This is a genomic window from Kitasatospora sp. NPDC089509, from assembly GCF_044749365.1.
Lineage (GTDB): Bacteria > Actinomycetota > Actinomycetes > Streptomycetales > Streptomycetaceae > Kitasatospora.
The window spans coordinates 57,281-111,294 of record NZ_JBIVHS010000006.1; the positions used below are offsets into that span (position 1 = coordinate 57,281).

The 54,014-nt window shown below is 73.5% G+C and carries 57 protein-coding genes (1 of these 57 cut by a window edge); 28 read left to right on the forward strand and 29 right to left on the reverse strand.

Annotation, left to right across the window (positions count from 1 at the left end):
• Window positions 1–48: 48 nt before the first annotated feature.
• On the forward strand, window positions 49–1,671 hold the full coding sequence (locus ACIP4P_RS14720; protein WP_350512260.1) for a ubiquinol-cytochrome c reductase cytochrome b subunit: 1,623 nt from the start codon (window positions 49–51) through the stop codon (window positions 1,669–1,671).
• 64 nt (window positions 1,672–1,735) lie between these two features.
• Here ACIP4P_RS14720 and ACIP4P_RS14725 read toward each other — a convergent pair whose 3' ends face one another.
• Complete coding sequence (locus ACIP4P_RS14725) at window positions 1,736–2,119, reverse strand: hypothetical protein (protein ID WP_350512186.1); 384 nt, start codon at window positions 2,117–2,119, stop codon at window positions 1,736–1,738.
• Window positions 2,120–2,321: 202 nt separating this feature from the next.
• Here ACIP4P_RS14725 and ACIP4P_RS14730 point away from each other — a divergent pair, with 202 nt between their 5' ends.
• Genes ACIP4P_RS14730 through ACIP4P_RS14740 form a run of 3 tightly spaced genes read left to right on the forward strand, consistent with a single transcriptional unit; the run spans window position 2,322 to window position 4,987 of the window.
• Window positions 2,322–2,933: a TetR family transcriptional regulator gene (locus ACIP4P_RS14730; RefSeq protein ID WP_400917895.1), complete on the forward strand. Its 612-nt coding sequence runs from the start codon at window positions 2,322–2,324 to the stop codon at window positions 2,931–2,933.
• A 31-nt stretch (window positions 2,934–2,964) separates the two neighbouring features.
• Window positions 2,965–4,503, forward strand: coding sequence for an FAD-dependent monooxygenase (locus tag ACIP4P_RS14735; protein ID WP_400917897.1), 1,539 nt, complete (start codon window positions 2,965–2,967; stop codon window positions 4,501–4,503).
• 52 nt (window positions 4,504–4,555) lie between these two features.
• Complete coding sequence (locus tag ACIP4P_RS14740; protein ID WP_400917898.1) at window positions 4,556–4,987, forward strand: YchJ family protein; 432 nt, start codon at window positions 4,556–4,558, stop codon at window positions 4,985–4,987.
• A 34-nt stretch (window positions 4,988–5,021) separates the two neighbouring features.
• On the opposite strand, the gene ACIP4P_RS14745 is transcribed toward ACIP4P_RS14740, so the two are convergent.
• Complete coding sequence (locus ACIP4P_RS14745) at window positions 5,022–5,966, reverse strand: polysaccharide deacetylase family protein (RefSeq protein WP_400917900.1); 945 nt, start codon at window positions 5,964–5,966, stop codon at window positions 5,022–5,024.
• 226 nt (window positions 5,967–6,192) lie between these two features.
• Between ACIP4P_RS14745 and ACIP4P_RS14750 the strand changes: the two genes are divergently transcribed.
• Window positions 6,193–6,714, forward strand: coding sequence for a GNAT family N-acetyltransferase (locus ACIP4P_RS14750; protein WP_400917902.1), 522 nt, complete (start codon window positions 6,193–6,195; stop codon window positions 6,712–6,714).
• A 226-nt stretch (window positions 6,715–6,940) separates the two neighbouring features.
• Here ACIP4P_RS14750 and ACIP4P_RS14755 read toward each other — a convergent pair whose 3' ends face one another.
• A complete protein-coding gene (locus ACIP4P_RS14755; protein ID WP_400917904.1) occupies window positions 6,941–7,840 on the reverse strand; it encodes a carbohydrate kinase in 900 nt (299 codons plus the stop codon).
• 347 nt (window positions 7,841–8,187) lie between these two features.
• Here ACIP4P_RS14755 and ACIP4P_RS14760 point away from each other — a divergent pair, with 347 nt between their 5' ends.
• Together ACIP4P_RS14760 and ACIP4P_RS14765 are read left to right on the forward strand one after the other, a co-directional pair.
• The gene (locus ACIP4P_RS14760; RefSeq protein ID WP_400917906.1) at window positions 8,188–9,723 is read left to right on the forward strand and encodes a M1 family metallopeptidase; all 1,536 of its coding nucleotides are present in this window, start codon (window positions 8,188–8,190) and stop codon (window positions 9,721–9,723) included.
• A gap of 253 nt (window positions 9,724–9,976) precedes the next feature.
• Window positions 9,977–10,213: a hypothetical protein gene (locus tag ACIP4P_RS14765; protein ID WP_400917907.1), complete on the forward strand. Its 237-nt coding sequence runs from the start codon at window positions 9,977–9,979 to the stop codon at window positions 10,211–10,213.
• A 64-nt stretch (window positions 10,214–10,277) separates the two neighbouring features.
• Here the strand turns inward: ACIP4P_RS14765 and ACIP4P_RS14770 are convergent, their stop codons facing one another.
• The 4 genes from ACIP4P_RS14770 to ACIP4P_RS14785 all read right to left on the reverse strand — a co-directional run bounded on the left by ACIP4P_RS14770 (window position 10,278) and on the right by ACIP4P_RS14785 (window position 14,573).
• Window positions 10,278–10,988, reverse strand: a complete 711-nt coding sequence (locus ACIP4P_RS14770; protein ID WP_400917908.1) for a hypothetical protein — start codon at window positions 10,986–10,988, stop codon at window positions 10,278–10,280.
• 226 nt (window positions 10,989–11,214) lie between these two features.
• Window positions 11,215–12,813, reverse strand: a complete 1,599-nt coding sequence (locus tag ACIP4P_RS14775; RefSeq protein ID WP_400917910.1) for a sigma-70 family RNA polymerase sigma factor — start codon at window positions 12,811–12,813, stop codon at window positions 11,215–11,217.
• A gap of 163 nt (window positions 12,814–12,976) precedes the next feature.
• A complete protein-coding gene (locus tag ACIP4P_RS14780; protein ID WP_400917912.1) occupies window positions 12,977–13,963 on the reverse strand; it encodes a CAP domain-containing protein in 987 nt (328 codons plus the stop codon).
• A 127-nt stretch (window positions 13,964–14,090) separates the two neighbouring features.
• On the reverse strand, window positions 14,091–14,573 hold the full coding sequence (locus ACIP4P_RS14785; RefSeq protein ID WP_400917914.1) for a GNAT family N-acetyltransferase: 483 nt from the start codon (window positions 14,571–14,573) through the stop codon (window positions 14,091–14,093).
• Window positions 14,574–14,786: 213 nt separating this feature from the next.
• On the opposite strand from ACIP4P_RS14785, the gene ACIP4P_RS14790 reads away from it, so the two are divergent.
• Window positions 14,787–15,554 carry a hypothetical protein gene (locus ACIP4P_RS14790; protein WP_400917916.1) on the forward strand — a complete coding sequence of 256 codons (768 nt, stop codon included), beginning with the start codon at window positions 14,787–14,789 and terminating at the stop codon, window positions 15,552–15,554.
• Window positions 15,555–15,597: 43 nt separating this feature from the next.
• Here ACIP4P_RS14790 and ACIP4P_RS14795 read toward each other — a convergent pair whose 3' ends face one another.
• Window positions 15,598–16,989, reverse strand: a complete 1,392-nt coding sequence (locus ACIP4P_RS14795) for an MFS transporter (protein WP_400917918.1) — start codon at window positions 16,987–16,989, stop codon at window positions 15,598–15,600.
• A gap of 7 nt (window positions 16,990–16,996) precedes the next feature.
• Window positions 16,997–17,791 (reverse strand): glycerophosphodiester phosphodiesterase, encoded by a 795-nt coding sequence (locus tag ACIP4P_RS14800; protein WP_400917920.1) that lies wholly within the window; start codon window positions 17,789–17,791, stop codon window positions 16,997–16,999.
• A gap of 198 nt (window positions 17,792–17,989) precedes the next feature.
• Between ACIP4P_RS14800 and ACIP4P_RS14805 the strand changes: the two genes are divergently transcribed.
• Window positions 17,990–18,595, forward strand: a complete 606-nt coding sequence (locus tag ACIP4P_RS14805) for a GDSL-type esterase/lipase family protein (RefSeq protein ID WP_350512201.1) — start codon at window positions 17,990–17,992, stop codon at window positions 18,593–18,595.
• Here ACIP4P_RS14805 and ACIP4P_RS14810 read toward each other — a convergent pair.
• Window positions 18,582–18,893, reverse strand: a complete 312-nt coding sequence (locus ACIP4P_RS14810) for a hypothetical protein (RefSeq protein ID WP_400917922.1) — start codon at window positions 18,891–18,893, stop codon at window positions 18,582–18,584. The genes ACIP4P_RS14805 and ACIP4P_RS14810 overlap by 14 nt on opposite strands.
• A gap of 297 nt (window positions 18,894–19,190) precedes the next feature.
• Between ACIP4P_RS14810 and ACIP4P_RS14815 the strand changes: the two genes are divergently transcribed.
• The 4 genes from ACIP4P_RS14815 (at window position 19,191) to ACIP4P_RS14830 (ending at window position 21,510) form a co-directional block, all read left to right on the forward strand.
• Window positions 19,191–19,409, forward strand: a complete 219-nt coding sequence (locus tag ACIP4P_RS14815; RefSeq protein ID WP_400917924.1) for a ferredoxin — start codon at window positions 19,191–19,193, stop codon at window positions 19,407–19,409.
• Between the two features lie 101 nt (window positions 19,410–19,510).
• Window positions 19,511–20,722: a cytochrome P450 gene (locus ACIP4P_RS14820; protein WP_400917926.1), complete on the forward strand. Its 1,212-nt coding sequence runs from the start codon at window positions 19,511–19,513 to the stop codon at window positions 20,720–20,722.
• A gap of 164 nt (window positions 20,723–20,886) precedes the next feature.
• A complete protein-coding gene (locus ACIP4P_RS14825; RefSeq protein WP_400917928.1) occupies window positions 20,887–21,051 on the forward strand; it encodes a hypothetical protein in 165 nt (54 codons plus the stop codon).
• 117 nt (window positions 21,052–21,168) lie between these two features.
• Window positions 21,169–21,510, forward strand: coding sequence for a hypothetical protein (locus tag ACIP4P_RS14830; protein WP_400917930.1), 342 nt, complete (start codon window positions 21,169–21,171; stop codon window positions 21,508–21,510).
• Window positions 21,511–21,588: 78 nt separating this feature from the next.
• Here the strand turns inward: ACIP4P_RS14830 and ACIP4P_RS14835 are convergent, their stop codons facing one another.
• Genes ACIP4P_RS14835 through ACIP4P_RS14845 form a run of 3 tightly spaced genes read right to left on the reverse strand, consistent with a single transcriptional unit; the run spans window position 21,589 to window position 22,437 of the window.
• On the reverse strand, window positions 21,589–21,873 hold the full coding sequence (locus ACIP4P_RS14835) for a DUF427 domain-containing protein (RefSeq protein ID WP_350512206.1): 285 nt from the start codon (window positions 21,871–21,873) through the stop codon (window positions 21,589–21,591).
• Window positions 21,874–21,931: 58 nt separating this feature from the next.
• On the reverse strand, window positions 21,932–22,168 hold the full coding sequence (locus tag ACIP4P_RS14840; protein ID WP_400917932.1) for a DUF6296 family protein: 237 nt from the start codon (window positions 22,166–22,168) through the stop codon (window positions 21,932–21,934).
• Between the two features lie 29 nt (window positions 22,169–22,197).
• Complete coding sequence (locus tag ACIP4P_RS14845) at window positions 22,198–22,437, reverse strand: DUF2277 domain-containing protein (RefSeq protein ID WP_400917934.1); 240 nt, start codon at window positions 22,435–22,437, stop codon at window positions 22,198–22,200.
• A gap of 199 nt (window positions 22,438–22,636) precedes the next feature.
• On the opposite strand from ACIP4P_RS14845, the gene ACIP4P_RS14850 reads away from it, so the two are divergent.
• Window positions 22,637–23,836 (forward strand): MFS transporter, encoded by a 1,200-nt coding sequence (locus tag ACIP4P_RS14850; protein WP_400917936.1) that lies wholly within the window; start codon window positions 22,637–22,639, stop codon window positions 23,834–23,836.
• Window positions 23,837–23,840: 4 nt separating this feature from the next.
• On the opposite strand, the gene ACIP4P_RS14855 is transcribed toward ACIP4P_RS14850, so the two are convergent.
• The 3 genes from ACIP4P_RS14855 to ACIP4P_RS14865 all read right to left on the reverse strand — a co-directional run bounded on the left by ACIP4P_RS14855 (window position 23,841) and on the right by ACIP4P_RS14865 (window position 26,479).
• Window positions 23,841–24,377 carry a gamma carbonic anhydrase family protein gene (locus ACIP4P_RS14855; RefSeq protein ID WP_400917938.1) on the reverse strand — a complete coding sequence of 179 codons (537 nt, stop codon included), beginning with the start codon at window positions 24,375–24,377 and terminating at the stop codon, window positions 23,841–23,843.
• A gap of 64 nt (window positions 24,378–24,441) precedes the next feature.
• On the reverse strand, window positions 24,442–25,719 hold the full coding sequence (locus tag ACIP4P_RS14860) for a serine hydrolase domain-containing protein (RefSeq protein WP_400917940.1): 1,278 nt from the start codon (window positions 25,717–25,719) through the stop codon (window positions 24,442–24,444).
• Window positions 25,720–25,912: 193 nt separating this feature from the next.
• A complete protein-coding gene (locus ACIP4P_RS14865; protein WP_350512212.1) occupies window positions 25,913–26,479 on the reverse strand; it encodes a DJ-1/PfpI family protein in 567 nt (188 codons plus the stop codon).
• 288 nt (window positions 26,480–26,767) lie between these two features.
• Between ACIP4P_RS14865 and ACIP4P_RS14870 the strand changes: the two genes are divergently transcribed.
• The gene (locus ACIP4P_RS14870; RefSeq protein ID WP_400917942.1) at window positions 26,768–27,316 is read left to right on the forward strand and encodes an RBBP9/YdeN family alpha/beta hydrolase; all 549 of its coding nucleotides are present in this window, start codon (window positions 26,768–26,770) and stop codon (window positions 27,314–27,316) included.
• 15 nt (window positions 27,317–27,331) lie between these two features.
• The gene (locus tag ACIP4P_RS14875) at window positions 27,332–27,955 is read left to right on the forward strand and encodes a hypothetical protein (protein WP_400917944.1); all 624 of its coding nucleotides are present in this window, start codon (window positions 27,332–27,334) and stop codon (window positions 27,953–27,955) included.
• Window positions 27,956–28,018: 63 nt separating this feature from the next.
• Here ACIP4P_RS14875 and ACIP4P_RS14880 read toward each other — a convergent pair whose 3' ends face one another.
• Entirely contained in the window at window positions 28,019–30,460 is a 2,442-nt protein-coding gene (locus ACIP4P_RS14880; RefSeq protein WP_400917946.1) for a transglycosylase domain-containing protein, read from the reverse strand.
• Window positions 30,461–30,628: 168 nt separating this feature from the next.
• Complete coding sequence (locus ACIP4P_RS14885) at window positions 30,629–32,119, reverse strand: alpha/beta hydrolase (RefSeq protein ID WP_400917948.1); 1,491 nt, start codon at window positions 32,117–32,119, stop codon at window positions 30,629–30,631.
• 221 nt (window positions 32,120–32,340) lie between these two features.
• On the opposite strand from ACIP4P_RS14885, the gene ACIP4P_RS14890 reads away from it, so the two are divergent.
• Window positions 32,341–33,708, forward strand: coding sequence for a YibE/F family protein (locus ACIP4P_RS14890; RefSeq protein ID WP_400917949.1), 1,368 nt, complete (start codon window positions 32,341–32,343; stop codon window positions 33,706–33,708).
• 28 nt (window positions 33,709–33,736) lie between these two features.
• Here ACIP4P_RS14890 and map read toward each other — a convergent pair whose 3' ends face one another.
• A complete protein-coding gene (gene map / locus ACIP4P_RS14895) occupies window positions 33,737–34,507 on the reverse strand; it encodes a type I methionyl aminopeptidase (protein ID WP_400917950.1) in 771 nt (256 codons plus the stop codon).
• 176 nt (window positions 34,508–34,683) lie between these two features.
• On the opposite strand from map, the gene ACIP4P_RS14900 reads away from it, so the two are divergent.
• Both ACIP4P_RS14900 and ACIP4P_RS14905 read left to right on the forward strand, forming a co-directional pair.
• Complete coding sequence (locus ACIP4P_RS14900; RefSeq protein ID WP_400917952.1) at window positions 34,684–35,136, forward strand: hypothetical protein; 453 nt, start codon at window positions 34,684–34,686, stop codon at window positions 35,134–35,136.
• A 19-nt stretch (window positions 35,137–35,155) separates the two neighbouring features.
• Entirely contained in the window at window positions 35,156–35,425 is a 270-nt protein-coding gene (locus ACIP4P_RS14905; RefSeq protein WP_350512219.1) for a helix-turn-helix transcriptional regulator, read from the forward strand.
• A 65-nt stretch (window positions 35,426–35,490) separates the two neighbouring features.
• Here ACIP4P_RS14905 and ACIP4P_RS14910 read toward each other — a convergent pair whose 3' ends face one another.
• The 3 genes from ACIP4P_RS14910 to ACIP4P_RS14920 form a co-directional block, all read right to left on the reverse strand.
• Window positions 35,491–36,891: an ABC transporter substrate-binding protein gene (locus ACIP4P_RS14910; RefSeq protein ID WP_400917954.1), complete on the reverse strand. Its 1,401-nt coding sequence runs from the start codon at window positions 36,889–36,891 to the stop codon at window positions 35,491–35,493.
• A 68-nt stretch (window positions 36,892–36,959) separates the two neighbouring features.
• Window positions 36,960–37,847, reverse strand: coding sequence for a carbohydrate ABC transporter permease (locus ACIP4P_RS14915; protein ID WP_400917956.1), 888 nt, complete (start codon window positions 37,845–37,847; stop codon window positions 36,960–36,962).
• A complete protein-coding gene (locus tag ACIP4P_RS14920; RefSeq protein WP_400917958.1) occupies window positions 37,844–38,764 on the reverse strand; it encodes a carbohydrate ABC transporter permease in 921 nt (306 codons plus the stop codon). Before ACIP4P_RS14920 ends, ACIP4P_RS14915 begins: the two co-directional genes overlap by 4 nt.
• Before the next feature lie 191 nt (window positions 38,765–38,955).
• Between ACIP4P_RS14920 and ACIP4P_RS14925 the strand changes: the two genes are divergently transcribed.
• Window positions 38,956–39,627: an SMI1/KNR4 family protein gene (locus tag ACIP4P_RS14925; protein ID WP_400917961.1), complete on the forward strand. Its 672-nt coding sequence runs from the start codon at window positions 38,956–38,958 to the stop codon at window positions 39,625–39,627.
• A 64-nt stretch (window positions 39,628–39,691) separates the two neighbouring features.
• Here the strand turns inward: ACIP4P_RS14925 and ACIP4P_RS14930 are convergent, their stop codons facing one another.
• The 3 genes from ACIP4P_RS14930 to ACIP4P_RS14940 form a co-directional block, all read right to left on the reverse strand.
• Window positions 39,692–40,453 carry an SDR family NAD(P)-dependent oxidoreductase gene (locus ACIP4P_RS14930; protein ID WP_400917963.1) on the reverse strand — a complete coding sequence of 254 codons (762 nt, stop codon included), beginning with the start codon at window positions 40,451–40,453 and terminating at the stop codon, window positions 39,692–39,694.
• On the reverse strand, window positions 40,450–41,877 hold the full coding sequence (locus ACIP4P_RS14935) for an MFS transporter (protein ID WP_400917966.1): 1,428 nt from the start codon (window positions 41,875–41,877) through the stop codon (window positions 40,450–40,452). Before ACIP4P_RS14935 ends, ACIP4P_RS14930 begins: the two co-directional genes overlap by 4 nt.
• A gap of 173 nt (window positions 41,878–42,050) precedes the next feature.
• Window positions 42,051–42,629 (reverse strand): TetR/AcrR family transcriptional regulator, encoded by a 579-nt coding sequence (locus tag ACIP4P_RS14940; RefSeq protein WP_400917969.1) that lies wholly within the window; start codon window positions 42,627–42,629, stop codon window positions 42,051–42,053.
• Between the two features lie 149 nt (window positions 42,630–42,778).
• Between ACIP4P_RS14940 and ACIP4P_RS14945 the strand changes: the two genes are divergently transcribed.
• Window positions 42,779–43,333: a DoxX family protein gene (locus ACIP4P_RS14945; RefSeq protein ID WP_400917972.1), complete on the forward strand. Its 555-nt coding sequence runs from the start codon at window positions 42,779–42,781 to the stop codon at window positions 43,331–43,333.
• On the opposite strand, the gene ACIP4P_RS14950 is transcribed toward ACIP4P_RS14945, so the two are convergent.
• On the reverse strand, window positions 43,287–43,583 hold the full coding sequence (locus ACIP4P_RS14950; protein WP_400917974.1) for an MTH1187 family thiamine-binding protein: 297 nt from the start codon (window positions 43,581–43,583) through the stop codon (window positions 43,287–43,289). The two genes, ACIP4P_RS14945 and ACIP4P_RS14950, sit on opposite strands and share 47 nt — an antisense overlap.
• A gap of 252 nt (window positions 43,584–43,835) precedes the next feature.
• On the opposite strand from ACIP4P_RS14950, the gene gcl reads away from it, so the two are divergent.
• Window positions 43,836–45,617 carry a glyoxylate carboligase gene (gcl, locus tag ACIP4P_RS14955; RefSeq protein ID WP_400917977.1) on the forward strand — a complete coding sequence of 594 codons (1,782 nt, stop codon included), beginning with the start codon at window positions 43,836–43,838 and terminating at the stop codon, window positions 45,615–45,617.
• A 199-nt stretch (window positions 45,618–45,816) separates the two neighbouring features.
• The gene (locus ACIP4P_RS14960; RefSeq protein WP_350512229.1) at window positions 45,817–46,305 is read left to right on the forward strand and encodes a glutathione peroxidase; all 489 of its coding nucleotides are present in this window, start codon (window positions 45,817–45,819) and stop codon (window positions 46,303–46,305) included.
• An 81-nt stretch (window positions 46,306–46,386) separates the two neighbouring features.
• On the opposite strand, the gene ACIP4P_RS14965 is transcribed toward ACIP4P_RS14960, so the two are convergent.
• Window positions 46,387–47,307: a LysR substrate-binding domain-containing protein gene (locus ACIP4P_RS14965; RefSeq protein WP_350512230.1), complete on the reverse strand. Its 921-nt coding sequence runs from the start codon at window positions 47,305–47,307 to the stop codon at window positions 46,387–46,389.
• A 96-nt stretch (window positions 47,308–47,403) separates the two neighbouring features.
• Here ACIP4P_RS14965 and ACIP4P_RS14970 point away from each other — a divergent pair, with 96 nt between their 5' ends.
• From ACIP4P_RS14970 to ACIP4P_RS14985, 4 genes are all read left to right on the forward strand, one after another.
• The gene (locus ACIP4P_RS14970; protein ID WP_400917982.1) at window positions 47,404–48,108 is read left to right on the forward strand and encodes a succinate dehydrogenase cytochrome b subunit; all 705 of its coding nucleotides are present in this window, start codon (window positions 47,404–47,406) and stop codon (window positions 48,106–48,108) included.
• Entirely contained in the window at window positions 48,105–50,048 is a 1,944-nt protein-coding gene (locus ACIP4P_RS14975) for a fumarate reductase/succinate dehydrogenase flavoprotein subunit (RefSeq protein ID WP_400917985.1), read from the forward strand. The genes ACIP4P_RS14970 and ACIP4P_RS14975 overlap by 4 nt, the downstream gene beginning before the upstream one ends.
• On the forward strand, window positions 50,045–50,782 hold the full coding sequence (locus tag ACIP4P_RS14980; protein ID WP_400917988.1) for a succinate dehydrogenase/fumarate reductase iron-sulfur subunit: 738 nt from the start codon (window positions 50,045–50,047) through the stop codon (window positions 50,780–50,782). Before ACIP4P_RS14975 ends, ACIP4P_RS14980 begins: the two co-directional genes overlap by 4 nt.
• 357 nt (window positions 50,783–51,139) lie before the next feature.
• Window positions 51,140–51,451: a hypothetical protein gene (locus ACIP4P_RS14985; RefSeq protein ID WP_400917991.1), complete on the forward strand. Its 312-nt coding sequence runs from the start codon at window positions 51,140–51,142 to the stop codon at window positions 51,449–51,451.
• A gap of 74 nt (window positions 51,452–51,525) precedes the next feature.
• Here the strand turns inward: ACIP4P_RS14985 and ACIP4P_RS14990 are convergent, their stop codons facing one another.
• Window positions 51,526–52,446: an alpha/beta fold hydrolase gene (locus ACIP4P_RS14990; RefSeq protein WP_400917994.1), complete on the reverse strand. Its 921-nt coding sequence runs from the start codon at window positions 52,444–52,446 to the stop codon at window positions 51,526–51,528.
• A 96-nt stretch (window positions 52,447–52,542) separates the two neighbouring features.
• Window positions 52,543–53,481 carry a DUF2797 domain-containing protein gene (locus ACIP4P_RS14995; protein ID WP_400917997.1) on the reverse strand — a complete coding sequence of 313 codons (939 nt, stop codon included), beginning with the start codon at window positions 53,479–53,481 and terminating at the stop codon, window positions 52,543–52,545.
• Between the two features lie 80 nt (window positions 53,482–53,561).
• On the opposite strand from ACIP4P_RS14995, the gene ACIP4P_RS15000 reads away from it, so the two are divergent.
• Window positions 53,562–54,014: the 5' portion of a maleylpyruvate isomerase N-terminal domain-containing protein gene (locus tag ACIP4P_RS15000; protein ID WP_400918000.1), read on the forward strand. It continues 183 nt past the right edge of the window; only the first 453 of its 636 coding nucleotides appear in the window; the start codon lies at window positions 53,562–53,564; the stop codon falls past the right edge of the window.

Consider the following 54,014-nt stretch of genomic DNA (forward strand, 5'->3'; position numbering starts at 1 on the left):
GCCGGGGAGCCCGTCGTGAGAACCGACCAGCAGTCGCAGCCGGGACCGGTGACCAGCACCCGCGCCAAGCCGGCCAACCAGGCCGAAGCCCTCGCCGACTGGGCCGACGGCCGGCTCGGCATCTACTCCCTCGCCAAGGCCAACCTGCGCAAGATCTTCCCGGACCACTGGTCCTTCATGCTGGGCGAGATCGCGCTCTACACCTTCGTCATCATCATCCTGACCGGCGTCTGGCTGACCCTCTTCTTCAACCCGAGCATGGGCGAGGTCGTCTACGACGGACAGTTCGTCCCGCTCAAGGGCATCCGGATGTCCGAGGCCTACGCCTCGACCATCAACATCAGCTTCGAGGTCCGCGGCGGCCTGCTGATGCGCCAGATCCACCACTGGGCGGCCGTGGTCTTCATCGCCTCGATGCTGACCCACATGCTGCGGGTGTTCTTCACCGGCGCGTTCCGCAAGCCCCGCGAGATCAACTGGGTCTTCGGCGCGCTGCTGCTGTTCCTCGGCATGTTCGACGGCTTCATGGGCTACTCGCTGCCGGACGACCTGCTCTCCGGCACCGGCATCCGCTTCATGCAGGGCGCGATCCTGTCCATCCCGATCGTCGGCACGTACCTGCAGTTCTTCATCTTCGGCGGCGAGTTCCCGGGCACCGACATCATCCCGCGGCTGTTCACCGTCCACATCCTGCTGATCCCGGGCATCATGGTGGGCCTGCTCGCGGCGCACCTGATCCTGGTCTTCTACCACAAGCACACCCAGTTCGCCGGGCCCGGCCGCACCAACGACAACGTGGTCGGCATGCCGCTGATGCCGGTCTACATGGGCAAGGCCGGCGGCTTCTTCTTCCTGGTCTTCGGCATCGTCTCGGTCATGTCGGCGATCGCCACCATCAACCCGATCTGGGCGTACGGTCCGTACCGGCCGGACCAGGTGTCCACGGACGCCCAACCCGACTGGTACATGGGCTTCTCCGAGGGCCTGGTCCGGGTGATGCCCGGCTGGGAGATCAGCGTCTGGGGCGGCCACACCCTGAACCTCGGGGTGTTCATCCCGCTGGTGGTCTTCCCGAGCGTGCTGCTGGCCATCTGGTGCTGGCCGTTCCTGGAGGCCTGGGTCACCGGGGACCGCGGCGAGCACCACATCGCCGACCGTCCGCGCAACCACCCGGTCCGCACCGCGTTCGGCGCGGCCTGGATGGGCCTCTACCTGATCCTGCTGGCCGGCGGCGGCAACGACCTGCTGGCGACCCACTTCCACCTGTCGATCAACGCGATCACCTACGCGGTGCGGGCCGGGTTCTTCGCCGTCCCGGTGGTGGTCTTCGTGATCACCAAGCGCTGGTGCCTGGGCCTGCAGCGCCGGGACAAGGAGAAGGTGCTGCACGGCCGGGAGACCGGCGTCATCAACCGGCTGCAGCACGGCGAGTTCGTCGAGGTCCACGCGCCGCTGCCGCAGGGCCGGCTGTACACCCTCACCGCGCACGAGCAGCCCGAGCCGGTCGAGCTGGAGCCCGAGGTGGACGAGAACGGCGTGGCCCGCAGGGCCGGACTGTGGACCCGCACCCGGGCCAAGCTGTCCCGCGGCTTCTACGGCGAGGGCAGTCAGATCGCCAAGCCCACCGTCGAGGAGCACGAGGAGATCACCAGCGGCCACGGCCACCACTGATCCCCCCGGTACGAGGAGGGCCCGCTGCGCCGGCGACGGCACAGCGGGCCCTCCTCGTGCGCGGTCAGCCCCGCAGGGCCGCCGGGACGACGGCGAACAGCGCCGCCGCCACGGTGACGGAGAGGCAGAGCGCCGCCCAGCGGGTGCAGATCCGACGGCATTCGGCGCGGTAGCGGGCGGCCAGCCGGCGGCAGCGCTCGACGGCGCGGTCCACGACCTCCTCGGCGTAGCGCAACCGGTCGGCGGCGTAGGCCTGTTCGAGGCTCTCCCGCTCCGCCTCCGGCAGCCACGGGAACTGCGCGGCGAAGGCCCGGGCGTCCCGGCCGGCCGCCGCGACCTCCGCCTCCCAGGCCAGGAAGCCCTCGATCCGGGCGATCTCCACCCGGGGGTTCACCCGGCCGTTCCGGCGCGGGGTCCGTGCCCGCGGCGGACGCTGTCTGCCACCCATGACCGCTCCTCAGTTCCTGTCGGGCCGTCCCGCCGGAATTCCTGCCGGAACGGGCTCCTACGGCGCTTCGCTCCGCGAGCACGCAACTACTACCAGCGACGAACCGCAGGTGGGGGGCGGCTCGCCCAGCCCCGGAAGCCCCGGAGAAACTTGCGTGCCACGCACTATTGCGCGACACGCACCTTTCCTGAAGAGTGGTGCCATGACGAACGGGCAGCCCGGGCTGCGGGAACGGAAGAAGGCCGAGACCCGGGAGGCGCTCAGCTGGGCGGCACTGCGGCTCGCCGTGGAACGGGGCCTGGAGAACGTCCGGGTGGAGGACATCGCGGCCGCGGCCGGGGTGTCCCCACGCACCTACAACAACTACTTCTCCAGCAAGGCCGAGGCGATCGTCTTCCGGCACCGCCACCGGATCCTCCGGGCCGCCGAGGCCCTGCGGGCCCGGCCCGCGGAGGAACCGCTCTGGGAGGCACTGACCCAGTCGCTGGTCGAGCCCTTCGACGGCGCCGACCAGGCACCCGATCCGCACTGGGTCGCCGCCGTACGGCTGCTGCTCCGCGAACCCTCGCTCCAGGCCGAACTGGTGCGGGGCAGCGCGGACACCCGCACCGAGCTCATCGCGGCGGTGGCCGCCCGGACCGGCACCGACCCGGACCGGGACCTCTACCCGCGACTGGTCGCCGCCACCGCGCTCTCCGCGCTGCAGGTCGCCAACGAGCACTACCTGGGCGCCGATCCCGCGCTGCCCTTCAAGGCGGTGTTCGCCGAGGCACTGCGCCAAGTGGCCGCCGGGCTGCCCGACCCGTCGCGCTGATCCACCAACCGTCTCAGAGGGGGATTTCGAGATGACCAACGACGTCGTCGTCGCCGGCGCCGGCCCGGTCGGGCTGTTCCTGGCCTGCGAACTGGCACTGGCCGGGGTGCGGCCCGTGGTGCTGGACCGACTGCCCGCGCGCTCGGGCGAGCAGAAGGCCAACGGGCTGGTCGGCCAGGTGGTCCGGCTGCTCGACCACCGCGGCCTGCACCAGCCGCTCGGCGGCGCCCCGGGCGCGCCGCAGCCCGTGCCCCGCTTCGCGTTCGCCGCCTTCCCGCTGGAACTGCACCGGCTCGACGCCAACCCGCTGCACGCCCTGCCGGTGCCCCAGCACCGGATCGAGGAGGTGCTGGAGGAGCGCGCCCGCGAACTGGGCGTCACCGTACGCCGCGGCCACGAACTCACCGGCTTCACCCAGGACGGGACCGGGGTGACCGTCGACCTCCACGGCCCCGACGGCGCCGAGCGGCTGCGCACCCGCTACCTGGTCGGCGCGGACGGCGGCCGCAGCACCGTCCGCAAGCTCGCCGGGATCGGCTTCCCCGGCGTCACCTCGACCGACCCGGTCTCCCGGGTCGCCCACGTGCTGCCGCCCGAGGGGATCCGCGGCACGGAGAACGGGGCCTACCTGCTGCCCGGCTGCCCCACCCCGTTCCACCCGTACACCCACACCCGCACCGACCACGGCGTCTTCGTCCTCGCGCCGCTCGACCCGGCGACCGTCATGATCGCCACCATGGAGTGGGGCGGACCGCCGGTGGACCCGCAGTCCCCGCTCACCCTGGACGAGCTGCGCGCCAGCATCCACCGGGTCACCGGCGCCGACCTCGAACTCGCCCCGGCCGCCACCCCCGGCCGGTACACCCCGCGACGCACCGTCGGCCACAACACCCGGCTCGCCGAGCGCTACCGCGACGGCCGCGTCCTGCTGGTCGGCGACGCCGCCCACGTGCACTCCGCCACCGGCGGCCCCGGCCTCAACCTCGGCCTCCAGGACGCCGTCAACCTCGGCTGGAAGCTCGCCGCCGAGGTCCACGGCTGGGCCCCGCCCGGACTGCTGGACAGCTACCAGCAGGAACGCCGCCCGGTCGGCGAGCGGGTGTTCATGCACTCCCAGGCGCAGACCGCCCTGATGTCCCCCGGCCCGGCCGTCACCGCGCTGCGCGCCCTGGTCGGCGAACTGCTCGCCCACGACGACAACCTGGCCCGGATCGGCGCCCTGATGGCCGGCAGCGACGTCCGCCACGACACCGGCTGCCCCCACCCGCTCGCCGGGGGCTTCGCCCCGGAGCTCGACCTCGGCGACTCCCGGCTGGCCGAACTCGCCCGCACCGGGCGGCCGTTGCTGCTCGACCTGACCGGCGGCGGTCTCGGCCTCGCGGACCTGGCCGAGCCCTGGAAGGACCGGATCGACGCGATCACCGCCGAGCCGGCGGGACCGGCGGGACCGGCCGGCGCGCTGCTGCTGCGCCCCGACGGGTACGTGGCCTGGGCCTGCACCCCCGACCGGGCCGACCGGGAGGGACTGGACCGGGCGCTGCGCACCTGGTTCGGCGAGCCCCTCGGCTGAGCGTCCGCGCCCGGCCGCGGACGCCCGGGAGCCGTGGGGGACAATGGACGGCATGTCCCGACGTCGTTCCGAGCCCCGCCCCGCCGCTCCCCGGCTGCTGCCGTCCTCCCCGTGCCCGTGCGGCCTGCCCGCCGGGTACGGCGACTGCTGCGGCCGACTGCACCGCGGCCAGGCGCAGGCCACCACCGCCGAGTCGCTGATGCGCTCCCGGTTCAGCGCCTTCGCCGCCCAGGACGAGGCCTACCTGCTGCGCACCTGGCACCCGGACACCCGGCCGGCCGAGGTCGACTTCGACCCCGCGCTGCGCTGGACCGCGCTGGAGGTGGTCTCCACCAGCGAGGGCGGCGCCTTCCACGCCGAGGGCACCGTGGCCTTCCGGGCGCACTGGACCGAGGGCGGCGAGCAGGGCGTGCTCAGCGAGCACAGCCGGTTCGTCCGGCACGAGGGCGCCTGGGTGTACCTGGACGCCCTCTCGCTCGGCTGAGCCCCCCCCCGGAGCTCCCCCCTGAGCTCCCCGGCTACAGGTAGTCGTCCAGGCGGCCGAGCGAGAAGCCGGCCGCGGTGACGTCGTTGACCACCTTGCGCAGCAGGTCCGGCATGGTGGCCTTCCAGTCGGAGACGCCCCTGAAGTGGGTGAGGATGATGTCGCCCGGGTGCAGCTTCCGGTCGTCGTAGCGCCACTCCATGTGGTCCGGGAAGGCCTCCTCGTTCCACAGCGGCACCGCCTGCACCCCGCAGGAGGCGGCCGCGCGCAGGGTGTCGTCGTTGTACTCGCCGTACGGGGGCCGGAAGAGCCGGGGGCGGACGCCGATCTGCTGCTCCAGCTGGTCCTGCTGGTTGCAGATCTCCTGGCGCTGGGTCTCGTAGTCGAGGACCTTGAGGTTGCGGTGGTTGATCGTGTGGTTGTTGATCTCCACGCCCTGCTTGTGCAGGTCCCGGTAGTAGCCGTAGTTGTCGCGGACGAGGTAGTCGGAGAGGAAGGCGCTGAGCGGGATCCCCAGCTCGGCGGCCATCTTGGAGAACTCCGGGTCCTTCTCGTAGCCGTCGTCGACGGTCAGGAAGACCACCTTGTCCTCGGTCGGCACCCGGAACACCACGGGCGGGCGGCCGTCCTTCAGCTTGACGCCCTGCACCGGGGTGAGGGCGGCCCGGGTGGCCGGGCGGGGCGGGGCCTTCAGCGGCGGGCGGTCCAGGCCCCAGTGCTGCGCGGCCGCCAGGGCGGCGCCGGCCGCGTCGGCCTGGCGGGCCTCCGCCGCGTTGCCGCCCTCCTCCTCCTGGCGGGCCAGCCCGGGGAGCAGCAGCGGAGCGGCCTCGGGCGCCGCGCCGACCTTGCCGGCGGCTCCGGCGGCGGGGGCGGGCTTCGGTTGGGCGGCGGGTCCGGCGCAGCCGGCGAGCACCGCGGTGAGGCAGACGGTGGCCAGCAGGCCGGTGCGGGCGCCGCGCCGCTGCTGACTTCCCCTCAAACCAGGGCTAGTGCGACAAACTGATGGTCCGTTCATAGCTGCTACTGCTCCCCCGCCGGGGACCCCCGTCAATCCCCCCGTCACCCACCCGGGGCAACGGCACGCCGCCCGCCTTGCCGTTCCTTTGCCGAACCCGCCGCGCGCGGCCGCCCCCCACGGGGCGCGCCCCGGCGCCCGGCCCGAAAACCCTTTGCGGCCACGGCCACCGGAAAAGGATCATGCGCGCATGACCGACCTCTGGACCATCACCACGGCCGACGTGACCTCCGCCGAGGCCACGGAGCTGCTGCGTGAGTACTACTACGACGTGGCCAACCGCTACTACCGCCTCCACCTGGGCCGGGAGGGCACCCCGGAGGAGCTGGAGTCCGGTCTCGCCGAGTCCCGCAGTGACGACCTGGCCGCCCCCACCGGTCTCTTCCTGCTCGGCCGGTACGAGGGCGCCGCCCAGTCCTGCGCCGGTCTGCGCCGCTACGACGCCACCACCGTCGAACTCACCCGGGTCTTCGTCCGCCCCGGCCTGCGCGGCACCGGCGGCGGCGCCCGACTGCTCGCCGCCGTCGACCGGGCCGCCCGCACCCTGGGCGCCGAGCGGATCGTCCTCGACACCCGGCTCGACCTGGTCGAGGCCCGCGCCCTCTACCTGCGCCACGGCTACCGGGAGATCCCGGCCTACGGCGACACCGGGCCCTACTCCGAGGTCTGGTACGGCAAGGACCTCACCGAGGTTCCCCAGCAGGCGAGTTGAGGCCCTGGCGAACTGAGGCCCTGGCGACTTGAGGCCTAGGGCGTGTCTGACAATTCGCGTCGGATCAGCGCGCGGCGTCGGGGTGCGTGCATCGCAAGGCGGAGGAGGGAGTCCATGCGGTGGGGGCACCTCCCGGCCGAAGGCTGGGGGCCATTGGCGACCGACGACAACGCGGCGAGGTGCGTGCCCCGACGCCGCGCGCCCGGCGGGAATTGTCAGACACGCCTTAGGAAGCCGCCGCCCGGCGCTCGACGGCCTCGGCCAGTTCGGCGGCCGAGGGCGGGGCGGCGCCGGGGCGGGAGACGGTCAGCGCGGCGGCGGTCACGGCCCGGGTGAGGCCCTCGGCGAGCCCGGCGCCGCGGCTCCGGGCGTCCAGCAGGGCGGCCATGAAGGAGTCCCCGGCGCCGACGGTGTCCGCGACCCGGACCGGGACGGCCGCCACCCGCTCCCGCCGGCCGTCCGCGGTGAGCGCGAAGGCGCCCGCCGCACCGAGGGTGACGGCGACCGTGCTCGGGCCGAGGGTGAGCCAGCGCTCGGCGACCGCCTCGACGGGCTCGCCCGGGTAGAGCCAGTCCAGGTCCTCGTCGCTCGCCTTGACCAGGTCGCTCAGCGCGACGCAGCGCTCGACCCGGCGGACGGCCGCCGCCCGCTCGCCCATCAGCGCGGGACGCACATTGGGGTCGTAGCTGACCCGCGCCCGCCCGCGCCAGCGCTCCACCAGGGCGAGCACCGCGGCGGCCCCCGGTTCGGTGACCGCGCCGATCGAGCCGAGGTGGATCGCGGCGGGGGCGGCCGGCAGGTCGGTCGGCGGCAGGGTCCAGCCGATGTCGAAGGTGTACTCGGCCCGCCCCTGCCCGTCCAACCGCACCAGCGCCGAGGGCGTCCGCGCCACGGCGGCGGCCCGGACCTCCACCCCGGCGGACTCCAGGTGGTCACGGATCAGCCGTCCGTTGGCGTCCGGCCCCAGCTCGGTGAGCAGCACCGCCGGCCGGCCCAGCCGGGCCAGGCCGTACGCGACGTTGGCCGGACTGCCGCCGGGGTGGACCCGGTCGGGGGCGCCGTCGGTGCGGACGATGTCGGCGACGCACTCGCCGATCACCAGGAGGGGTGCGGCGGGGCTGGTCACGGCGGGCTCCTGGCATCCGGTTCGCGGGCGTCGTCCGGGTCAGCCTACGCGGCGGCGCCCGCGAACCGTCAGGGCGCATGAGTACGGCCGCCGGACCTGGCCAGGTTCTCCGACGGCCGTGGCCCCGTCCGTCAGGGGGCGGAGCACTTCGAACGTTAGCCCCGGCCCGGGAGCGCCGCCAGCACCGTGGGCCGTCCGGGGGACGTCCGCGTGTCGGCACGGTCCGAGCCGTTCACCGGCGGTGGGAGCTGACGGTCCACTAGCATCCGTGCCCGGTGCGTCGCCCACGCACCGCCTCCCGCCCTCCCGGGATTCCGGGTCCCGGCCCCTGGAAGTGGTGATCTCCCTTGTCGAGGCCCCGCACCGCCCTCGTCCCGGCGCTCGTGCTCAGCGCGGCGCTGCTGTCCGCCAGTGCTCCGCCGGCCAACGCCTCCGACGGGCTGGGCGATCCGGTCTTCCCCACGCTCGGCAACACCGGGTACCGCGCCCTCGCCTACGACCTGTCCTTCGACTACCGGGCCGACACCCGGACCGTGGACGCCACCGCGGTGATCACCGCCCGGCCCACCCGGAACCTCGCCGAGCTGTCGCTGGACGCGCTCGGGCTGAACGTCCGCTCCGTCCGGGTCGACGGGCGCCCGGCCCGGTTCGCCACCCACGACGAGAAGCTGACCGTCACCCCGGCGCGGCCGCTGCACCGGGGCGCCACCGCGCGGCTGACCGTCGAGTACTCCGCCGACCCGCGCGCCGCGCTGCCGCACACCGGCTGGGTGCCGACCCCGAACGGCTTCGCGGTGGCCGGCCAGCCCGCGAGCGCCCACACCGTCTTCCCCTGCAACGACCACCCGGGCGACAAGGCCCGCTTCACCGTCGCGGTGACCGCGCCGGACGCCCTGCGGGGCGTCGCCAACGGCGAGTTGACGGCGACCGAGCCGCTCGGCGACGGCCGCACCACCCGGCGGTACGCCTCCCGCGAGCCGATGGCCACCGAGCTCGTCCAGGTCTCGGTCGGCGACTACACCGTGCGCGAGCGCCCCGGCCCGCACGGGCTGCCGCTGCGCGACGTCGTCCCGACCGCGCGGGTCGCCGACCTCGCCCCGGCCCTCGACCTCACCGCCGGCCAGGTCGAGTGGGCCGAGCGGCACTTGGGGCCGTTCCCGTTCGAGTCCTACGGCATCCTCCCGGCCGACACCGACGATCCGGCGGCCTTCGGGTTCACCGGGCTGGAGACCCAGACCCTCACCCTCTACAAGCCGAACTTCCTGCGCCAGGCCGAGCCGAAGATCGGCTCGCACATGATGCACGAGCTGGTGCACTCCTGGTTCGGCGACAGCGTCACCCCCGCCACCTGGGCCGACCTCTGGCTGAACGAGGGCCACGCGGACTTCTACGGTCTCACCTACCGCTACGAACGCGGCTGGCCGGACGCCTGGGGCGACACCACCCTGGTCGCCCGGATGCGCCGGATCTACGGCCTCGGCGACCAGTGGCGGCACGACTCCGGCCCGGTCGCCTCCCCCACCGCCGCCACCCTGTTCGACGACCAGCGCTACACCGGCGGCGCCCTGGTGCTCTACGCGCTGCGGGAGAAGGTCGGCGCCGACACCTTCGACCGGATCGAGCGCACCTTCCTGCGCGAGCACCGGCACGGCAACGCGACCACCCGGGACTACGTGCGCACCGCCTCCGAGGTGTCCGGGCAGGACCTCGGTGGCTTCCTGGACGACTGGCTGTACGGGCGGAGCACCCCGCCGATGCCGGGGCACCCGGACTGGACGGTGACGCCGGTGCCGACCGCTCCGTCGGCCACTCCGTCGGCCGCTTTCGCCGACGGGGCGCGGGCGGAGGGGCGCGGGGCGTCGGAGGGCACCGGGACGATCTGAGCGCGTTCGCGCGCTCCGGTCGGTTTTCGGACGGTCTGCCGCCGTTCGCCCACCGGAGCGCGCCACCTCACGCGTCCGGGCGCCCCCGTGCGCCCCTGGCCCTCCGGGAGTGCACGGGCCATGGTGGTCCCCACGGCCCGCCTGCCGCCCGGCCTAGCCCCGGCCGGCACGCGGGCCGTCCAGGCTCTCCCCGGGCCGTCGCGGATCCCCCGGCGGCCCGTAACCCTTGTGGCGCACGGTCGTTGGACCGGCCATGAAGAAGCGCAGCTTTCTCGCCGTCGCCTCGCTCGCCGTGGGTGTGGTGGCCTCGCTCACCGCGCCGAGTGCGCACGCCAGTGCCGTCGGCGGCCAGGACGGGACGCCCGGTCCGCTGACCACCGCGCCGGGCGCGGTGCCCGGGCAGGTCGGGGACGCGGGCGGCGTGGTCGGGCAGGCCACCGGGTACGTCACGGGCTCGGCGGACGGCCTGGTCCCGGTCACACCGGCGTAGCGCCTCGGCAGCACCCCGGGGTTCGGGGAGGGCTCGCGGTGCCCCTCCCCGAACCCCGGTCGGCTCAGGTGCGGACCAGGTACCAGCCGCCCATACCGGTGCACCCGGCGGCGTTGAAGTTGCCGAGGCGGTAGCCCGGCGGCACCGCGTACCCCCCGCAGACCAGCGTTCCGGGCCTGGCCACCACCTGGTACCAGGCGCCGACGCCCCCGCAGCCGTTGATGTTCCGGCCGGTGACCACGTAGCCGGACGGGATCGGCGAACCGCCGCAGGTCCACAGGCCGTCCTTGGCCAGCTGCATGAACCAGGCGTCGATGTTCTGACAGCCCATGCCGTTGTTCAGGTGGCCGGTGATGACGTAACCGGGCGGGATCGGCGAGGTGCCGCAGGTCCACAGCCCGTCCACGGGCAGCTGCAGGTACCAGGAGTTGAAGCCGTCACAGGCGGTCGGACGGTGGCCGGTGATGACGTAGCCGGGCGGGATCGGCGAGGTGGCACAGGTCCAGATGCCGTTCTGCACCGGCTGCTGGAACCACATGCCCGCGCCGCCGCACCCGTTGTTCGTGTGGTTGGTGAGGACGTAGCCCGGGGGCACGTTCGTGTTGCTGCAGACCCAACCGGTCCCGGCCGCGGCGGGTGCGGCGGAGGCGGTGCCGGCGGCGGCGCCGGTGAGGACGGCCGCGATCAGTGCGACCACCCCCAGCGCGGCGACGAGTCGACCCCGGAGGGTCGCCCAGGGCGAACGGTCCGGCAGTCGGTGATGCAGTTCGTTCACTTCACACCATTCCCATCAACAGGTCCTTCGCGTCCGCACGGTGGTCGTGTGAACGCCCGGTGGTGGAACTGGTGCGACCTTAGCAATAATTGGAACGATCCAAAGTGTCTAGCATGGGCATGACAGAAGATGGCCGGAAACGCACTCCGGGCCCGGTCGCGGAAGCGGACCGGGCCCGACTGACGACCCGTCAGGACGGTTGGGACGGAAGGGACTACGGGGACGGTCAGGGCATCGGGGCGCCGAGGTCCTGGGTCCAGAGGGGGCCGGCCGGGCCGGCGGCCACGCCGACGCCGATGTCCTTGAAGCCGCAGTCGAGCATGTTGGACTGGTGGATGCCGCCGTCCATCCAGCGGGCGAAGACGCTCGCCGCCGTGGTCGGACCCCGGTCGAGGTTCTCGCCCCACTGCGACCAGCGGTAGCCGGCCGCGGTGATCCGGGCGTCGGGGCGCAGGCCGTCGGGGTTGACGTGGTCGAAGAAGCCGCGGGCCGCCATGTCGTCGGCGTGCTTCTGGGCCGTGCCGTGCAGCCGGGGGTCGATCCGCAGCGGGGCACAACCCGCCTTGGCGCGTTCGGCGTTGACCAGGTCCACCAACTGCCGCTCCGGGTTGGGCAGCGGCGCGGCGGCGGTCGACCGGGCGGCGGTGGGCGAGGGCGTCGGGGTCGGGGTCGCGCTGGGGGTCGGCGTCGGGGTGGGCGTGGCGCTGGGGGTGGCCGACGGGGTCGCGGGGGCGGCCGCCGCGGTGTCCGGGGCCGCGGCCGGGACGGTGGGTTCGGGCGCCGCGGTGCTCGGCGGCTCGCTCTGCTGGGGCCAGACCAGGGCGAGGGTGGTGACGGCCACCGCGGCGGCCGCGCCGCTCGCCAGGACGGCCTTGCGGGCGGCGGTGCCGACCCAACCGCCGTGCGCGCCGGAGCCGGTGGCCGCGCCGGTACCCGTGCCCGTGCCCGTGCCCGCACCTGCCCCTGCCCCTGCGCCGCTCCCGGCGGCCGTCGCATGCCCGGCGGTCGCGGCGGTGGCCGCCGTGTGGTGGAGGTGCAGCAGGGTGGGCGAGGCCGACGGGAGCGGCACCATGGCGAGGCCCGCCAGCAGTCCCTCGGCGGGGAAGAGGTCGCGGCCCAGGCCGTCGCAGTCGGCGCAGCCACGGATGTGCCGGGCGATCCGCTTGCGCCAGACCGAGTTCGGGGTCCCGTCGAACCCGGCGGTGACCTCGACGAGTTGGGGGCAGCGCGGATAGGCGCCGAGGGCGCGGACCACGACCCGGCCGGCCTCCAGCTGCTTCTTCATCCGCTGGACCCGGACGGCGGCGTGCGCCTGGGTCAGGTCGAGGGCCTCGGCGAGCTCGGCGCGGCTGAGCTCGCCGCTCGCCTCCAGCCACCACAGGGCGAGCAGTTCGCGGTCGTCCGGATCCAGCCAGCGGGTGGCCTCGGCGACTTCCCGCCGCTGGCCGGACAGGCCCAGCCGCAGGATGGTCAGATCGGTGAAGTCGGCCCGGGGGTCGGGGACTTCCCAGGTCTCGTCCAGGCCGCCGACGGTGGGCTGCTGCTGTCCGGCGGCATGACGGCGACGGACCTGGTTCATGGTGATGGCGACCAGCCAGGACCGGAAGGACTCCGGGTCGCGGAGCCCGTCCAGGCCGTCCAGGGCGCGGATCATGGTCTCCTGGGCGACGTCGTCCACATCGGCGTGGCCGCCCAGGGCGCGGCCGGCCACGTTGTAGACGAGCGGCAGCCAGGCGGCGACCAGGGCCTCCTGGGCCTGCCGGTCACCTGCCTGTGCCGCGCGTACCAGGGTCGTCCCGGTCCTGTTCTGCACATCAGCGTTCATGGTCCGCACTCCGTCTTGCCGTCTGTCCGTCCGCCGCTGCCTCCTCGGAGACCTGCGGGGAGTGATCAGATAACAACAATGTGCGCGGAATCGGAAAATCGGACCGCCCGGGGGTGGCATCGAGCCCGCCCGGAGCGACCGGATCAGGCCGGGACGGGCCGGATCACGCCGGGGCCGCGAACACCTGGGTCCACCACGGGCCGTCGGTGCCGGTCCGCACGCCCACCCCGAGCTGCTTGAACGCGCAGTTCAGGATGTTGGCGCGGTGGCCCGGGCTGTTCATCCAGGCGTCCATCACCGCCGCCGGGTCCTTCTGGCCCCGGGCGATGTTCTCGCCCCAGGTGCTCCAGCGGTAGCCGGTGGCCTCGATCCGGTGGTCCGCGTGGTAGCCCTCCGGGCTGGCGTGGTCGAAGTAGTTGCGGTCGGCCATGTCGTCGCTGTGCGACTGGGCCGCACTGGCCAGTCGGGGCTCGGCGCTGACCGGGCCGCACCCGGCCTTGGCGCGTTCGACGTTGACCAGGTCGACGACCTGCTGCGCGTACCCCGGGGCGGCGCCACCGCCGGCCGGCGCGGCGGCGGGTGCGGCGGCGGCCCGCTGGGCGGCCACCGAAGTGCCGTTCGCGGCCGGGCGGGTGGCCGTCGGGCTCGCCTTGGCGGTGGCGGTGGGACGGGCCGTCGCGGTCGCCGTCGGGGTGGGCTGGGCCGTCGGCGAGGCCGTGGCGGTCGCGGTGGCCGTCGGGCTCGGGGTGGCCGACGGGTCGGTCGCGGTCGGGCTGCCCGAGGGCGGTTCGGCACCCGCCGGGCCCGCTCCCCCGGCGCCCGGCACCTGGATGCCGTCGTGCGTCCCGACCTCGGCGGCGATCAGCGAGTCGGCCGCGACCGCCTGCCCGGCGAGGTCCCGGTCCGCCTGCCCGCCGCCGAACGCCGCGTACCCCGCCCCGGCCAGCGCGGCGATCAGGCCCGTCCCGGCCACGGCGGCGACGACCGCGGTCACCGGCACGAACCCGCCGCGCCCGCGCCTCCGACGGCCGTGGCCGCGGTCGGCATGACGCTGGGCGGCCCGCCGCGCGGCCCGGCCACCCGGGCGGCCGCGACCGCCGCTCCCGCCGCCGGTCACCGGGATGATGGTCGTCCTGTCGTCGCTGTTCACGTGGCCACTGCTTTCTGTCCGGGCCGGCTGATCGGGTGCCGACACCTGGGAGACCCTCCGGCGGAGCGTCGATAACAGAAAGTCCGTACGAAGATCCGAACGAGGATCCGGCGGCCCGGTCACGGGTTCACCCGACGCCGTTCCCCGGGGCCATGTCGTAGGTGACGAACATCGTCCGGGTGGCGACCTGGTCGTACTTGCTGCGCGCCCGGTGGTTGTCGTCCGCCGTGATCCAGCGCACGGTGTTCCAGCCCCGCTCGGCGGCGATCTCCCGCAGCCGGGCCAGCAGCAGGTCCACCGCCCCGCCGCCGCGCACCCCGGGCGCCACGAACAGGTCGTCCAGGAACCCGCCGACCGCGCCGTGCAGCGGCCGGGAGAACGGCCGGAAGTGCGCCAGCCCGACCGGCGTCCCGTCGGCGTCCCGGACCAGCAGGCCCTCCAGCTCGTGCGCCGGGTCGTTGAGCCAGGACCACACCAGCTCGGCCTTCTCCTCCGGCATCGGCACCCGGTAGAACTCGCAGTACCCGCGGAAGAGTTCACGCCAACGCGGATAGTCACCGGCCTCCGGGGCGCCGACGGTCCAGGGGTGCACGGCTGCGGTGCTGCTCAACTCGGTCTCCTCGTACGGTCCAACGGGCGGGCCGACCCAGCATGACGGACCACCGGTGCCCCGCCGATCTCCACCGCGGCCAACACCGCCCGCCCCGCGCTCCATTCCGTCGGTGCCCCGGAAGGGTGAAATATGGCCCCCCGCATGGCCCTTCGCCGTAACCCATCGCCTACGGTGGGTCACCTCGACGGCACGGAACGGAGGTTCCCGGCAGTGGACGAACCGACGACGCGGTACCACAGCTACAGCTGGCAGGACGACGACGGGGCCCAGCACATCGTCCTCTACCCGGGCGAGGAGGAGGCCGACGAGGACGGCAAGGCGCGCCTGCGGGCCATGGCCGCCCGGGAGCTCGCGAACGCCCGGGCCGAAGAGGCCGAAGAGGTGGAAGGGGCCGACAAGGCGGAAGGGGCCGGCCCCGGCACGGCCCGCCGCGGCTCCGGCCGGCGCCGGTCCATCACGATCGACCTCGCCAACCCCCTGCCGCTGCCCGGCCCGCAGCTCGACCCGGAGTGGCTGCGGAGCTGGTGCGCGGAGACCGCCACGGCCCTCGCCGGGTTCACCCGCTCCTTCGCCGCGCGGTACGGCTTCCCGCCGGGCGAGCACACCGTGGCCCCGGCGACCGACCACACCCGGCGGGCCGCGGCGGAACTCGCCGAACTGCTGCCCGTGCCCCCCGACCTGGCGACGCTGCACCGGGTGCTCGACCGGGCGTCCCTGCCCGACGTCGACAACGGCTACTTCCTCCACCCGCCCGGGGCGGTGGCGGGGCACATCCTCGAATTCGGCACCCCCGCCGTCGAGGGCGACCGGCTGGCGCTGGTCTTCGGCAGCGACGGCGGCGGCCACCTGTTCGCGACCGGCCACACCGGACGGGTCTGGCGGTCGACCACGCCCTCCCACGACGGCGACTACGAGCACGTCGCCGACACCCTGGAGGACTTCCTGGAAGGTGTCGGCCGGCTGATCGCCGACCGGTGAACCCGGCTCAGGGGGGGCGGACTCCGGCCCGCCCCCAGGGGCGTCAGAGCCGCTCGGGCACCGGGTTGCCGACGGCCTCGATGGCCCGGCGGACCGGGACCTTCACCAGCACGGCGAACCCGATCACGAAGAAGACCAGCAGCGAGATGATCGCCGAACGGTAGCTGCCGGTGATCTCGTAGGCGAGGCCGAAGACCAGCGGGCCCATCCAGCTGGTGCCGCGGTCGCTGACCTTGTAGAGGCTGAAGTACTCGGCCTCCCGGCCCGCCGGGATGAGGTGCGAGAACAGCGAGCGCGACAGCGCCTGGCTGCCGCCGAGCACCAGGCCGATCATGCAGGCCAGGGCGTAGAACCAGGCGGGCTGGTGGGCGGGCATGAAGTAACCCAGCGCCAGCGTGACCACCCAGCCGACCAGCGAGCCCAGGATGGTCCGCTTGGCGCCGTAGCGCTGCGCGATCCGACCCAGCAGCAGCGCGCCGCCGATCGCCACGATCTGCACGATCAGCACGGCGGCGACCAGGGTGCCCTGCTCCATGCCGAGTTCCTCGCTGCCGTACAGCGAGGCCTGCGAGACCACGGTCTGGATGCCGTCGTTGTAGCAGAGGAAGGCGGCCAGGTAGAGCAGCGTCAGCGGGTGCTTGCGCATGCCCTTGAGCGTGCGGCCCAGCTCGCGCAGGCTGCCCGCGGCGGGCTGGTCGGGCGTGGCCGCGGCCCGCGCCCGGACCGCGCCGGCCCGGGACGGCAGCCGCAGCATCGGGACGATCGTGAACAGCGCCCACCACAGGCCGGCCGAGGCCAGGCAGATCCGCACCGCGGTGCCGGAGGAGAGCCCGAGCGCCTCGTGGCCCTGGAACAGCGCCAGGTTGGCGATCAGCAGCAGCCCGCCGCCCGCGTAGCCGTAGGCCCAGCCCTTGGAGGAGACGGCGTCCCGCTCGTCGGGGGTGGCCAGGCCCGGGAGGTAGGCGTAGGAGAGCGCGACGGACGTCGCGTAGGCGATGTTGGCGACCACCAGCAGCGCGCCGCCCAGCAGGTAGTTGTCGCCCTGGAGGAAGAACATCCCCATCGTGGCGAGCGCCCCGAGGTAGGCGAAGCCGCACATCAGCTCCTTGTGCCGCCCGGTGCGGTCGGCGACCGTACCGGTCAGCAGCATCACCGCGACCGAGATCAGCACGGAGAAGGAGACCGTGTACGGGAAGAACGATCCGGCCCGGATCGACAGGCCGAGCGGGTGCACGTCACCGGAGGCGTCGGCGGCGTTCTTGGCCACGTCGGTCAGGTACGGACCGAGGAAGACCGTCAGGACGGTGGCCGAGAAGGCGGCGTTCGCCCAGTCGTTGATGTACCAGCCGAACTGCATCCGACGCAGTTCACGACCGTCGCCGGCGGCTGCCGTGGGCGACGAGACGTCGTCCGGCAAGTGGTCCGTGGTGCTCATGGGGCCTCTATTCCACCGTGCTGGAGCCGCCGCCACCGTCCGTCCAGCAGCCGCGCTCGCCGAGGACGTCCCGCAGGACGTCGATGCGATCGGCCATGATGCCATCCACACCCAGGTCGAGGAGAGCCCGGATCCGTGTGGGATCGTCCACAGTCCACACGTGGACCTGCAGGCCGAGCCGGTGCGCGGCCCGGACGAAGGCCCGGTCGACCACCCTGATCCCCCGGTGCCGCTCGGGCACCTGGGCGCAGATCCCGGCGAACGGCGTCCCGGGTTCCGGCAGCAGCCGGCCCACGAGTGAGCGCAGCCGCAGCCGGGCCACCTCGCGCGGGCCCAGCGAGGTGGCCAGCCGGGGGCCGGCGGCGGCCCGCACGGCGGCGATCCGGCTGTCCGAGAAGCCGCCGACGCAGACCCGGTCCCAGGCGTTCGTCCGGCGGATCGCCTCGACCAGCGGGCCGACGGCGGGCGCCGCCTTCACGTCCACGTTGAAGCGGGCCGCGGGGAACGCCCCGAGCAGGTCCTCCAGCAGCGGCACCGGCTCGGTGCCCCCGATCCGGGCCCGTCGGACGGTCTCCCAGGGCAGCTCGGCCACCGCGCCGGCGCGGTCGGTCACCCGGTCGAGCCGGGAGTCGTGGAAGGCCACCAGCACGCCGTCCGCGGTGGCGTGCACGTCCGTCTCCAGGTAGCGGTACCCGAGCGCCACGGCCGCCTCGAACGCGGCCGTCGAGTTCTCCGGGTGCCCGAGCTCACCGCCCCGGTGCGCGAAGGCCAGCGGCCCCGGGTGGTCGAGGAAGGGGTGCATGTGCTGCTCCGAGCTGCAGGGGAGGGAACGCCGGCGCCGCCCGCTCCGACGGCGCCTCGGACCGCGCGCGTTACAGTATTACGTACCCTGTCAAGCAGTAACGGCGGCTGCCGGACGGGCCGCCGAGAATAAGATCCACTTCCCCACCGTTGCGGTTGGACGTCAGTGCAGGACGAACCGAACGAGGGGGAACATCACATGGTCGGGCTTTCGGACGGACCGATGACCTGGGTGATGGCCGGGGACAGCATCACCCAGGCCGCCTACCACACCCACGGCGCGCGCGGCTGGGTCGAGCACGTCCAGGAGCGGATCTGCTGGCAGTTGGGCCGGCGGACCGACGTGGTGGTGAACACCGGCGTGTGCTCCTGGCGGGCCACCGACGTGCTCGGGGCGTACGACCTCCTCGTCGGACGGTTCGCGCCGGACGTGCTGTCGCTGTCGCTGGGCACCAACGACGCGCGTGCCGGTCTGGAGGGGCTGGAACGGTTCCGCGACGCCATGCGCGAGATCATCGCCCGGTCCGCGGGCGCGCAGATCGTCCTGCACACGCCCCTGGTGGTCAGCCACGCCGGGCGCGCGGCCCGCGCCGAGCTGCCCGCGTACTGCCGGGTGGTCCGCGAACTCGCTGCCGAGACCGGCGCACTGCTCGTCGACCACGAAGCGCACTGGCTGGCCGCGTTCCCCGACGGCGAGGCGATCCCGTGGCTGGACGACCCCGCGCACCCCAACGCCGCCGGTCACCGGCAGTTGGCCGACCACACGCTGCGCACCCTGGGCCTGGGCGAGCTCACCGAGCTGTGAGGCCCCCGGTCCCCGCCGCGGGCCCGTCGGTGCCGCGCAGGTCGTAGAGGTAGGACCTGCCCGCCTTCCAGCTGCGCCAGGGGCCGAGCGTCGGGAACGCCCCCTCGCCGGTGCGGCCGGACAGCGGCCAGCCGTTGGCCGTCCCGTCCACGGTCACGGTGCACCAGCCGCGCTCGGGCAGCCAGAGACACCACAGGTCGAGGTCCAGGCGCTTGAACATCGGCCTGCCGTTGAACTCGCCGTCCCGGCGGTAGCGGTAGGTCAGGCCGTCCACCCGGCGCACGAACTCGATCGACACCGTCGCTCCCCTCGCCGGATCAACCATCGAAGGGCACAGGCTACTTCGCCGGCGGCGGGCCGGTGAGGCCGGCCGATGAGGCCGGCCGCGCGACGGTGTCCGTCGGGCGTCCGGCGAAGTACCGTGGACAAGGAAACGCAGTGCGCCGCAACGGCGTTCACACCTGGGAGCCGTTTCGGCCATTCTCGATCCGGCCGCCGTAGCCCTCCGTGGACGGACCAGTGGCGACTAGGTTGACCGTGACAACGAGAGGCGGCCGCCGGGCGGCCGGCGCCGCCCTGGCGAGAGGTGCCCGACATGCAGGTGAGCGTCGACCGGGACCGTTGCTGTAGCTCCGGCATGTGCGTGATGAACGCCCCGACGGTCTTCGACCAGGACGACCGGGACAGTTTGGTGACGGTACGTCAGGCAGTGCTGCTGCCCGAGCAGTTCGACGACGTGAGAATCGCCGCCGATCTCTGCCCGGGCCGGGCGATCACCGTCGTCGAGGACGATCCCGCGCAGACCGGGGCCTGACGGGCCCCGCCCGCCGGCCCCGCGGGCCCCGCGGGTCGTCGGGAATCTTCCTGGGCCCCCTGCACCCACGAGGACACCCGAGACGTGAGGAGACCCCCACCGTGACCACCACACCCACCGCCCCCGCCGTCCCGCTGCTGCCGGCCCCGCACTCCGGCGGCTGCCCGTTCGGCCCGCCGCCCGCGTACACCGGGGCCGCCGCCACCGCATCGATGACCAGGGCCGAGCTGCCCGACGGCGACCTCTGCTGGCTGGTCACCGGCTACGACGAGGTCCGCACCGTGCTGTCCGACCGCCGGTTCAGCGCCGATGTGCGCCACCCGGCCTTCCCGCTGCTGGTCGCCGGCGCCCGCGAGAAGCTGGTCACCGACAACCCGACCTTCCTGCGGCTCGACGACCCCGAGCACGCCCGCCAGCGCCGCATGGTCACCGGGGAGTTCCTGGTCAAGCGGGTGGAGGCGCTGCGCCCGGAGATCCAGCGGATCGTGGACGAGGCGCTGGACCGGATGACCGCGGACCGGACCACGGCCGACCTGGTCGCCGACTTCGCGCTGCCGGTGCCCTCGCTGGTGATCTGCCTGCTGCTCGGCGTGCCGTACGAGGACCACGACCGCTTCCAGGGCCTGAGCCGCACGATGCTCAGCCAGGAGAGCACCGTGGAGCAGCTCCGGCAGGCCCAGGAGGAGGTCCTGGACTACCTGACCGGTCTGGCGGCCCGCAAGCGCGCCGACCCGGAGGACGACATCCTCAGCCGGCTCGCGGTGCGCGACGACCTGACCCCGGAGGACGTCGCCGGCACCGGCGTCCTGCTGCTGATCGCCGGGCACGAGACGACCGCGAACATGATCTCGCTGTCGACCGCGCTGCTGCTGGAGCAGCCGGAGCAGATCGCCAGGCTGGCCGACCCGGCCGCGCTGCCCGGCGCGGTCGAGGAGCTGCTGCGCCTGCTGACCATCGTGCACACCGGGCTGCCCCGGGTGGCGGTGGAGGACGTGGAGCTGGGCGGGGTGACGGTCCGGGCCGGGGAGGGCGTGATCGCGATGCTGTCCACGGCCAACCGGGACCAGGAGGTGTTCGGCGGCACCGACCACCGGGCGACGGACGAGCTGGACCTGGGCCGGGACGCCCGGCGGCACCTGGCCTTCGGCTTCGGTGTGCACCAGTGCCTGGGCCAGCCGCTGGCCCGCGCCGAACTGCAGATCGCACTGGAGACGCTGTTCCGGCGGCTGCCGGGGCTGCGGCTGACCGGAGAGCGCGAGTTCCGCACCGAGTCGTTCATCTACGGGATGCGGTCGCTGCCCGTGACCTGGTGAACCGGAGGGCCGGTGGGCCGGTGACCTGGTGAACCGGTGGGCCGGTGAACCCGGCTGGCCCCGCCGCCCGGGCCGAGGCAGGCTGGAGGGGTGAGGGACAGACCCGGCCAGGCCGCGCCCGCGGTTCGGGCGCGCCGGGGCCGGCCGAGGAGACGGAGCCCGCGATGACCGACATGAGCGAACGCTCCGAAGTGAGCACCGACCGCGAGGAGGACGTCCGCGCCGCGGATCCGGAGGAGGGCATCACCTCGATGCAGAACCTGCACGCCCAGGACACCTCCCAGGCGGAGGGCGACCCCATGCTGGAAGAGCCCGGCGTGGAGTCCTGACCGTCCGGCACACCACTCCGAGCACACCGATCGGACCGCCCGGCAGAACCGGGCGGTCCCTGTGACCGCAGGTGTCGCTGCCGCGGCGGCGGCTCACCGGCGGGGGAGGATAGGCGCATGACCGAACACGATCAAAGCAACCGGCACGCCCGGCCGCCCGCGGACCCGCGCACCTCGTGGGCGACCTGGACCACCCAGTCGATCATCAGCGGCCCCGGCGGGGTCACCACCACCGAGGTCGGACCGATCTCCGGCGACCTCACCGTGCACACCACGTGGGTGGACGGCGAGGCGCGGCTGACCGTCCAGTACACCGGCGCACTGGACTGGTACACCGTCTCCGGCAGCCCGGTGACCGCGACGGACGAGAGCACCGCCCGGGCCATCCACCAGGCGATGGTGAACGGCGTCAAGGCCGGCCGCGGAGCGGTCGCCCCGCCCCCGGCCCTCGGCGGCTGAACCGGCCGGGCGGGCCGAACCGGCCGGACGAGCTGAACGAGCCGGCCGGCGGATCACCGGGTGGATCCCGCGCGGGACCTACTCGGTGATCTCCACACCGCGCCAGAAGGCCACCCGGCCCCGGATGTGCTCGGCCTCGGGCTTCGGGTCGGCGTAGTACCAGGCGGCGTCCGGATTGCTGTGCCCGTCCACCTGCACCGTGTAGTAGCCGGCGGTGCCCTTCCACCCGCACACCGTGGTGGTGTCGGAGGGCCGCAGGAACTCGGCCCGGACCGACTCGGCCGGAAAGTAGTGGTTGCCCTCGACGACGACGGTGTCCGCGCTCTCGGCGACGACCGTGCCCTGCCAACTCGCTGTGGTCATGCGGCGATTGTGCCCCACCGGCGGCCGCCCGGCGGGCGCTTCCGGGGGAATCCGGGGCTCAGGGCAGCGGGTGGGCGTGCACCGGCAGGTGCGGGGTCTGGTGGCCGCCGCTGGCGAGCATCCGGACCTCGCCCGCGTCGCTGATCTCGGCCCGGACGATCCCGCTGGCGTCCTCGTACACCGGGTGCCCGCCGGGGCCCTTGGCGCTGGTCCGGGTGACCTCCACCACATCCTGTGGGGCCTGGGTGCCGGGGCGGCCGGGGAAGGTGAGCGCGTAGCGGTCGGCGGGTTTCATGACCGGCTCCTGGTGTCGGCGGCTGGCTGTCACTGCGCCGTGGCCCCGACGGCCCGGGCGTGCGAGCCGCGGACCTCCAGCTCCCCGAGCAGCTGGGCGGTGGCCTCGGCCACCGCGTCCACGGCCCGGTCGAAGGCCTCGCGGTTGTGCGCCGCCGGGGCCCGGAACCCGGACACCTTGCGGACGTACTGCAGCGCGGCCGCGCGGAAGTCCTCCTCGTCGGCGTCGGGCGTGACGGGCGGGCGCAGCGTCTTGATGTTGCGGCACATGCCCCCAGTCTCGCGCGCCACGGCCGCCGGGGCGAACCCCTTCCGACCCCCTCCGCCACACCCGCGCTTTTCCGTCACCGGGGGCTGCTCGTCACACGGGGCTCACGAGGGCGTCATCCGGCCGGATTAGGATGCCCGGTGAACGAATCACCCCGCCGCGCACCGGTCCGGTCGCGGGCATCACCCCGGAGTCACCCCCTTGCCTCTCGCGCTGTTCGCGCTGGCCGTCACCGCTTTCGCCATCGGCACCACCGAGTTCGCCGCCATGGGGCTGCTCCCCCAGGTCGCCGACAGTCTGCACGTCTCCATCCCGCAGGCGGGCTGGCTGATCTCCGCGTACGCGCTGGGGGTCGTGATCGGCGCGCCGCTGCTCACCGCGCTGGCCGCCGGGAAGCCCCGCAAGGCGGTGCTGGTGGCGCTGGCCGCCCTGTTCGCGACCGGCAACCTGCTGTGCGCGGTGGCGCCCGACTTCTGGACGCTGGCCGCCGCCCGACTGGTCACCGGGCTGCCGCACGGGGCCTTCTTCGGCGCCGGGGCGGTGGCCGCCGCCGAGCTGGTGACGCCGGACCGGCGGGCCCGGGCGGTCGCGGTGATGTTCTCCGGGCTGACCGTCGCCAACATCGTCGGCGTCCCGGCCGCCACCCTGCTCGGCCAGCACCTGGGCTGGCGGGCGACCATGCTGGTGGTGGTGCTGATCGGGGCCGCCGGGACGCTCGCCATCGCCCGGCTGGTGCCAGCCCTGCCCTCCCCCGCCCAGTCCGGGCTCCGGCACGAGCTGCGGGTCTTCCGCAGCGGACAGCTCTGGCTGGCGCTGGCCACCGTGGTGGTCGGCTGCGGCGGCATGTTCGCCTGCTACAGCTACATCGCGCCGCTGCTCACCGAGGTCTCCGGCTACGGGACCGGCTCGGTGACCGGGGTGCTGGCGCTGTTCGGGGTCGGGATGACGATCGGCAACGTGCTCGGCGGCTTCGCCGCGGACCGGGCGCTGCGCCCGACGGTCTGCGTGTCCTTCCTGCTGCTCGCCGCGACGCTGGCGCTGTTCGCGGTGACCGCGCACGCCCGCTGGTCGGCGGCCGTCACGGTGGTGCTGATCGGGCTGTTCGGCTTCGCGATCGTCCCGGCGGTGCAGACCCTGGTGCTGCAGAAGGCGCGCAGCGCGCCCACCCTGGCCTCGGCGACCGTGCAGGGCGCCTTCAACCTGGCCAACGCCCAGGGGGCGTACTTCGGCGGGCTGGCGCTGAGCGCCGGGCTCGGCTGGACCTCGCCGACCCTGGTGGGCGCGGGACTGGCCCTGGCCGGCGCGGTGGTCGCGCTGCTGGCCTGGGCGGCCGACCGACGGCGGCCGGCGACGGTGCCGACCGAACCGGCGGCGGCCGCCGCCCCCGTGCCCACGGTCTGACGGTTCAGCTGTCCTGGCCGGCCTGGATGTCCCGGTGGGCGTCGGCGAGCAGTCGGTAGCCCTCGCCGTTGGCCTTGACGCCGGCCCGCTCCTCCTCGGTCAGCTCGCGGCGGACCTTGGCCGGGACGCCGGCGACCAGCGAGCCGGGCGGGACGTCCATGCCCTGGGTCACCACCGCGCCGGCCGCGACCAGCGAGCCGGCGCCGATCCGGGCGCCGTTGAGGATCGTGGCGCTCATCCCGACCAGCACGTCGTCCTCGACGGTGCAGCCGTGCAGCACCGCGTTGTGGCCGACCGAGATCCGCTCGCCGACCACCAGCGGGAAGCCGGGGTCGGCGTGCAGGGTGCAGTTGTCCTGGATGTTGCTGCCCGCGCCGACGCTGATCGACTCGGCGTCGCCGCGCAGCACCGCGCCGTACCAGATGCTCGCCCCGGCGCCGACCGTGACGTCCCCGATCACGACGGCGTTGGGCGCGACGAAGGCGCTCGGGTCGACGGCGGGCGACTTGCCCCCGACGGCGGCGATCAGCGGTTCTGCCATGGCTCGTCCTCCTGGTGGTTGCGCGGCTGCGGCTGCACTGCCGCCGGTCAGCGTAGGGGGCGGGTCAGGGCGTGCTGCGGCCGAGGTCCCCGGTGCCGCACAGGGCGGTGGTGGTCAGCCGGTTCACGGCGGCCTCGGCGCCGGCCCCGTCGGAGACGTCGTAGACGGTGACGGCGGAGGCGAACTGCCGCCTGCCGTCGGCCGAGCCGAGCATCTCGGTGCTGTAGCCGGGGATGCCGCCGGCGTGGCCCCAGAAGGTGCCGCACGGGGTGTCCACGCGCTGGAGGCCGAGGCCGTAGGCGCGGCCGCCGCCGATGTCGGTGGTGCGCTGCATCTCGGCGAGTTCGGCCGGGGGCAGCAGCCGGCCGCCGAGCAGGGCGCCGATGAAGGTGGTGAGGTCGGCGGTGGTGGAGATGCCGGCGCCGGCCGAACCGGCCATCGAGGGGTCGAGCAGGGTGACGTCGACCGGGCCGGTGGCGGTCTTGAGGTAGCCGCGGGCGTGCGGGCCGGGGATGAAGGGCGAGTGGTCGGGCATCGAGGTGCCGGTGAGGTGGAGCGGGCGGATGATCCGGCGGGTGACCTCCTCCTGCCAGGGGTGGCCGGTGAGCTTCTCGATGATCATCCCGACCAGTTCGTAGTTGGTGTTGGAGTAGCGCCAGTCCCGGCCCGGTGGGAAGGCGGGCGGGTACTTGTTCGCGATGTCGACCAGGTCCCGGAGGGCGTACGGCTGGAACCGGCCGTCGTCCTGCCAGTCCTGGGTGGTGTCGTCGAAGGCCGGGTCCTGGGTGTAGTCGGCGACGCCGCTGGTGTGGTTCATCACCTGCCGGACGGTGATCGCGGTGCTGTTCGGGACGATGCCGGGCAGCAGGCACTCCAGCCGGTCGTCGAGGTCCAGCCGCCGTTCGTCGACCAGTTGGAGCAGGGTGGTGGCGACGAAGGTCTTGGTGATGCTGCCGATCCGGAACCGGCCCTCGGGGTCGGCCGGCCGGCCGGTGGCGAGGTCGGCGACGCCGGTGGCGTTGCGCCAGAGCAGTCGGCCGTCCTCCCGGACGGCGCCGAGGGCGGAGGTGCCGTAGCCGGGGCCGGTGAGTCCGGCCAGGGCGGCGTCGGCGGCCGCCCAGTCGCTCCGGCCGGCGGCGGAGTCCGCCCGGTCGGGGCGGTCGGCGGCGGTGAGGTGGAGGGCGCCGTGGCAGCCTGCGGCCGGTGCCCGGTCGGCGGGTCCGGCGACGGCGGCCGGGGCGAGGGTGGCGAGCAGTCCGGCGCCGGCGGCGAGCGTGACGGCGGCGCGCAGCACCGGGCGGCGGCGCAGCCTTCGGTGCGGGGCGGTCGGTTCGGTGGTCATCCGGGCTCCCTGGGTCGGCCGGCCGGAGTCGTCAACTCCGGCTGCGTCCATGCTGGTTGACATGGTTGCTGACATGGTCGTTGCCACCATGGCAGCCGCCCGGACGGCGGTCGTCAGCCTCGGGAGGGCCGGTACCCCTGAGCGGGGTCCGGGGCCGTACCCCGAGCTTTCTCGGGGTACGGCCGGATGGCGGTCAGGCCACCGGGGCCTTGGTGCGCAGGACCTCGATGAAGGCGCGCAGCCAGGCCGGGTGGTCGGGCCAGGCACGGGCCGAGACGACCACGCCGTCCACCACCGCCTCGGCGTCGACGAACTCGGCGCCGGCCGCCTTGACGTCGGGGGCGAGCGCGGGGTAGGCGGAGGTGCGGCGGCCGTCCAGCACCCCGGCGGCGGCGGTGATCAGCGGGCCGTGGCAGATCTGGGCGACTGGCTTGTCCCCGGCGAAGAAGTGCCGGGCGATCCGCTGCACGTCCGGGTCGTTGCGCAGGTACTCGGGGGCGCGGCCGCCGGGGATGACCAGGGCGACGTAGTCGGCCGGGTCGACGTCGGCGAAGGCGAGGTCGGCGGGCCAGGTGTAGCCGGGCTTCTCCGTGTACGTGTCGTAGCCGTCCACGAAGTCGTGCACCACGAACTGCAGGCGCTTCTTGGTCGGGGCCGCGATGTCGACCTGGTAGCCCTCCTCGCGCAGCCGCTGGTAGGGGTAGAACACCTCCAGCGACTCGGCGGCGTCCCCGGTGACGAGCAGGATCTTCGATGTCATCGCCGACATCCCTCCATGTGATCGAGCGTCAGAACCGTTACCGGCCCGGGGCGGTGGCCGTCCTCGGCCGCCGGGCGCGGGCCCGGTCCAAACTCCCGTACCCGGCGTGCCGTTGGCAACCGGGCGCACCAGGCGCACCACGGCGCGTGGTACGGCTCGCGCGCCGGCCGTGAGCCGCGCGCGCCGGTCCCGTCGGAAGGTACGGGGGTCCGGCGCCCGGCTGTGGCCCCCGCTCGGGCGGGTCCTAGACTCCTGCTGCCCGGCACCCGACGCCTCCGGAGGAGCCCCATGACCGACCGCACCACCTACCTCGTCCTCCCCGGGTACCAGAACTCCGGCCCCGCGCACTGGCAGACCCGGTGGGAGGCCGCCGAGCCGGAGTCCTTCCAGCGGGTCCGGCAGGCGGACTGGGACCGCCCCGAGCAGGAGGACTGGGTGGCCCGGGTGGACGCGGCGGTGGCCGCGGCCGCCGCCGAGGGGCCGGTGGTGCTGGTGGCGCACAGTCTGGGCTGCGTCACGGCGGCCCGCTGGGTGGCCGGCGCCGGCGCCGGGCGGACCGCCGCCGTCCGGGGAGCGCTGCTGGTCGCCCCCGCCGACGTCGACACCGCCGAGGTGCCGGAGCTGACCGGTTTCCGGCCGGTGGCGCTGGAGCGGTTCCCGTTCCCGGCCGTGGTGGTCTCCTCCACCGACGACCCGTGGGTGACCCCGGAACGGGCCCGCGCGTTCGCCCGGGCGTGGGGCGCCCGGTACGTCGAGCCGGGCGCCTACGGACACCTCAACTCGGACTCCGGGCTGGGTGACTGGCCGGAGGGCCGGAAACTGCTCGCGGAGCTGTGAAGGAGCTGTGAACCGATGACCGGGGGGACGATGGACGGGCGACGGGAGCGCCGGACACCACGGAGCAGGCGCGCCCTGGTCCGACTGCTGGGGGCCTGCGGGGCGGCGGCCGTCCTGCTGTACACCGAGGGCCAGTGGGAGAGCCGCTCGGGCGGGCGGATGCTGGTCGCCGACCTGCTGAACCGGCCCGAGCTGCTGCTCGGCGCGGCGCTGGCCGCACTGATCGCCGCCGCCTGGCTGGGCGACCGCCGCACCGCCCTGCGGACCGCCACCCGGGCGGTCACGGTGACCGCCGGGGTGGTGTTCCTGCTCGGCGTGCTGGCCGCGCACAAGGTGTCGGCCGCGGAGACCCGCAGCCGGGAGGACGCCCCGGCCGGGGCGCAGCGGGCCCTGGTGGTGGTGCACCGCTCGTACGACTCGGGGCCGCAGGCCGGCGAGCACTGGCAGGTGCTGCTGGAGAGCGGCCAGGGCTGGTCGGCCCGGCGCTGGCTGCTCGCGGACGTCGGCGGCGCCCCGGAGGACGCCCGGCTGGTGGAGGCCAGGTGGACCGGGCGGACCCAGATCACCGTGGTCACCGACTCCTACCGCCGGGTGTTCAACCTGGACCAGGACAGCGGGGAGCCGGTCGAGGCGCGGTAGCCGCGCGCCCGCCGGTCGTCGGTGCCTCGGGCGCTGCTGGTCGCTACCGGCCGCTACCGGCTGCTACTGGTCGGCGCCGTCGTCCGGCGGGGTGTACGGGGTCGAGCGGGGGATCAGGCCGCCGATCGCGCCCCCGGTCTGGCCCCAGGTCTGGTCGCTGGTCGGGCCGCCGGTCACGCCCTGGCCGCCGTTCTGGCCCCCGGTGGAGCCCCCGTTCTGGCCCCCGGCCTGACCGCCGTTCTGGCCGCCGTTCTGGCCCCCGGTCGACGGGCCGGTGCCGCGCGGCCGGCCCGTGGCGCCCGGGCTCGGCGCCCCGGTGCAGCCGGCCGGGACCGACGGGTCGGTGGGGGTGGCGCAGCCCGGGTCGCGCCGGACCGGGTCCGGGATGACGACGGTGGTGAACTCCTTGTCCGGCAGGCCGCGGACGGCGTCGCTCATCGCCTGCTGCCAGATCGGCCCCGGGCCGGTCGCCCCGTACACCTCGGCCTGGTACTGGCCGCCGATCCGGATGTTGCGCATCGGGATCTTGGTGCCCGGGCTGCCCAGCCAGACCGAGGCGGACAGGTTGCCGGTGTAGCCGGTGAACCAGGCCGACTTCTTCTCGTCGGTGGTACCGGTCTTGCCCGCGATCTGGCGGCCGTCGTCCAGTTGGAGGTCCCGGGCGGTGCCGCCCTTCTCGGTCACCCCGAGCAGCACGCTGTTGAGCACGTCGGCGGTGTCCTCGGACATCACCTGGTCGCAGTGGACCGGGGCGACCGGGACGTCCTTGCCGTCCACCGTGGTGATCCGGCTGATCGCCACCGGCGCGCAGTAGCTGCCCCGGGCGGCGAAGGTCGCGTACACATCGGCCATGGTCAGCGGGCTGACCTCCTGGGTGCCCAGGCCCAGGGCCGGGACCTCCTGCAGCGGGTCGCCGCTCGCCTTGGCGGTCACGCCCAGCTTGTTGGCCATCTGCTTGACCGCGCAGAGCCCGATCTCCTGCTCCATCTGCACGAAGTAGGTGTTCACCGAGAGGGCCATCGCCTGCTTGAGCGCGTACGGGCCCTTCTCGCTCGGGCTCTCGTTGGGGATCACCCCGTCCTTCTTGCCCTTGCTCAGGTTCTTCCAGGTGCCGTCGCAGGTCTTCATCGTCGGCCAGTCCATCCGGTTCGGCGCGTCGTACTGCTGGGTGGGCGGCAGTCCGGCCTCCAGCGCGGCGGCGGCCACGATCGGCTTGAAGTTGGAGCCGGGCTGGAAGCCGACGCCGCCGCCCATCGCCGCGTCCACGTTGAAGTTGACGACGGTCTGGTTCTTCTCCTTCGCCAGTCCGTACGGGCGGGTCTGGGCCATCGCCAGGATCTTGCCGGTGCCGGGCTCGACCATGGTCATCGCGGCCGAGACCGGGTCGCTGACGTACACCTTGGTGGAGACGGCGTTCTGCGCGGCGGCCTGCTTGTCCGGGTCGAGGGTGGTGTAGATGTTCAACCCGCCGGTGTCCCACAGCTTCTTGCGCTCGCCGGCGCTCTTGCCGAAGGCCGGGTCCTGCTTGACCACGTGCCGCACGTAGTCGCAGAAGAAGCCCATCCCGGCCTGGGCCGTGATGCAACCGTTCTGCGGCTCCTGGTAGTTGAGGCCGAGCGGGGTGGCTTTGGCCTCCTTGGCCTGGTCGGCGGTGATGTGCTTGTTCTCCACCATCTTGTCGATGACGGTGTCCCGGCGCTTCTTGGCGGCCACCGGGTGCAGCTTCGGGTCGTACTGGGAGGGGTTCTGCACCAGTCCGGCGAGCATCGCCGCCTCGGGCAGGTCGAGGTCCTTGGCGGACCTGCCGAAGTAGCGCTGGGCGGCGGCCTCGATGCCGTACGCCTGGTGGCCGTAGAAGGTGATGTTCAGGTAGTTGGTGAGGATCTGCTCCTTGGGCAGGTCCTCCTCCAGCTTGATGGCGTACCGGAGTTCCTGGATCTTGCGGCCGAGGGTCTTGCGCTGCGCCTCGCGCACCGCCACCGGATCGTCCCCGGCCAGCTCGACGTTGACGTTCTTCACGTACTGCTGGGTGAGGGTGGAGGCGCCCTGGACGGCGGCGCCGCTCTCCGCGTTCTTGGTGATCGCCCGCAGCACGCCCTTGAGGTCGACCGCGCCGTGCTCGTAGAACCGGGAGTCCTCGATGTCGACCTGGGCCTTGCGGATCAGCGGCGACATCCGGTCGGCCGGGATGACCGTCCGGTCGCGCTCGTAGACCTTGGCGATCAGGCCGCCCTTGGCGTCGAAGATCTGCGTCGCCTGGGTCAGCGGCGGGGTCTTGAAGTCGTCGGGGATGCTCTGGAAGCCCTCCGCACCGTTCTTCGCGCCCAGTCCGACCGCGCCCGCCGCCGGCAGGATCAGGCCCGCCAGCAGGACACCGCCCAGCACGCAGGAGCCGAGGAAGGTGGCCGCATGGCGCAGGAGTCCGAGCGGGGTCTCGCGGCGCTTCGGGCGCGGGACCCAGGTGTCGCCCGGGTCCGGGCGAGGTATGCGGCTCTTCGGTGACATAGTTCGAACATTACGGCCGTGAATCCCCACCGTGGGGGGCGGGTTGGCGAACTATTGTCACAAAATCACGACAGGTTCGACTCATTCGAGACGGCCCGACGACGGGGTGCGCGGGGGCGCGGGCCGTTCGTCCACGGCCGGTCACCCCCGCGCACGGGCGCTCGAACCTCAGCTCGCCGGGCAGAACACGTCCGCGGCCGGCCGACGGCCCGTCACCAGGAAGTCCGTCACCGCCGCGTCGCCGCAGGCGTTCCCGTTCGCCCGGTAGGAGTCGTGGCCGCCGGAGTCCACGGTGACCATCCTGGCCCGCTCGCCGAACGCGGCCCGGAGCTTGAGCGCGCCACGGTACGGGGTGGCCGGGTCGCGCAGGTTCTGGGCCAGCAGGACGTTCGCCGGGCCGCGGCCGGTCACCCGGACCGGCGGCTCGGCGGGCTTGAACGGCCAGAAGGCGCAGGGCATCACGTTCACCGGCATGCCCGCGGTGAGCGGATGGGCCGCGCGGTCGGCGGCGACGTCCTTCGCGTAGCCGGCCGGGTCGGTGGGCCAGGCGACGTCGTTGCAGAGGGTGCCGACCGAGACCGCGGTGGTGTTCTGCACCGCCTGCTCGGGCGGCAGCACCGGGGTCGGCAGCGGGCGCCGGCCGAGACCGGCCAGCATCAGCCGGGCCAGGTCGGGGAACCTCGCGTCCGCGTACAGGCTCTGCATCATGGTCTCGCGCAGCACGTTGCCGTTCAGTTCGGCCGGGGCGGCGCCCGGCCAGGGCAGCGGCGAGCGGTCCAGCCGGGCGGCGAGGTCGAGGAAGAGCGGGCGGACCTGCTCGGGGGTGTCCGCGACCCGGTCCGGATTGCCGGGCGCCGACGCCCACTTGGCGAAGTCCGGGAAGCGGTCCTCGGCGCCCTGGCCGAAGGCGGCCAGCCAGCCGCGGCCGACCCGGGACGGGTCCGGGTCGTCGTTGCTGTCCAGCACGATCCGGTCGGTGCGCAGGGGGAACATGGTGGTGTAGACGGCGCCCGCGTAGGTGCCGTAGGAGGTGGCCCAGACGGAGAGCCGGCGCTCGCCGAGGGCCCGGCGGATCCGGTCGATGTCGCGGGCCTCGTTGGCGGTGGAGATGCTGCGCAGCACCGGGCCGCCGTTGCGGGCGCAGCTGTCGGCGATCCGGCGTTCGACGGCCACGTTCCCGTCGATCGAGCCCTCCGCGGCGGGCCAGGGCCGCAGATCGACCATCGCCAGGTCCGAGCTGTCCAGGTCGCAGCTGACCGGGGTGGAGCGGCCGACGCCGCGCGGGTCGAAGCCGACCAGGTCGTAGCGGTCGAGGACGGACTGCGGGAGGCGCGCGGCCCCGCTCGTGGGGAGGCCCAGTCCCGAGTTGCCGGGCCCGCCGGGGACGGTGAGCAGCACGCCGCGGCGCAGGCCGGGCTTCGCGGTGGCGATCCGGGAGACGGCGAGCGTGATCTGCGGGCCGTCCGGGTCGTTGTAGTCCAGGGGGACGGCGAGTTCAGCGCACTGCTGGCGGGGGTCGCTCTGCCCCTGGCAGCTGGACCAGTTGAGGCGCCCCGCGCCGCGGTGGTCCGGTTCGGCGGCGACGGCGGGCAGGACGGTGAGCACGGTGGCGGCCAGGGTGGCGGCGGTGACGGCGGTGATCGCGGTGGGTTTCGGCATGCCCAAGAGTCTGCTGCGGCAGTGGACTTGGGCCCATGCGGGCAGCCGGTCGGTCGCCGCTGGGGCAATCCCCCGGCTCCGGGGTGCACTCCGCGCCCGGTCGCGTCGCCGACCCGGGTGGCACGCGGCGCGGCGCGCCCACGGTTCGCGCCCTGCGGGGCGACGGCGGGCCGGGCGTCGATGATTTCGGGTGCCGCGCAGAGGGACTGAGGAGGCGTGAGGTGGACACAGGGACGCCGGACGACGGGCACGGGCACTCGCACGGGCCCGGGGGCGGGGACTCGAACGGGCCCGGGGACGGGGACTCGCACGGGCCCGGGGACGGGCACTCGCACGGACCCGGGGGCGGTGGCGGATCCGGGGGCGGCGGGGCGCCGGTGGGGCACGGCCACTCCCACGCCCACGGCCCGGCCGCGCCGGTCTCCGCCCATCTGCGCAAGGTCATCGCCGCCGTGCTGATCCCGTTCGCGGCGGCCGTCGTGGTCGGCCTGGCGGTGCTCTGGCCGGGCGGCGTCCCCAACCACCAGCACACCGGTGTCGGTTTCGACCAGCAGATCCAGCACGGCCGGGTCACCAAGGTCGAGGAACTGCCCTGCGCCGACCTCAACCCCGGTGACCAGGGCACCTGTCGACAGGACACCGTCGAGGTCACCGACGGCCCGGACCGGGGCCGCAGCTTCACCGTGGTCGTCCACCCGTCCGAGCCCCGGCAGTACGCCCTGGGCGAGCGGGTCGTCCTCACCTACGCGCCGGGCGCCCCCGAGGAGCTCCGGTACAGCGTGGTCGACGTGGACCGGAACCTGCCGATGGGCGTGCTGGCCGGGCTGTTCGCGGTCGCCGTGGTGGTGGTCGGACGCTGGCGCGGGGTGGCCGCGCTGGTCGCCCTGGCGATCAGCTTCGCCGTGCTCTCGCTGTTCATCCTGCCCGCCATCCTGCGCGGTTCGGACCCGCTACTGGTGGCGATCGTCGGCGCCAGCGCGATCATGCTGATCGCCCTCTACCTGTGCCACGGGCTCTCCGCCCGCACCTCGGTGGCGGTGCTGGGCACGCTGGTGTCGCTGGTGCTGATCGGGGTGCTGAGCCTGGTCTTCGCCTCCTGGGCGCACCTGACCGGGAACACCTCGGAGGAGACCGGGCTGGTCCACGACCTCTATCCCGGGATCGAGATCCGCGGCCTGCTGCTGGCCGGGTACGTGATCGGCTCGCTCGGCGTGCTGTTCGACGTGACGGTCACCCAGACCTCGGCGATCTGGGAACTCCACGAGGCCGACCCGACGATGGGCGCCCGCCGGCTGTACCGGACCGGCATGCGGATCGGCCGCGACCACATCGCCTCGACCGTCAACACCCTGGTGCTCGCCTACGCGGGGGCCGCGCTGCCGCTGCTCCTGCTGTTCTCGATCGCGCACCGGACGGTGGTGTCGGTGGCCACCAGCGAGCTGGTGGCCGAGGAGATCGCCCGCACCCTGGTCGGCAGCATCGGCCTGGTCGCCGCGGTGCCGGTCACCACCGGGCTGGCCGCCCTGATCGCCGCCGCCGACCACCCCCGGACGGCGGCCGTCCGGGCCGGACGGCACCGGCCCGCCTGACCCGTGCGCCACGGGCCGCCCCCGCGCCCTACGGGAGGGTGAGGATCCGCGGGCCGTCCTCGGTGACGGCGACGGTGTGCTCGACGTGGGCGGCGCGGCTGCCGTCGGTGGTGCGCAGGGTCCAGCCGTCCGGATCGGTGTCGTGGTCGTCGCGGCCGCCGGCGGTCAGCATCGGCTCGATGGCCAGCACCAGGCCCGGGCGCAGCGGGTAGCCCCGGCCCGGGCGGCCCTCGTTGGGCACGTGCGGGTCCTCGTGCATCCGGCGGCCGATGCCGTGGCCGCCGAAGCCGTCGATCATCCCGTAGCGCCGCCCGGCCCGGCCGACCTTGCCGATCGCGTGGGCGATGTCGCCGATCCGGTTGCCGACCACGGCGGCGGCGATCCCGGCCTCCAGGGCCCGCCGGGTGGCGGCGATCAGCGCGGTGTCCTCGGGGCGGGCGGTGCCGACGGTGAAGCTGACGGCGGAGTCGCCGCACCAGCCGTCCAGGACCGCGCCGCAGTCGATGCTCACCAGGTCGCCGTCGCGCAGCCGGTAGGCGTCCGGGATGCCGTGCACCACCGCGTCGTTGACGGAGGCGCAGATCACGCCGGGGAACGGCACGGGCGCGAAGGACGGGCGGTAGCCGAGGAACGGCGAGGTCGCCCCGGCGGCCTTCAGCACGCCGTGCGCCACCTCGTCCAGTTCCAGCAGGCTGACGCCCGCCGCGGCCTCCCGCTGCACGGCCGCCAGCGCGTTGGCGACCACCCGCCCGGCCTCGCGCATCGCGGCGAGAGCGGTGTCCGACTTGAGTTCGACCATGGCGAACCTCCCCTGGATCCAATTCTTATACCGGTATTTGTATCACGGTCGACAGCGGGCGGCAGCACGGTCCGGAACGGGCCTGCGCCACCGCCCGGGAAATCCCCGCGCCCGCCCGTCCAAGATCCGCTACTGTTCGGCGCCGCACTCCGCCGAACCGATCGCAAGGACCCGACGTGACGTCCCCGCTGCTCCGCGCCGCCAACGCGCACCTGACGCCCTCCGAGCCGCCCCCGTCCTCACGGCTCCGCCGGTATGGCAAGGCCGCCCGGGCGCCGCTCGCGCTGGTCGCCCTGGCCACCGTCGGGCTGCTGGTCGCCGGCTGGCTGAGCGAGACCGCGGCCGACGAGGCCAAGGCCGGTGACTGCCTGCACGATCTCGGCAGCGGGTCCAGCCCGAACCTGCAGATCGTGGGCTGCGACCGGCACGAGGCGCAGTACAAGGTCGCCGAGGTGGTCCGGGACCGGACGGCGTACCGGCCGTGCGAGGGGAAGGGGCCGGAGGTCTTCGGTTCCTACACCCAGAAGCGGTCGACCAGCGTCGTCGTGCTCTGCCTGGCCCTCAATCCCGACCGGCCGGGCGGTCCGGTGCCGCTGCCCAACTGGCCCTCCGAGTACGAGGTGCCGTAGCGGCACTACACTCGACGGCATGGTGAGGACTCCGCTGACCCCGTGGGAGCGCGAGCGTGGGGAGCGCTTCGGGGCGCTGCTGCGCGAGGCGCGTGGTGAGCGCAGCATGGTCGAGGTGGCGGCGGTGGCCGGTGTCTCGGCGGAGACGCTGCGGAAGATCGAGACGGGTCGGGCGCCGACGCCGTCGTTCTTCACCATCGCGGCGCTGGCCTTCGCGCTGGACCTCTCGCTGGACGAGCTGGCGGCCGCCTGTGTGCTGCCCGAGGACGGTGCCGCGCTGTCGGCGTAGCACGGACGGCGACGGCCCGCCGGGCGCGGGTGCGCCGGGCGGGCCGTCGTTCGGTGCGGGGGGTGTCAGCCGACCGAGCTGTTGTAGCTCTCGATCGCGGGCTGCAGCTCCTTGGCCGCGTCGGCCAGGGCCTGCTGGGCGGTCTTGCTCCCGGCGATGGTCTGCTCGATCGCGGTCTCCACGCCCTTGCGGGCCTGCGGCATCACGCCGAGCAGGCAGCCGGCGGTGGCCGGGGTGGGCTTGGTGGCCTTCAGCTGGTCGATGGCCGTCTGGAACTGCGGGTACTTGCCCACCCACTCCTTGTCCTTGGGGTCGTCCAGGGACTTCTTGTTGACCGGGAAGTAGCCGGTACCGGTGTGCCAGACGGCCTGCTGCTCCGGCCCGGTGATGAACTTCTCGAACTCCCAGGCGGCGCGCTTCTCGGCGTCCGAGTGGCCGGGGCCGCTGATCCACAGCGAGGCGCCGCCGATCACCGGGCCGCCCTGGTCGGCGGCGGTGACCTTGGGGAAGGCCGCGGTGCCGACGCCGAACTTGGCGGCCTCGGTGTAGCCGCGCAGCACGCCGGTGGACTCCAGGTGCATCGCCACCGTGCCGGACTTGAAGGCGGCCTGGGCGTCGTCGGTGACCCGGCCGGTGTTGGCCGCGTAGCCGCCCTTGACCAGGTCGGCCCACCACTGGACGATCTGCGCGCCCTGGGCGGAGTCGAACACGACCTTGCCCGCCTTGTTGCTGCGGCCGTTGTCGTTGTCGCAGTACATGGTGCCGGACTCGGCGAGCAGCTCCTCGACGAACCAGCCGTAGATGGCGGCGCCGAAGCCGTAGCGGACGGTCTTGCCGTCGGCGTCCTTCTTGGTCAGCTTCTTGGCCATGTCGGCCAGCTCGTTGAGGTCCTTCGGCGGCTGCGCCGGGTCCAGCCCGGCCTCCTTGAACGCGTCGGTGTTCAGGTAGAGCAGCGGCATCGAGGAGTTGAACGGCATCGAGACCAGCTTGCCGTTGGCCGAGTAGTAGTTGCGGATGTTGGGGTCGAGGTCGTCCAGCGAGTAGCCGTCCTTGTCCACGAAGGCCTGGGCGGGGACGGTCTGCTTGGAGTCGATCATGAAGCGGGTGCCGATGTCGTAGACCTGCACCAGGGCGGGGGTGCCCTTCTGCTGCACCGCGGCCTTGTACTTGGTGACCAGCTCGTCGTACTTGCCCTGGAACTGCGCCTTGACCTCGATCTTGCCCTGGTGGGCCGCGTTGAAGTCCTTGACCAGGCCGTTCAGCACGTCCGCGTTCTTGCCCGTCATCGAGTGCCAGAACTCGACGGTGGTGACGCCGGAGGCCTGGTCGAGCGCCTGGGCGCCGGGCGCGCCGGCGTCGGAGCCGCCGCCCGAGCCGGAGCCGGAGCCGGAGCCGCTGGAGCTGCAGGCAGTCAGGGACAGGCCGGCCACCAGCAGGGCGGCGAGCGCGCGTGCACTCTTCTTCACGGGAGTTCTCTTTCTTTCCGGTTGGGAGTCGGGTGCGTACGGCGGGGCCGTCGGGCCCGTACCACGGGTCAGCGGACCGCGCCCGCGGTCAGGCCGCGGACGATGAAGCGCTGGCCGAAGACCACCAGGGCGAGAGTGGGCAGCAGGGAGAGCACCACGCCGGCCAGGATCAGGCCGGGGTCGGCCATCTCGGAGTCGCGCAGCGAGGTGAGGCCGATCTGCAGGGTCTGCATCTCGGCGGTGCGGGTGATGATGAGCGGCCAGAAGTACTGGTTCCAGGCCGACAGGAAGACGTAGATCGACAGCGCGGCCAGGGCCGGCTTGTTCAGCGGGACGACGATCCGCCACAGGAAGCGCCAGTGGCCGGCCCCGTCGATCCGGGCGGCGTCGCGCAGTTCGCCGGGCAGCTGCCGGAAGGCCTGGCGCAGCATGAAGGTGCCGAAGCCGGAGGCGAGGAACGGCAGGACCAGGCCGAAGTAGGTGTTCCCGAGCCCCCAGTCCGACAGCGTCAGGTAGTTGGGGATGATGATGGCCTCCCACGGCACCATCAGCGTGGCCAGGAACAGCCCGAACACCACGGCCCGCGCCTTCAGCGGCAGGAAGACGAAGGCGTACGCGGCCAGGATCGAGGTGACCAGCTGGGCGAGGGTGATGGCGGTGGCCACCAGCGCCGAGTTGGCGTACTGCCGGAACAGCGGGATGGTGTCCACGGCCCCTGCGAAGTTCCGCCCGGTGACCGAGTGCGGCACCATCGCCGGTGGGTAGGAGGAGAGTTCGCCGGGGCCCATGAAGGCGCCGGCGATCGCGTAGTACACCGGGAAGGCCACGGTGACCACGGCGACGAGGAGCAGCAGGTAGACGGCGGCGCGGCCGAGCAGGTCGCGCGGGGAGCGCCCGGCGAGGGCAGTCCGGACGCGTCGGCGGGGTGCCTCGACCTCATTGGTGATGGCGCTCATGCGTAGTGCACCTTCCGCTCCAGGACGCCGAACTGGACGGCCGTGCAGGCGAGGACGACCACCAGCAGCACCACGGCCTGGGCGCTCGCCGTGCCGAAGTCGCTGGAGTTGTAGGCGAAGGCCTTCTCGTAGACGGAGTAGACCAGGGTCCGGGTGGAACCGTCCGGCCCGCCCTTGGTGAGGATGTGGATCTGGCCGAAACTCTGCAGGGCGTGGACGGTGGAGACCACGGTCAGGAAGAACAGGTTCGGACCGAGCATCGGGACGGTGATCGAACGGGCCAGCCGCAGGCCGGAGGCACCGTCGATGCGGGCCGCCTCGACCACCTCGCCCGGGATCGAGCCGATGCCCGCCGAGAGGACCAGCACGTTGTAGCCGAGGTTCATCCAGACCGTGGTCAGGGCCACCGAGACCAGCGCGTACCGGGAGTCCGTCAACCAGCCGACCGGGCCGAGGCCGACGTTCGACAGCAGGCCGTTGAGCACCCCGCTGGCAGGGTTGAAGAACACCGCGAAGACCACCGAGGCGCTGGCCACCGAGAAGGCGAAGGGCAGCGCGAACGCGGAGCGCAGCAGCCGTACGCCCCGGATCCGGTTCTCCAGCAGCAGTACCAGCACCAGTGCGCCGAGCACCCCGGGCACCACGGTGAGCAGGGTGAACAGCGCGGTGGTGACCAGCGTCCGGCCGAAGTCGGCGGAGGACAGCAGGTCGGTGTAGTGCTGGATCCCGACGTAGCGGGAGGGCGCGCCGAAGAGGTCGTTGGCGTGCGCGCTCAGGTAGATCGTCCGTCCCAGCGGGTAGCCGATGAACAGGACGAAGACCACCAGGGAGGGCAGCAGGAAGGCCCAGGCGAGGCCGTGCTCACCCCAGCGGCTTCGACGGCCCGGGAGGGGCACGGGGTGTGGTGCGGTCGGCATTGCTGGCACGTCCGCCTTTCGTGTGTCGGTTCCGGGCGAAACCGTTTCTTGCCCGAACGACGGCGTGGGAACCCCTCGGTGATCAACCGGTGTCCGAGGGATTACGCGTTCGCGTCATGTTCGGCCGGTTGTCCGTACAAGCGGGTCCGCCCCCGCTACGTCCTGTCAGCGCGGTGTCGTACGGTGCGCGGGTGAACGACGAGAACGACGAGAACGAGACGGACTTCGACCTGCGGGCCGCGATGGCCACGGCCCTGGGCGACCGCGCGGGCGCCTGGGCGCTGGTCCGGGGCTTCGCCGCGTACTGGGGCGAGCCGCTGGGGCCGCGGGACGGCTTCACCGACGCCGAGCTGGACGCGGCGGAGCAGCGGCTCGGCCTGCGGCTGCCGCCGGCCCTGCGGGAGGCGTACCGACTGTTCGGCCGCCGGGCGGACCTCACCAGCTGCCAGGACGTGCTGCTGACGCCGGACGAACTGCACGTGCTGGACGGCGCATTGGTGTACCGGGCGGAGAACCAGGGCTGCGCGCACTGGGGCGTGCTGCTGGACGACCTGGCGCTGGACGACCCGCCGACGGTCGGCCGGCCGGACCTCGCGGACAAGTCGCAGGAGCGCTGGGAGCCCTGGGAGGAGCGCTTCTCGACGGCGGCGGCGGTGATGGCGATGAGCGAGAAGCTGCTGGAGGAAGACGAGTTGAGCGTCTTCTACGAAGCCGGCGACGAACTTCCGGACGGACTGGAGGAGTTGCCGGAGCTCGGCCGGTACTTCCGGTGGTTCGCGGGGCCGGACGTGCTGGTGCTGGTCATCGAGGAGGCCTTCATGGTGGCGCGGGCCCGCACCGAAGAGGCCCTGGACACCCTGTAGGAATGCCGTCGCGGCCTCAACACGCCCTCCGGGTAAGGGGTGTTGAGGCCGCGACGGGCTCACCTCAGGCCGTGATGCCGCCGTCCAGCACCAGGTCGGTGCCGACGGTGTAGCCCGCCTCCGGCGAGGCCAGGTACAGCACCGCGGCGGCGATCTCGGCGACCGCACCGGAACGGCCCACCGGGACCTCGGACTTCATCCGGTCGGTCTTGTCCGCGTCGCTCTCGCCGGGGTGGCTCGACATCGGGGTGTCCACCGGGCCGGGGCTGACGGTGTTGATCCGCACCCCCTCGCCGATGTGGTCGCGGGCGGCGGCGCGGGTCAGCGCGGTGACCGCCGCCTTGCTGGCGGCGTAGGCGCCGACGCCCTCGATCCGCTTGTGGACGCCCAGGTTGGAGGAGACGTTGACGATGGCGCCGCCGCCGTGGGCCCGCATGTGACCGATCTGCGGCTGCATCGCCAGCAGGGTGCCGGTCACGTTGATCTCGAACACCCGCCGGAAGTCGGCTTCGTCGATCTCGGCGACCGGCCCGGCCGCGCCGAACACCCCGGCGTTGTTGACGGCGACGTCCAGTCCGCCGAAGTGCTCGACGGTCTCCCGGACCAGCCGGGCGGCGTCCGCGCCGTTCGTCACGTCGCCGGTCAGTGCGACCGCCCGGCCGCCGGCCCGCTCGATCAGTGCGACGGTCTCGGCCAGCGGGCCGGCGCCGCGCCCGGCGACCGCGACCCGGGCGCCCTCCTGGGCGAAGGCGAGCGCGATGGCCCGCCCGATGCCGCTGCCGCCGCCGGTGACCAGGACGGACGTGTCGGCGAAACGCGTGCTCATGAGCTGAACTCCTTGATTCGAGTGGTGCGTTCAGGGGTGATGGTGGTCTTGGGGGTTCGGGGCAGGGCGGCGACCGCGACGGCGGTCAGCGCCAGCCCGGCGGCAGCGGCCGCGAAGGCCGCCGCGTAGCCGCCGACGACGGTCGGGCGGGTGGCGGCGAGGGCCATCAGGGCGGCCAGCCCGGCGGTGGGGCCGAGTTCCATCGCGGTGTTGAGGACGCCCGCGGCCAGGCCGGTCCGTTCGGGCGGCACGCCGCCGGTGGCCAGCACGGCCGCCCCGGCGAAGGACGCGGCGGCTCCGGCGGGCAGCAGGAGCAGTCCGGGCAGCAGCCCGGTGGCGTACGGGCTACCGGGGTCGAGCCCGGCCAGCAGGCCGAGCCCGGCGGCCTCCAGGGCCAGGCCGACGGCGGTGACCGGCACCGGCCCGCGCCGGGCGATCAGCGGCCCGGCCAGCCGCCCGGCGAGCAGCAGGACGACCGCGTACGGCAGGAAGGCGGCGGAGGTGGCGGCGGCGCTCCAGTCGCGCTGCTGCTGGAGGTAGAGCGAGAGCAGGACGAAGGCCAGTGCGGTGCCCGCGGCGGTCGCCATGACGGTGACCAGTGCGGTGGCCCGCCGCCGGTCGGCGAGGAAGCCGGGCGGCAGCAGCGGGTCGGCGGTGCGGCGTTCGGCGGCGACGAAGGCGAGCAGCAGGAGCAGTCCGGCGGCCAGCGGGCCGAGCACGCCGGGGCTGTGCCAGCCGTGGTCGGTGGACCCGACCAGGGCGTAACTCGTCGCGCAGACACCGGTGGTGGCGAGGGCGGCGCCGCGCAGGTCGAGGGCCGGGCGGCGGCCCTCGCCGGCGGCTCCGGCCCCGGGCAGCGCACCGGAGTCGGGCAGCGCGCCGGAGCGGGCCAGTCCGGCCAGGGCGACCAGGACGGGCACCGCGAACAGCCAGCGCCAGGAGACCACCGCGGCGACCGCGCCGGAGACCACGCTGCCGGCCGTCGCACCGATCACCGAGAGGCCGCCCCAGGTGGCCATCGCCCGCCGGTAGGCGGCGGGTTCGGGGTACAGCCGGCGGACCACCGCGACCGCGGCCGGCGCGGTGAGGGCCGCACCGGCGCCCTGGACGAAGCGGCCGGCCAGCAGGGCGGGGTAGCCGGGCGCGAGGGCGCAGGCGATCGAGGCCGCGGCGAACAGCCCCAGCCCCCACCGGAGCATCCGGCGACCGCCGTGCCGGTCGGTCAACCGGCCGCCGAGCAGCAGCAGGGCGGCGAAGGACAGTCCGTACGCGGCGCTGAGCAGCAGGACCTCGGAGGCGCCGAGCCCCAGCTCCCGGGCGACCAGGGGCAGCGGCACGGTGAGGATCATGATCGCGAAGATCAGCACGGCCTGGACCACGCCCAGCAGCGCGAAGCCCGATCGGGCCCTCGCGGTGACACTCATGGAACTTCCCCCCATACCAAACTTTTAAGACCGTTCGGTCCAGAATAAGGACGGCAGAAGACGCCGAGCGGATCGGACGGAAGTGCCATCCGGCCGGTGCTCCGTACCACGGCGACCCGCGCCGCCGACGACCCGCAGCACCGGCGGCCCGCCCCCGCGGCCCGCACCGGCGGTCAGTCCAGCAGCGCCAGCGCCTGCTCGGCGGCGTCCCGCACCCGGGGTGCGCCGTCGGCGGTCTTGCCCACCACCCGGATGCCCTGCAGCAGCACCACCAGCATCCGGGCCAGCGCCCGCGGCTCCCGCCCCGCGGGCAGCTCGCCCTGCGCCTCGGCACGCAGCAGGGCGGCGGTCAGCGAGGTCTCCAGGTGGTCGAAGCTGGCCTCCACCCGGCGGGCCGCGCCCGGGTCGTGCGGGGCGAGTTCGACCGCCGTATTGGTGATGAAGCAGCCGCGCCTGCGGTCCTCCTCCTCCGCCTGCGCGTACCGGCGCACCAGGGCGCGCACGGCCGGCAGCACCGGGCCGGGCTGGGACAGCTCGGCCAGCCGGTCCGGGTCCTGCTGCTCGCTGTAGCGCTCCAGCGCGCGCAGGTAGAGCTCGCGCTTGCTGCCGAACGTCGCGTAGATGCTGGCCCGGGCGATGCCGAGCCCCTCGACCAGGTCGGTCATCGAGGTGGCCTCGTAGCCGCGGCGCCAGAACAGCTCAAGGGCCGCCTGGAGCGCCGCGTCCGGGTCGAATTCCTTCGTTCGCGCCATGACCTGAACGCTAGTCCTTTCCAGACCGATCGGTCAAGAAAGAGCGGGAAGTGGTCCAGACCGATGCCTGACGGAGCATTGCCAAGTGGACTAGACCAAGGCTAGCCTTACCGCCCCCGTCCCTCCTCCCCCACAGGAGGCGTACCGGCATGTCCGGACTCATCCCCCCATCCCCCCGGCAGGCCGTCGAGGCCGCCCGTCCGCTCGTGCTCACCGTCTTCCGGATCGTCGTCGGCCTGCTCTTCGCCTGCCACGGCGCCGCCTCGCTGTTCGGCGTCCTCGGCGGCACCAAGGGCGGCAGCATCCCGCTCGGCCAGTGGCCGGGCTGGTGGGCCGCCCTGATCCAACTGGTCGGCGGCGCCCTGGTGTTGCTCGGCATCGGCACCAGGACGGCCGCCCTGCTCTGCTCCGGCTCGATGGCCTACGCCTACTTCACCGTCCACCAGGAGCGCGCCCTGCTGCCGCTGCAGAACGGGGGCGAGCCCTCGGTGATGTTCTGCTGGGCGTTCCTGACCATCGCGGTGCTCGGCTCCGGCCCCTACTCCCTGGACCGGCTGCTCGCCCACTCGCTGGGCCGGCTGTTCACCGCCCACCGCCCGGCCACCGAGCCCGCCCCCGCACCCGTGGGACCGGCGGAACCGGCCGGGCCGACCGGGCTCAGCCCTCGCTCAGATGCCGCTCGACCGAGGCGACCTTGGCGGTGAGCCCGTCGGTGACCCCGACCCGGTCGTCGATCTTGATGACCGTGCTCACCCGGTTGCTGTGAGCCTTCACCGCCTCGATCGCCGCCCTGATCACCGGCATCACCTCGTCCCACTCCCCTTCGATGCTGGTGAACATCGCGTCCGTCCGGTTCGGCAGCCCGCTCGCCCGCACCACCCGGACGGCCGCGGCCACCGCCTCCCCCACGTCCTCGCCGATCCCCAGCGGGGTCACCGAAAAAGCTGCGATCACGTCCCTGCACTCCCAACCGCCTGACGGCATCGGTCGCGGCCCGGACCACTCCGGGCCGCGACCAGCCTATTTCGTGCGCCCGGAGCCGCCCTCGGACACCTCCCCCCGCCTTCCACATTCTGTTGAATCTCCCCTTGACGCCCCGCCGGGCCCGACCTACCTTGTTTCCACATACAGAAACCGTTCTTCCGTATGGTGGAATTCAGGAGATGAGCCCTCCGACCCACTGCGGGCCGACGCAGGAGAGACCCGATGCCCCGTATGACTGCCGCCCGCGCGGCCGTGGAGATCCTCAAGCTCGAAGGCGTCGACGTCGCCTTCGGCGTTCCGGGCGCCGCCATCAACCCCTTCTACGCCGCCCTCAAGGCCTCCGGCGGGATCAACCACACCCTGGCCCGGCACGTCGAGGGCGCCTCCCACATGGCCGAGGGCTACACCCGCGCCGCGGCCGGCAACATCGGCGTGTGCATCGGCACCTCGGGCCCGGCCGGCACCGACATGATCACCGGCCTGTACTCGGCGATCGCCGACTCCATCCCGATCCTGTGCATCACCGGCCAGGCCCCGGTCGCCCGCCTCCACAAGGAGGACTTCCAGGCCGTCGACATCGCCTCGATCGCCAAGCCGGTCACCAAGGCCGCCACCACCGTGCTGGAGGCCGCGCAGGTCCCCGGCGTGTTCCAGCAGGCCTTCCACCTGATGCGCTCCGGCCGCCCCGGCCCGGTGCTGATCGACCTGCCGATCGACGTCCAGCTGACCGAGATCGACTTCGACCCGGAGGCCTACCAGCCGCTGCCGGTCTACAAGCCGACCGCCAACCGGATCCAGATCGAGAAGGCCATCGCGCTGCTCCAGGCGTCCGAGCGCCCGCTGATCGTGGCCGGCGGCGGCGTCATCAACGCCGACGCCTCCGAACTCCTGCTGGAGTTCGCCGAGTTGACCGGCGTCCCGGTGATCCCGACGCTGATGGGCTGGGGCATCGTCCCGGACGACCACGCGCTGAACGCCGGCATGGTCGGTCTGCAGACCTCGCACCGCTACGGCAACGAGAACTTCCTCGCCTCCGACTTCGTCCTCGGCATCGGCAACCGCTGGGCCAACCGCCACACCGGCGGCCTGGACGTCTACACCGCGGGCCGCACCTTCGTCCACGTCGACGTCGAGCCCACCCAGATCGGCAAGATCTTCGCCCCCGCCCTCGGCATCGCCTCCGACGCCAAGGCCGCGCTGGAGCTGTTCGTCGAGGTCGCCAAGGAGCTGAAGGCGGCCGGCACCCTCAAGGACCGCGGCGCCTGGGCCGCCTCCACCCAGGAGCGCAAGGCGCGGCTGCAGCGCCGCACCCACTTCGACAACGTGCCGCTCAAGCCGCAGCGCGTGTACGAGGAGATGAACAGGGCCTTCGGCCCGGAGACCCGGTACGTCACCACCATCGGCCTCTCCCAGATCGCCGGTGCCCAGATGCTGCACGTCTACAAGCCGCGGCACTGGATCAACTGCGGCCAGGCCGGCCCGCTGGGCTGGACCATCCCGGCCGCGCTGGGCGTCGCCACCGCCGACCCCGAGGGCCAGGTCGTCGCGCTCTCCGGCGACTACGACTTCCAGTTCATGATCGAGGAGCTGGCGGTCGGCGCCCAGCACCGGATCCCGTACGTCCACGTGCTGGTGAACAACTCCTACCTGGGCCTGATCCGCCAGGCGCAGCGCAACTTCGACATCGACTTCCAGGTCAAGCTGGAGTTCGAGAACATCAACGCGCCGGAGCTGGGCGTCTACGGCGTGGACCACGTCAAGGTCGCCGAGGGCCTGGGCTGCAAGGCGATCCGGGTCACCGAGCCCGAGGGCCTGCTGCCGGCCTTCGAGGAGGCCAAGAAGCTGGCCGCCGAATTCCGGGTGCCGGTCGTGGTCGAGGCGATCCTCGAACGGGTCACCAACATCTCGATGGCCGCCGCCGACATCGACAAGGTCAACGAGTGGGAGGAGATCGCCACCCTCCCCGAGCACGCGCCCACCGCCGTCAAGCCGCTGGCACTCTGACCCGCCCCGGCGCCGTCCGCGCGCCGGCACGCCCCGGCCGGGGGCGCACGAGCCGCTCCGTACTCCCCCGCCGGACGGAACACCGGCAGCCCCGGAACGGTTTCAGCCGTCCGGGGCCGCTACCGTGTGCCCGGGGCGACGGCCCCGCCCGTGACCGGGGGCGACACCCCGCCGCCGACCTGCCGAAAGGACCACCACCGTGAGCCTGTACGACATCCCGCTGCACACCCTGTCCGGTGCGCCCGCCACCCTGGCCGACCACAAGGGCAAGGCCCTGCTGATCGTCAACGTCGCCTCCAAGTGCGGCCTGACCCCGCAGTACACCGGCCTGGAGAACCTCCAGAAGCGCTACGCCGAGCGCGGGTTCACCGTGCTGGGCTTCCCGTGCAACCAGTTCGCCGGGCAGGAGCCGGGCAGCGCCGAGGAGATCGAGAGCTTCTGCTCGACCACCTACGGGGTGACCTTCCCGCTGTTCGAGAAGATCGACGTCAACGGCGAGGACCGGCACCCGCTGTACCGGCAGCTGACCGAGGTCGCCGACGCCGAGGGCCAGGCCGGGGACGTCAGCTGGAACTTCGAGAAGTTCCTGATCTCCCCGGACGGCACCGTGGCCGCCCGGATCCGGCCGCGGACCGAGCCCGAGTCGGCCGAGCTGATCGCCGCGATCGAGGCCGTGCTGCCGGCCTGACCCACCCCGCCCGATTGCTCTGACGGCGGCGGCGGCCGACCGCCGCCGTCGTAGTCGCCGCCGTCGTGGCCGTCGTCGCCGTCAGAGCAACAGCCGGGTCCCCGGGGGGAGTTCACCCGCCCGGGCGGCGTCCCGCAGATGCGCCAGCAGGGTGCCGTGCAGCGCCTCGGCGGCGCGGGTCGGCGGCACCTCGCGGCCGTGCGCGACCGCGATGGTGCGCCCCAGCCCCGGCCCGGCGAACGGGGTGACGGACAGCCCCGAGCGCGCCGCCACCATCCCCGGCACCACCGCCGGGCCGAGCCCGGCCCGGACGAAGCCCAGCACCGCGTCCATCTCGCCGCCCTCGACGGCGAATTCGGGCTCGAAGCCGGCCGCCCGGCAGGCCGCCAGGGCCGCCTCCCGGACGTCGTAGCCCTCCCGGAACATCACCAGCGGCCGTCCGCGCAGCTCCGCCACCCGTACCGCGCGCCGGGCGGGCCCGGCCGCCGAGACCAACACCAGTTCCTCGTGCAGCAGTTCGGTGACGGCGAGGGCCGGCGCGGCCTCCCCGCTGGGCGGGGTGATGATCAGCGCGAGGTCCAGCTCGCCCGCCGCCAGCCAGCCGACCAGATCGCGCGAGCCGCCCTCGCGCACCCCCAGCGTGACCCCCGGGTAGCGGTCCCGGAACACCCGCAGCACGTCCGGCACCAGGCTGGTGCACAGGCTCGGCGGCGCGCCCAGCCGGACCCGGCCGCGGCGCAGCTGCACGGTCTCCTGGACGGCGAGGCGGGCACTCTCGGTGTCCGCGAGGATCCGCCGGGCCAGCGGCAGCAGGGCGTCCCCGGCGTCGGTGAGGGCGATGTTGCCCCGGGCGCGGTGGAACAGTTCGGCCCCCAACTCCCGTTCCAGCGAGCGGATCTGCTGGGAGAGCGAGGGCTGGGCGACATGCGCGGCCTCGGCGGCCCGGGTGAAGTGCCGGGTCTCGGCGACGGCCAGGAAGTAGCGGAGTTGCTGGAGCTGCACGCACCCAGGCTACGCCGCGACGATAGGCCCTGCCTATCGTCACCAGCCGCAGCATGTCTTGGACGCACCCTGGTGGCCCTCCCTACCGTTGCTGCCATGACAACCGCGACTCGGACGGGCCGGCATCCGTCCACCCTGGCGACCCTGTGGCGGTCGACCGTCGGCAAGAAGGCGGTCATGGCCGTCTCCGGGCTGGCGATGCTGCTGTACCTGGTCGCGCACATGCTGGGGAACCTCAAGGTCTTCTTCGGCCCCGACGACATCAACGGCTACGCGGCCTGGCTGCGCACCATCGGCCAGCCGTTCCTGGGCCACGAGTGGTTCCTCTGGATCGCCCGGGTCGGCCTGGTCCTCGCCGTCGTCCTGCACGGCGTGTCCGCGTACCAGCTCAGCCGCCGCGACCTCGCCGCCCGCCCGAGCAAGTACGTGCACCGGCGCCGCCGGGCCAGCTACGCGACCCGGACCATGCGCTGGGGCGGGGTGATCCTGGCGCTGTTCATCGTCTGGCACATCCTCGACCTCACCACGCTCACCGTGAACCCGGTCGCCGAGCACGGCCACGTCTACCAGAACGTCGTGGGCACCTTCGGCCGCTGGTACAGCGACGTGTTCTACATCCTCGCGGTGGTGGCCCTCGGCTTCCACATCCGGCACGGCTTCTGGAGCGCCGCCCAGACCCTCGGCGCCAACAACGCCCGCCGCGACAAGGCGCTGAAGCTGACGGCCAACGGTCTCGCCCTGCTGCTGACCGTCGGCTTCCTGTCCGTCCCCGTGGCCGTGATGACCGGAGTCGTGAAGTGAGCTACCTCGATTACGCCCTCGGCGAGCCGATCGCCGACACCAAGGCCCCCACCGGGCCGATCGAACAGCGCTGGGACCAGCGCCGGTTCGACGCCAAGCTGGTCAACCCGGCGAACCGGCGCAAGCACACCGTGATCGTGGTCGGCACCGGTCTGGCCGGCGGCGCGGCCGGCGCCACCCTCGCCGAACAGGGCTACCACGTGGTCCAGTTCTGCTTCCAGGACTCCCCGCGGCGGGCCCACTCGATCGCCGCCCAGGGCGGCATCAACGCGGCCAAGAACTACCGCAACGACGGCGACTCGATCCGCCGGCTGTTCTACGACACCGTCAAGGGCGGCGACTTCCGCGCCCGCGAGTCCAATGTGCACCGGCTCGCCCAGGTGTCGGTGGAGATCATCGACCAGTGCGTGGCCCAGGGCGTGCCCTTCGCCCGCGAGTACGGCGGCCTGCTGGACACCCGCTCCTTCGGCGGCGTCCAGGTCTCCCGCACCTTCTACGCCCGCGGCCAGACCGGCCAGCAGCTGCTGCTCGGCGCCTACCAGGCGCTGTCCCGGCAGATCGCGGCCGGGAACGTGGAGATGCACCCGCGCACCGAGATGCTGGACCTGCTGGTCGTCGACGGCCGGGCCCGCGGCATCGTCGCCCGGGACCTCGTCACCGGCGAGATCAGCTCGTACACGGCGGACGCCGTGGTGCTGGCCACCGGCGGCTACGGCAACGTCTTCTACCTCTCCACCAACGCCAAGAACTCCAACACCACCGCGATCTGGCGGGCCCACCGGCGCGGCGCCTACTTCGCCAACCCGTGCTTCACCCAGATCCACCCCACCTGCATCCCGCGCTCCGGCGACCACCAGTCCAAGCTCACCCTGATGAGCGAGTCGCTGCGCAACGACGGCCGGATCTGGGTGCCCAAGGCGGCCGGCGACACCCGCCCGCCCGGGCAGATCCCGGAGGAGGAGCGGGACTACTACCTGGAGCGGATCTACCCCTCCTTCGGCAACCTCGTCCCGCGCGACATCGCCTCCCGGGCCGCCAAGAACGTCTGCGACGAGGGCCGCGGCGTCGGCCCCGGCGGGCAGGGCGTCTACCTGGACTTCGCCGACGCGATCCGCCGGATGGGCCGGGACGCCGTCGAGGCCAGGTACGGCAACCTCTTCGAGATGTACGAGCGGATCACCGCCGAGGACCCGTACCGGGTGCCGATGCGGATCTACCCCGCGATCCACTACACGATGGGCGGGCTCTGGGTCGACTACGACCTGCAGACCAGCGTCCCCGGCCTGTTCGCGATCGGCGAGGCCAACTTCTCCGACCACGGCGCCAACCGGCTCGGCGCCAGCGCGCTGATGCAGGGCCTGGCCGACGGCTACTTCGTGCTGCCGCCCACGATCAACGACTACCTGGCCCGCAACCCGGTGAGCGCCGTGCCCGCCGACCACCCGGTGCTCACCGAGGTCGAGGCGGAGGTCGCGGACCGGCTCAACCTGATCCTCGCCGTCGACGGCGACCGCACCCCGGACTCCTTCCACCGCGAGCTCGGCGAACTCCTCTGGGACGAGTGCGGGATGGCCCGCGACGCGGCCGGCCTCACCCGCGCGCTGGAGCGGATCCCGCAGCTGCGCGAGGAGTTCTGGCGCCGGATCAAGGTGCCCGGCACCGGCCGGGAGCTCAACCAGTCGCTGGAGAAGGCCAACCGGCTGGTCGACTACTTCGAGCTGGCCGAGCTGATGTGCCTGGACGCGCTGCACCGCGCCGAGTCCTGCGGAGGCCACTTCCGCACCGAGAGCCAGACCCCCGACGGCGAGGCCGCCCGGCGCGACGAGGACTTCTCCTACGCCGCCGCCTGGGAGTTCACCGCCACCGGCGAGCCGCCCGTCCTCCACCGCGAGGACCTCGACTTCGAACACGTCCACCCCACCCAGCGGAGCTACGCATGAACCTCACCCTGCGCATCTGGCGCCAGGCGGGCCCGGACGCACCCGGCTCGATGACCACCTACCAGGTCGGCGGCATCAGCCCGGACATGTCCTTCCTGGAGATGCTCGACACCCTCAACGAGGAGCTGATCACCCGCGGCGACCAGCCGGTGGCCTTCGACCACGACTGCCGCGAGGGCATCTGCGGCGCCTGCGGCATGGTCATCAACGGCCAGGCGCACGGCCCCGAGCGCACCACCACCTGCCAGCTGCACATGCGGCACTTCGAGGACGGCGACACCATCGACGTCGAGCCGTGGCGGGCGGCAGCCTTCCCGGTGGTCAAGGACCTGGTGGTGGACCGCTCGGCCTTCGACCGGATCATCGGCTCCGGCGGCTACATCACCGCCCCCACCGGCAGCGCCCCCGAGGCGCACGCCACGCCCGTCCCCAAGGAGGCCGCCGACACCGCCTTCGAGCACGCCGAGTGCATCGGCTGCGGCGCGTGCGTGGCCGCCTGCCCCAACGGCTCGGCGATGCTGTTCACCTCCGCCAAGGTGGTGCACCTCAATGTGCTGCCGCAGGGCGCGCCGGAACGTTCCTCCCGGGTGCGGAACATGGTCGAGACGATGGACGCCGAGGGCTTCGGCGGCTGCACCAACACCGGCGAGTGCGCCACCGCCTGCCCCAAGGGCATCCCGCTGCCCAGCATCGCGGCGATGAACCGGGAGTTCCTGCGGGCCGCCCGCGGCTGAACCTCCCCCACGGCGTGTCCGACACGCCCTCCGACCGGTCGGCCCCTCGCTCTGGTGCTCAGGCGAGGGGCCGACCCCGTCCTCCGGGGCGTGCGGCGCCGATTCGCGCTCCCCGTACGGGTGGTGGATCGTCCGGAGCGGTGCTTGTTGACGGAGAATCGCGCTACGGTGGTGCTCCGCTACGGAAGGACGGCATATGCCCGAGGTTCAGTCCTGCTCCGGCTGCGGCGGGTCCGGGGGGACCCAGAAGACCGAGGCAACGGTCGAACTGGACGAGGAAGGAAGCATGGTGCCCAGCGTTCACACCTTCTGGTCGCCCTGCGGTCGGTGCCACGGATCCGGGACGGTGATCGTCGGATGAGGTTGGTCTTCGAGTGCGTCGAGTGCGGTGGGCACTACCTGCCGCCGGAGGGCATGGTCTATCCGGACGGGCCGGCCTCGCCGGTCTGGTGCTCCCCCTGTCAGACCTCCAAGCACACGGCGGGCCTCGCGGAGGACCCGCTGCTCGCCCGGGTCGCGCTGGCCGCCGCCCGGGCCGCGCTGGCCCGGCGCGCCACCGAGGCGGCCGAGCCGGTGGCCGCCGGACGGGGCGACGTCCGTCCGTCCCGCCCGCCGCTGTCCCGCCGGGCCCGCTCGGGGCCGGGCGGGGTGCGCGGCAAGCTCGGCTGATCCCCTGACGGACCATCAAGTACCGCCGCCGGCGCGCGACATGCCTTCCGCCGCCGCAGATCGGCGGCCACCGTTCAGCGGGCGGTTTCCACGAGGAACCGCTCCACCAGGTCGGCGACGACCTCCGGGGCGTCCTCCGGGCTGAAGTGGCCGACGCCCGGCAGCTCCACCGCCCGGCCGCGCGGGAACGCCTCGGCGAACAGCGGCAGGAAGTGCCGGGCGGCGAGGGTGCGGTCGGCGGCTCCCCAGACCGCGAGGGCGGGCAGCGCCGCGAGGGCCGTCCGGACCCCGGCGTCCGGGGTCGCGAACGCGTGCGCCCCGGTCGCGAAGCCCTCGGCCCAGCCGATCGCCCCGGCCGCCTCCGCCGGGGTGGGGAACGGTGAGCCGTAGGCGCGCAGCCAGGTGTCGGTGATCAGGGCATTGTTCTCGAAGCCGTTGAGCTTCATGGTGCTGAGGACGGTGTAGCCGAGTTCGCCGAGGACGGCGCGCAGGCTGCCGTCGGTGTGCGCCCGGGCGATCCAGCGGAACCACGGGGACTCGGCCGCGTTGGCCGCGAGCGCCTCGGCGAGGCCGGGCTGTCCGAGCGGCGTCGGCGCGTTCAGGCTGACCACCCGGGCGATCAGCCCGGGCCGGCGGACGGCCAGGCCCATGCCGACCGGGCCGCCGAAGTCGTGCAGCACCAGGGTGAGTTCCCGCAGGCCGAGGTCGTCGACCAGGGCCTCCAGGTTGTCCACGTGGTCCTGCAGCCGGTACTCGCGGTCGGCGGGCGTGGCGCTCTTGCCGAAGCCCATGTGGTCGGGCACCAGCACCCGATGGGTGGGGGCGAGGCGGCGGACCAGGCCCCGGAAGAGGTAGCCCCAGGTGGGTTCACCGTGCAGGCAGAGCACGGCCGGGCCGGAGCCCTCGTCGACGTAGTGCATCGGGAAGCCGGGGGCGGTGCTGAAGTGCGGCCGGTACGGGAAGGTGCCGTCGAAGGTCTCGTGGGCGGCGATCATGGTCGGACTCGCTCCATGCTGGTAGCAGATTGAAACCGTAGGGCCGAGACTAGGCCTTGCGGTTTCAATAAGCAACCAGAGTTGCGGTCCCCCGGCTCAGAACAGCGCCTCCTGGGTGTCCGGCTCCGGCGGCCGGACCCGCTCCTGCAGCACCAGGCCCCCGGCGGCCCGGCCGGTGACCGGCGTCAGTGTCCAGCCGGTCAGCCGCCGGGTGTCCAGCAGCAGCGGGCCCGAGCCGTCCGGCTGGTCCAGGAAGAGGTGCCGGCCCACCGGCGGGCGCAGCCGGCCCGCGACCACCGCGCCGTCCGCCAGCCCGGTGACCTCCCGGTAGGCCTCGGGGGCGCCGCCGGCCAGGCCGTAGCGCTCCACGTGGTCCACCACCGGGCGGTCGGCGAGCAGCTCCACCGCATGGCCGTCCAGCAGCCGGTGCGCCCGGGCCCGGGCCTCGCCGAGCACCGTACGGCGGTGCGGTGCGTCGCCGTGCACCCACCAGTGGTCCGTCTTCAGCCGGGACTTGTACCGCTCCCGGGCCATCCCCGAGGCGGCGACGGTGAGTTCGGCCCGGCGCACCGCGGGCAGGCCGCCGCGCGCGGTGAACGCGTAGGCCAGCGCGCCCTGTTCGAGCAGTCGGCTGTCGCCGCGCTGCTCGGCGGTCAGGCCGACCTTCAGCAGGCCCTCGCCGAACCAGGCCAGGTAGAGCAGGTAGGTGCGGCCGTCGTCGAGGATCTGGTCCCGGGCGAGCGCCAGACCGCGGTCCACGCTCTGGCAGGCCGGGCACTGGGTCGCGCTGCCGTCCGGGTCGACCACCGCGTGGTGCGGGCAGGGCGTGCGCTCCGTCGCCCCGACCAGCCACGCCCCCGTGCAGCGGCGCGGGCCGCCCAGCAGCCAGCCGACCTCGGCGCCCGGCGCGACCTCCCGCTCGTGCACCCTGGTGCCCCGCACGGCGCCGAGCAGGGCCCGGCCGTCGTGCCAGCTCAGACCGGTGGAGATCCACCCGGCGGGCCGGTCCGGGTGCTGTGGTGCGGGGATCGTCACGGGCATCCCTTCCTGGAGGTCGTCGATCCGGCCAGGCTACCCGCCGCCACCGACAGCGGTTCGGGCCCTATCGTTCCCGCATGATCGACTCACCGACCCCGGACGACCTCGCGCTCGCCGTGCGCCTCGCCGTCGACACCCTGACCGCCGCCCCGGCCGACGCGGACTGGTCGCGGCCCGCCGGCACCCTCGCCTGGAGCTGCCGGGAGACCGTCGAGCACCTCGCCGACGACCTCCTCGCCTACGCCGCCCAGCTCGCCCCGGCCCGGCCGCCGCGCGATCGCTACGTCCCCTTCGCCGCGACCCGGCAGTACCCCGGCGCCCCGAACAACTTCGTCCGCGCCGATCCGGCCGCCGGCCTCCCGGGGCTGCTCGAAGTGCTGGACGCCAGTGGCGGATTGATGGTCGCCGTCGCCCGGGTCACCCCGCCGGACGCCCGCGCCTTCCACCCCTGGGGGCTCGCCGACCCGAGCGGCTTCACGGCCATGAGCCTGGCCGAGACCCTGGTCCACCTGCACGACGTCGCCCAGGGC

What these genes read in the sequence shown, in the direction of transcription:
- ACIP4P_RS14970 (WP_400917982.1), top strand. Translation starts at nt 47,404, where the DNA reads ATGACAACCGCGACTCGGACGGGCCGGCATCCGTCCACCCTGGCGACC.
- ACIP4P_RS14765 (WP_400917907.1), top strand. Translation starts at nt 9,977, where the DNA reads ATGAAGAAGCGCAGCTTTCTCGCCGTCGCCTCGCTCGCCGTGGGTGTG.
- ACIP4P_RS14825 (WP_400917928.1), top strand. Translation starts at nt 20,887, where the DNA reads ATGACCGACATGAGCGAACGCTCCGAAGTGAGCACCGACCGCGAGGAG.
- ACIP4P_RS14860 (WP_400917940.1), bottom strand. Translation starts at nt 25,719, where the DNA reads ATGACCACCGAACCGACCGCCCCGCACCGAAGGCTGCGCCGCCGCCCG.
- ACIP4P_RS14750 (WP_400917902.1), top strand. Translation starts at nt 6,193, where the DNA reads ATGACCGACCTCTGGACCATCACCACGGCCGACGTGACCTCCGCCGAG.
- ACIP4P_RS14735 (WP_400917897.1), top strand. Translation starts at nt 2,965, where the DNA reads ATGACCAACGACGTCGTCGTCGCCGGCGCCGGCCCGGTCGGGCTGTTC.
- gcl (WP_400917977.1), top strand. Translation starts at nt 43,836, where the DNA reads ATGCCCCGTATGACTGCCGCCCGCGCGGCCGTGGAGATCCTCAAGCTC.
- ACIP4P_RS14740 (WP_400917898.1), top strand. Translation starts at nt 4,556, where the DNA reads ATGTCCCGACGTCGTTCCGAGCCCCGCCCCGCCGCTCCCCGGCTGCTG.
- ACIP4P_RS14845 (WP_400917934.1), bottom strand. Translation starts at nt 22,437, where the DNA reads ATGTGCCGCAACATCAAGACGCTGCGCCCGCCCGTCACGCCCGACGCC.
- ACIP4P_RS14775 (WP_400917910.1), bottom strand. Translation starts at nt 12,813, where the DNA reads ATGAACGCTGATGTGCAGAACAGGACCGGGACGACCCTGGTACGCGCG.
- ACIP4P_RS14920 (WP_400917958.1), bottom strand. Translation starts at nt 38,764, where the DNA reads ATGCCGACCGCACCACACCCCGTGCCCCTCCCGGGCCGTCGAAGCCGC.
- ACIP4P_RS14800 (WP_400917920.1), bottom strand. Translation starts at nt 17,791, where the DNA reads ATGCACCCCTTCCTCGACCACCCGGGGCCGCTGGCCTTCGCGCACCGG.
- ACIP4P_RS14870 (WP_400917942.1), top strand. Translation starts at nt 26,768, where the DNA reads ATGACCGACCGCACCACCTACCTCGTCCTCCCCGGGTACCAGAACTCC.
- ACIP4P_RS14805 (WP_350512201.1), top strand. Translation starts at nt 17,990, where the DNA reads ATGGTCGGGCTTTCGGACGGACCGATGACCTGGGTGATGGCCGGGGAC.
- ACIP4P_RS14830 (WP_400917930.1), top strand. Translation starts at nt 21,169, where the DNA reads ATGACCGAACACGATCAAAGCAACCGGCACGCCCGGCCGCCCGCGGAC.
- ACIP4P_RS14875 (WP_400917944.1), top strand. Translation starts at nt 27,332, where the DNA reads ATGACCGGGGGGACGATGGACGGGCGACGGGAGCGCCGGACACCACGG.
- ACIP4P_RS14865 (WP_350512212.1), bottom strand. Translation starts at nt 26,479, where the DNA reads ATGACATCGAAGATCCTGCTCGTCACCGGGGACGCCGCCGAGTCGCTG.
- ACIP4P_RS14945 (WP_400917972.1), top strand. Translation starts at nt 42,779, where the DNA reads ATGTCCGGACTCATCCCCCCATCCCCCCGGCAGGCCGTCGAGGCCGCC.
- ACIP4P_RS14725 (WP_350512186.1), bottom strand. Translation starts at nt 2,119, where the DNA reads ATGGGTGGCAGACAGCGTCCGCCGCGGGCACGGACCCCGCGCCGGAAC.
- ACIP4P_RS14990 (WP_400917994.1), bottom strand. Translation starts at nt 52,446, where the DNA reads ATGATCGCCGCCCACGAGACCTTCGACGGCACCTTCCCGTACCGGCCG.
- ACIP4P_RS14730 (WP_400917895.1), top strand. Translation starts at nt 2,322, where the DNA reads ATGACGAACGGGCAGCCCGGGCTGCGGGAACGGAAGAAGGCCGAGACC.
- ACIP4P_RS14930 (WP_400917963.1), bottom strand. Translation starts at nt 40,453, where the DNA reads ATGAGCACGCGTTTCGCCGACACGTCCGTCCTGGTCACCGGCGGCGGC.
- ACIP4P_RS14935 (WP_400917966.1), bottom strand. Translation starts at nt 41,877, where the DNA reads ATGAGTGTCACCGCGAGGGCCCGATCGGGCTTCGCGCTGCTGGGCGTG.
- ACIP4P_RS14880 (WP_400917946.1), bottom strand. Translation starts at nt 30,460, where the DNA reads ATGTCACCGAAGAGCCGCATACCTCGCCCGGACCCGGGCGACACCTGG.
- ACIP4P_RS14915 (WP_400917956.1), bottom strand. Translation starts at nt 37,847, where the DNA reads ATGAGCGCCATCACCAATGAGGTCGAGGCACCCCGCCGACGCGTCCGG.
- ACIP4P_RS14815 (WP_400917924.1), top strand. Translation starts at nt 19,191, where the DNA reads ATGCAGGTGAGCGTCGACCGGGACCGTTGCTGTAGCTCCGGCATGTGC.
- ACIP4P_RS14905 (WP_350512219.1), top strand. Translation starts at nt 35,156, where the DNA reads ATGGTGAGGACTCCGCTGACCCCGTGGGAGCGCGAGCGTGGGGAGCGC.
- ACIP4P_RS14885 (WP_400917948.1), bottom strand. Translation starts at nt 32,119, where the DNA reads ATGCCGAAACCCACCGCGATCACCGCCGTCACCGCCGCCACCCTGGCC.
- ACIP4P_RS14980 (WP_400917988.1), top strand. Translation starts at nt 50,045, where the DNA reads ATGAACCTCACCCTGCGCATCTGGCGCCAGGCGGGCCCGGACGCACCC.
- ACIP4P_RS14855 (WP_400917938.1), bottom strand. Translation starts at nt 24,377, where the DNA reads ATGGCAGAACCGCTGATCGCCGCCGTCGGGGGCAAGTCGCCCGCCGTC.
- ACIP4P_RS14795 (WP_400917918.1), bottom strand. Translation starts at nt 16,989, where the DNA reads ATGAGCACCACGGACCACTTGCCGGACGACGTCTCGTCGCCCACGGCA.
- ACIP4P_RS14840 (WP_400917932.1), bottom strand. Translation starts at nt 22,168, where the DNA reads ATGAAACCCGCCGACCGCTACGCGCTCACCTTCCCCGGCCGCCCCGGC.
- ACIP4P_RS14985 (WP_400917991.1), top strand. Translation starts at nt 51,140, where the DNA reads ATGAGGTTGGTCTTCGAGTGCGTCGAGTGCGGTGGGCACTACCTGCCG.
- ACIP4P_RS14835 (WP_350512206.1), bottom strand. Translation starts at nt 21,873, where the DNA reads ATGACCACAGCGAGTTGGCAGGGCACGGTCGTCGCCGAGAGCGCGGAC.
- map (WP_400917950.1), bottom strand. Translation starts at nt 34,507, where the DNA reads ATGGTCGAACTCAAGTCGGACACCGCTCTCGCCGCGATGCGCGAGGCC.
- ACIP4P_RS14940 (WP_400917969.1), bottom strand. Translation starts at nt 42,629, where the DNA reads ATGGCGCGAACGAAGGAATTCGACCCGGACGCGGCGCTCCAGGCGGCC.